The organism is Oryzomonas japonica, assembly GCF_008802365.1.
In the GTDB taxonomy this organism is placed as follows: domain Bacteria; phylum Desulfobacterota; class Desulfuromonadia; order Geobacterales; family Pseudopelobacteraceae; genus Oryzomonas; species Oryzomonas japonica.
The window spans coordinates 1-56,316 of the sequence record NZ_VZQZ01000004.1; the positions used below are offsets into that span (position 1 = coordinate 1).

Below are 56,316 nucleotides of genomic sequence, written 5' to 3' on the forward strand. Positions count from 1 at the left end.
AATGAAGATCGATTCCGCAGTACAGTTTCATAAGGCACCTCCTGAGCTTAGAAGATTGGACTCTTAAAAGCATATCAGGAAGTTTGAACCTCCTCGATAATTCAGGAGGTGCCTTTTATATGATTATCAGACCTACACAATTGACACATATAAAATGTGTAGGTCTGACACCCTTATAACTCTTTAACTTTTAAAGAGATGGAGCACCACCTATGAAGTTTATTTGTGTCGTTCTTATATCAATTGCGGTCACATGTGTAAGTGGTTGCGTAAGCCAAAATTATTTTGGCGCAACTGTTAACAAGAATCAAGGAGATATCGCTGTCTATAGGCCCATAAACAGTAAATATGAGAAGGATCTCAACGCATTTGGGGAGAATTGTACTAAAGCTTTTCTTGAGGGTAACACAGAAAAATTAATGACATTATCATCTGGCGAAATGAGAAAGCTCATCAAACCAGATGAACTCAAAACTTCAATACTTAGCCTAAAAAATAAATATGGACTGCAAAATAATTATGCTATTCAGAAGCTACATGGAATGTCTTTTTGGCTTGATGAGTGGAATTTTAAGAATCAATACGAACTATATGAAATATTCATCAGCAGGTATTTAATATCAGGAAACCAAAAGACCTATCTTGTTTTATTTGTGACTCGAAGAGAAAACGACGAGCTTCGCCTTTGGGGTATTGAGTTGATAAATGATCAAGATCAAAAGGATATTTAACTGAAAGCACACAACATCAGCAAGTGGTTCTCACCGGTTTTTAGATAGCAGGGAAATTTCAAAGACAGGATACCCAGTCCACAAGGCGGCCAATCGGCCGCCTTTCTTGTTTCCCGAAACCTGATGTAAATAAAAAATTCGACTCTCACCCATCCCATGCACTTTTGGGGAAAGACACCGGGGTTGCGGCATGGACGCAATCCCGTTTTTTTGTTTTGATGGCCCTACGAAACACACCACGTCACGGGAGGCCGAATATGTGTGGAGGAGGAGCGCCCAGCGCGCCGGCGGTGACCCCGGCGCCGGAAGAGCAGGATGCCGGGGTGGTGGCGGCCAGGGATGCGGAACGCCTGCGCCGGAGGCAGGCGGCCAGCAACACGATCCTGACCGGAGCGCAGGGGGTGACCGCACCGGCGCCCACGGTCGGCAAGACCTTGTTGGGGCAGTAAACGTAAAAGTCAGAGAGAAAATCAACATCCGCCACAGAGACACGGAGACACTGAGAAAGGCGAAAGACTTGTTGGGGTAAAACCATAATCAAGAATCGTCGTTGTTTTTTGTATGCCTTGTTTCTGGTTTCCTCTGTGTCTCCGTGTCTCTGTGGCAGATTAGTCTTTTTGTTAGTAAGCACCGTCGCGACGACAGGAGCGCATTTCCATGGCTGAAGAATCGGTACGCGAGCAGGTCTCCAGGCGGCTTAATGAGCTGAAACAGGAGCGGAGTTCCTTTATCCCCCATTGGCGGGAGCTCACTGATTTCCTCTCCCCCCGCACCGGCCGCTATCTGGTCATCGACCGCAACAAAGGGGTCAAGGCCAACGACAAGATCATCAATTCCTGCGCCACCACGGCCCTGCGCACCCTCAAGTCCGGCATGCACGCCGGCATGACCTCCCAGGCCCGCCCCTGGTTCCGCCTGACCACGGACGACGTGGACATGATGGCTTCCAGCGCGGTCAAGCAGTGGCTCTTCGACGTGGAGAACAAGATGCGCATCGTGTTCTCCCGTTCCAACTTCTACAACGTCATGCCCCAGATCTACGGCGCGGCGGCGGGCCACGGCACGGCGGCCCTGGCGATCCTGGAGGACGACGAGACCGTGATCCGCTGCTACCCCTTCCCGGTGGGGTCGTTCATGATCGCCCTCTCCGGCAAACTCCGCTGCGACACTCTGTACCGCGAATTTCCCATGACCGTGCGCCAAGTGGTGCAGCAGTTCGGCCACGACCATGTCTCCAGCACCATCAAAACCCTGTGGGACCGGGGCTCCTACGAGCAGCCGGTGGAGGTCGTCCACGCCATCGAGCCGAACCAGGGGCGCGACTGCGCCAGGATGAACGCCAAGGACAAGCCGTTCCGCTCCATCTACTACGAGGCCGGGGGGAGCGACGACCGGCTGCTGCGGGAGTCGGGCTTCGACGAGTTCCCGGTCATGGCCCCCCGCTGGGACGTGGAGGGGGACGACGTGTACGGCTATTCCCCCGGCATGGACGCCCTGGGGCTGGTGAAGGGGCTGCAATTCTGCGAGAAGCGCAAGGCCGAGGCGCTGGACAAGCTGGTGCGCCCCCCCATGCTGGCCGATGCGTCGTTGCGCACCCAGCGCACCTCCATCCTGCCGGGGGACGTGACCTATATCGACAACCTGGGGGCTCAGCAGCACGCGGGGCTCCGCCCGGCCTACCAGTTCAACCCCAACATCGGCGAGATCCGCGCCGACATCGAAGCCATCAAGCGGGAGATCCGCACGATCTTCTTCGAGGACCTGATGCAGATGTTCGCCCTGTCCGATGCCTCCAACGTGACGGCCCGGGAGGTGGAGGAGCGCCACCAGGAGAAGCTGCTGGTGCTCGGCCCGACCATGGAGCGCTTCGGCGAGGAGTTGTACGACCCGGCCATCGACCGGACCTTCGCCATCATGCTGCGCCGGGGGATGATCCCCACACCGCCCCGGGAGTTGCAGGGGCAGGCGTTGAAGATCGAGTACATCAGCGTCATGGCCCAGGCCCAGAAGCTGATCGGCACGGCCAACATGGAGCGGGTGGCGGGGTACATCGGCAACCTGGCCCGGATGGATGCGGGCGCCGTGGACAAGCTGAACATCGACGCGGCCATCGACGAGTACGCCAGCATGCACGGGGTGCCGCCCAACGTGATCAATTCCGCCGACGCGGTGAAGGGGCTGCGGACCCAGAAGGCCAAGGCCCAGCAGGCGCAGCAGATGGCGGCGGCCGCCCCGGCCATGGCGGATGCGGCGCAGGCGGCCAAGACCCTGAGCGAGACCGGCGTGGGCGATACCAACGGCTCGCCCGGTTTTACGGCATCGCCCCTACCACATGCAAGGAAACGGCAATGGCACAGCCAAAGGGCAGGAAACAGGAACTCCTGGACCTGGACAGCCTCATGTCCATCCCGGCCGGGCGGCGCTTTCTCTGGCGGCTCCTCACCCAAAGCGGGGTGTTCCGGTCGTCGTTCTCCACCGATCCGTTGGTGATGGCCATGAACGAAGGTCAGCGCAATGTGGGGCTTAGGGTGGTGGGGGCAATCATGGCCGCCTGCCCGGAGAAGTACATCGACATGATGCGCCTTGGCAAGGGGCCTGGAGATCAGGAGGATGAAGATGCTCGACACATGGCTTAGAAGGATTGCGCTGTCCCCGCTGTTCCTGCTCATGGGGGCGGCAGGGGAGGCCGGGGCCGCAGGGGCGGGAGACGCCCCGCCCGAAGGCGCGCCCGCTCCCGGAGCGGGAGCCGCTGCGGAGGAGGCTGCCCCGGAAGGGCACGAGGCCGACGATACGGCAGGGGAGCGGGAACCTGCCCCCGGCGCGGATGCGGCGGGAGCGCCGGAGGAGTACGGGGAGTTCACCATCCCGGCGGAGGCCCAGGAGATGGAGTTGGTGGCCGAGGCGCTGGAGGCCTTCAAGCCGGTCGCCCAAGAGATGGGGCTGCCCCAGGAAAAGGCGCAGCTCCTCTTCGACCGGCTCCTCACCCAGGTCCATCCCCGCATGGAGGCGCGGCGCCTGGAAGCCTGGAACGGCATCGTCACGGGATGGGCCGATGCGGCCCGGGCGGACCGGGAGATCGGCGGCGAACGGTTCGCCCACAACGTGGAGGTGGCCCAGCGGGCGCTCAACACCTTCGGCACCCCCGAGCTCACGGCGGCCCTCAACCGGTTCGGCCTGGGCAATCACCCGGAACTGATCCGCCTCATGGTCCGCATGGGGAACGCCATGCGCGAGGACAGCATCGTCCTCCCCGGCAGCCGTCCCGGCGGCGGCAAACGGAGCGTGGCCGACCGGCTGTACGGCGGCGGGGAATGACCGCAGCTCGAAAATGCCGGGGCGACCCTGCGGGGGGAAATCATGGGACCCTATCGTTCCCATAACTCCCGGAAAATAGCCAGTATTGCAACCAGTCAGCACCGCCATTCCCTGAAATGAAAGGAGAGCATCACCATGGCAGTTATCGGCAACAAGGGGGCAACCCTCATCGATGTGGCCAACAGCCTCGATCCCGACGGCAAGGTGGCCGCCGTCGCGGAACTGCTCAACCAGACCAACTCCATCCTGGAGGACATGCCCTTCAAGGAATCCAACCTGGAAACCGGGCACCGCTCCGTGATCCGCACCGGCCTCCCCTCGGCCACCTGGCGCAAGCTGTACGAAGGGGTCCAGCCGTCCAAATCCACCCGCACCCCGGTGGTTGACACCTGCGGCATGCTGGAGGCCCGGAACCACGTGGACAAGGACGTGGCCGAGCTGAACGGCAACACCGCCGCCTTCCGCCTCTCCGAAGGGGTGGCCGAGGTGGAGGCCATGAACCAGACCATGGCCCAGACCCTGTTCTACGGCGATTCGTCCCTGAACCCGGAGCGCTTCAACGGCCTTACCCCCCGCTACAACACCCTCTCCACCGCCGTGCCGGTCTCCCAGAACGTCATCAGCGGCGGCGGCACCGGCTCCGACAACACCTCCATCTGGCTCGTGGTGTGGGGCGAGAACTCCGTCTTCGGCATCTACCCCAAGGGGAGCAAGGCCGGGTTGCAGCACGACGACCTGGGTCTCCAGGACGTGACCGACGCCAACGGCGGCTTCTACCGGGCCTACAAGGACTGGTGGCAGTGGAAGAACGGCCTGGTGGTCAAGGATTGGCGCTATGCCGTGCGCATCTGCAACGTGGACGTCAGTAACCTGGTCACCGAGACCTCGGCCGCCGACGTGATCAAGCTGATGATCAAGGCGATCCACCGCATCCCGTTTTTGACCATGGGGAGGCCGGTGTTCTACGCCAACCGCACCGTGCGGGAGATGCTGGACATCCAGGCCCTGGCCAAGTCGTCCAACGTCCTGGCCATCCGGGAGGCGGCGGAGCAGTTCAAGACCACCTTCATGGGCATCCCCATCAAGACCTGCGACCAGTTGTCCCTGACCGAGACGGCGGTGGCATAAAACCCGTGAATTGTGAAACGTGAATCGTGAATAAAGGCGATTCCAAGATTTCACCATTCACGATTCACCGTTCACCATTCACGGTTTTAGAAAGGAGCTTCACATGATTCTCGACAAGACCCTTGAACTCAGCCTGGCCCAGGCCGTTACGACCACGGCCCTGTCTGCCAATGTGATCGACATCGCAACGGCCCGCAACATCGGCGCCGGGGAAGACCTGTTCCTCTACATCCGGGTCGGCGCCGCGGCTCAGGCTGCCGGGGCCGCCACGGTCAACTTCCAGCTGCAGACCGACAGCAGCTCCGCCATGGGCACGGCCGTCACGGTGCTGGATTCCGGCGCCATCCCCAAGGCTTCCCTGGGAGGGAACAGCGCCCTGAAGTTCAAACTCCCCTCGGCGGCCTTCAAGCAGTACCTGGCCCTGAACTACCTGGTCGCCACCGGGCCGCTCACCGCCGGGGACTTCTCGGCCTGGATCTGTTCGGATGCGCCGGACAATACCACCTACGCAAGCGGCTTTGTGGTCGGCTAGTAAAAAAGTTACCTCCACCCTTGCGGGGGAGGGCTAGGGTGGGGGGGAGGTTGCCATGGCATGAGCATGTGGCAGCTTCACCCACCCCCTGACCCCCTCCCGTCAAGGGAGGGGGGATCTTCCACGGAGGCCCCCATGCACGACATACAGCTCAACACGGCCACCAGCATCATGGTGCGCATGATCGATGCCATCGACCATGTCTCCGGGAAAACCGGCCTGACCCTGACGGTCGCGGTCTCCAAGAACGGCGGCGGTTTTGTTGCCACCTCCCCGGTGGTCACGGAGCGGGGCCTGGGCTGGTACAACATCGACCTGGCGGCGTCCGACTGCGACACCCTGGGGGAACTGGTGGTCATGGCCCAGGCCCTTGGCGCCGATCCGGGCATCAACTGCCTGTACGTGGTGGAATACCTGTCGGCGAGCATCTCCGAGGTGGCGATCTGCAACATGGCCCTGGCGCGCTGCGGGGTGACCCTGTTTATCGAGTCCGTGGGGGAGGCGAGCCAGCAGGCGAACGTCTGCAACCTCTTCTACGTGCCGGTGCGGGACCGGGTGCTCCAGGCCTGGCCCTGGCCCTTTGCCCGCAGGTACGCGCGGCTTCAGGAGCTGGGGTCGCCCCCCTCCTGCTGGCGGTACCGCTACCACTACCCCTCCGACTGCCTGAAGGTGCGGCGGCTCGTGCCGGACGGGGAGCGGGGGCGGGGCGCGGGCGCGCCGGTCCCCTTCGAGATCGGGGAGGCGGAGGCGAGCGCCGCCAGGGCCATCCTCACCGACCTGGAACTGGCCGAGGCCGAATACACCGCCCGGATCACCGACGTCGCCCTGTTCCCCGCATCCTTCACCTCGGCCCTGGCGTGGGCCCTGGCGGCGGAGATCGCCATCCCCCTGACCACGGACATGAACCGGGCGCAGCTGGCCCAGAGGATGTACGCCCAGGCCCTGCTGGAGGCGGGGGCCGACGCCCTGAACGAGGAACGGACCGGCGACGGGCCGGAGAGCGATTTCATCAGGGCGAGAAGGTAGAAACCGTGAAGTGTGAATCGCAAAACGTGAATAGTGAATGGTGAATCGTGAATAAAGGCGATTCCAAGGTTTCACCATTCACTATTCACCATTCACGTCTTTAAGGTTCCACCATTCACGCCTCTAAGGAGCTAAGCATGGGCACGGGCATCCCCCAAACCGCATTCACCGCCGGAGAACTGGCGCCGTCCCTGTACGGGCGCGTGGACCTGGCCCGCTACCTGACCGGGCTCAAGACCTGCCGCAATTTCATGGTCATGCAGTACGGCGGGGTGGCCAACCGCCCCGGCACCCGCATGCTGGGCGAGGTCAGGGACAGCTCCACGCGCTCCCGGCTCATCCCCTTCCAGTTCTCAGCTGCGCAGAGTTACGCCCTGGAGTTCGGCGACCACTCCCTGCGCGTGTTCATGGGGGACACGGGGGCACAGGTCGTTTTCCCTGCGGGCCATCTCCAGGCCGGCCAGCCGTATGAGATCGTCACCCCCTGGGGAACGGACGATCTCCCGCTGCTCAAATACACCCAATCCGCCGACGTCATGACCCTGTGCCACCCGAATTACCGGCAACGGCAGCTGTCCCGGCTCGGCCATGCGGATTGGCGCCTGGACGAGTTCGTCAACGTCAACGGGCCGTTCCGGGACCTCAATAGCGACGAAAGCGTCACCATAACCGCCTCCGGCACGAACGGCGCCATTACGCTCACGGCGTCGTCGGACCTCTTCACCGCGTCCCACGCCGGGCAGATGATGTACCTCGAGCAGTCCCCCGACAACTCGACCAGGAAGTGGGAGGTGCAGAAGGCCATTGCCATCAACGATATCAGGAGGGCGGGGGCCAACTACTACAAGGCGCTGACCGGGGGGACCACCGGCACGGTGAGGCCGTCCGCCACCGAGGGGACCGAGTGCGACGGCGACCCGGGGGTCAACTGGCTCTATCTCCATTCCGGGTTCGGCATCGTCAGGATCGATGCGGTGACGAGCGCCCGGAGCGCCGGGGCCACGGTGGTGAAGACGCTCCCCGCGAATGTCATGGCCGACACCGGGGCGGTCGGCATCACGAATATCGTGCTGTCGCCCTATATCGGGGACAAAGTCGCTCCGGCATTCTGGGTCCAGTGCTCCCGGGCCCACGGCTTCCCCAACCGGGCCTCGGTCACCATCACCGGGGTGGAGGGCATACCGGAGGCGAACGGCACCTTCGCCATCGTCCCCGCCGACCAGGCCAACGTTTTCGTCATTCCCGACATGACGACCGGCGGGTCCTATACCGGCGGGGGGACCGCCAATCTTTCGACCGCTCCCACCCCCTCCTACAAGTGGGCCTTCGAGGCCTGGAACCGGGACGACGGTTACCCGGGAGCGGCCGCCTACTACCAGCAGCGCCAGATCTTCGCGGGGAGCGGGGGCCAGCCCCAGACCCTCTGGGGGAGCCGGACCCAGGGGTACCGGGACTTCGGCGCCGGGGTCCCGATCCTGGACGACGACGCGTTCACCTTCACCATCGCCAGCCGCCAGGTCAACGAGATCCGCCACATCGTCGAGCTGACCGAGCTGTTGCTCATGACCTCGGACGGGGTCTGGACCCTCAAGGGATCACAGGACGGGGTGCTGACCCCGGCCAGCGCCAACACCAAGCGCCAGGGGGCCTACGGCTCCGCACACGTTCCCCCGGTCGCCATCGGTTCCAGCGCCCTGTACGTGCAGGCGGGCGGCTCCCAGGTCCGGGGGATCGGCTATTCCTTCCAGGACGACGCCTACATCGGCAAGGACCTGACCGTCATGTCGGCCCACCTCTTCCGGGGGAAGGAGATCGTGGCGTGGGCCTATCAATGCCTCCCCTGCTCCTGCGTCTGGGCCGTGCAGGACGACGGCTCGCTCATCGGCTTCACCTACCTACAGGAGCAGGAGATCGCCGGGTGGCACCGCCACGACTCCGTCAACGGCTCTTTCGAGTCGGTGTGCAGCGTGAGCGGCGGCAGGGAGGATTCCGTGTTCTTCATCGTCAGGCGCGTCATCGGCGGGGTGGTGAAGCGCTACGTGGAGAAGCTGGAAACGCGCTCGTTCGCCAGCATCAGGGACGCCTTTTTCGTGGATTCCGGCCTGACCTACGACGGCCGGAACCGGTCCGCAACCACCATGACCATCTCGGGCGGGGTAGGGTGGGACGAAACGGAAAGCCTGTCGCTCACCGCATCGACGGCGTTCTTTACCGCCGAAGACGTGGGTGACAAGGTGTCCTTCACCCATGACGGCACGGTCTGCAAGCTGACGATCACGGCCTTCACCAGCCCCTCCCTGGTGTCGGTAGCGCCGGACCGGGCCATCCCGGCCCCGTTCCGCGCCACCCCCTTCACGGCGTGGTCCCTGGAGCGCAACGTGTTCGCCGGGCTCGGGCACCTGGAGGGGCAGACGGTCGCCATCCTGGCGGACGGCAACGTGCACGCCCCGCGGACGGTCCGCATGGGCTCGGTCACCCTGGACTACCACGCCGCGGTGGTGCACGCGGGGCTCCCCATCACCGCCGAGGTCGGCACCCTCAACCTTACGGTGCCGGGGCAGAACATCCTGGACAGCAAGAAGCTCATCACCAAGGTCACCCTGGTCTGCGAGGCCTCGCGCGGGATCATGGTCGGCCCGGATGCGGCCCACCTGCGGGAGCACAAGGGCACGGTCCCCCTGGACGGCGGGGCCGCCCCCGCGGTCACCGGCACCTTCGAGGTGCTGATCCCGGGGGCCTGGGACAAGAACGGCGCCATCACGGTGCGCCAGGCCGACCCGCTCCCCCTGGCCATCCTGGCCCTGATCCCGGACGTGGCCCTGGGGGGGAACTGATGAATATACCGACTGAGGTTTGGGAAATCGTCAAGATCTGTCTGAGCGTGGGCGGGGCGTATGTACTGGTCAAAATAGACAGAAACCAGTCGGAACTGTTTTCGAGACTGCGGGAGATTGAGACGAGTTTTGCCAAATTGCAGGGAAAGTGCGATGCGACGCATGCCAAAAGCAAAGACTGAAATAGTTCCGGCCGGGGCCTGCCATATCCCGGCCATCGCGGAGCATGTGCGTGCGGCGGACCGGGCCGAGCTGTGGGCCGCGGCCCGCCTGACCCCGGCCGAGGGCATGGCCCGCGCCCTGGAACGTTCCACCATGGCCTGGACCGGGTTGATGGCGGACCGGCCGGTTTGCATGTTCGGGGTGGTGCCCTCGTCCATCCTGGGCAACGTGGGGCGCCCCTGGATGGTGGGCACGCGCCACCTGGACGAGCACCCCTTCGTGTTCCTGCGGCGCTGCCAGGGTGGCGTCACAACGATGCGGGAACGCTTCGACCGGCTGGAAAACCGGGTGGACGCGCGCAATGAACGGGCCATCCGCTGGCTTGCGTGGTTGGGGTTCGAGATCGGTCCGGCGCCGGAGAAGCTCGGGCCGTTCGGGCTGCTATTCTTTCGTTTCGGAATGGGAGGGGTGCGATGATACGACCGGCAACGACCGAGGATATCCCCGCCATGGCGGCGTTGGGCAGGATCTTCCACGCCTCCACGCGCCTGGCGGAACTGGCCCCCTACGACGAAGGCAGCGTGGCCGATCTGCTGAGCGGGATGGTCCGTGACGGGGCGCGGTCCGTGGTCCTGGTCATGGAGCGCGGGGGCGCGGTCGTCGGCGGTATCTGCGGCGTGGTGGTCCCGGCCTACTGGAACTGGTCCGTCCTGATGGGGCAGCAACTCGCCTGGTTCGTCCATGCGGAGCACCGGGGCGGTCGGTCGCTCCGGCTCTTGGCCGCATTCGAACAGGAGTGCGTCGCACGGGGGGCGGCGGTCATTGCGTCCGGCGCCAAGAAGGACGTCGCTTACGGGGGAATGGATGCGCTGTTGACGCGCCGGGGATATTTCGAGCTTGAAAGCATGTACCTGAAGGGGGTTTGAGATGCCAGCAGTCCCAATCATATCGGCGGTAATGGCCGTTGCAGGTGCCGGGGTAAGCGCGTATTCCGCCGTTGCCGCGGGCGAGAACGCCAGGGAAACGGCGGATTACAACGCCAAGGTGGCCGAGAACGCGGCCCGGGATGCCAATGAGCGGGGGGCCATCGCCGCGGCCGAGCAGCGCGCCAGGACGCGCCAGATGACCGCCCGCCAGAATGCGGTCATGTCGTCCGGCGGGCTGGACGCCTCCACCGGCACCCCCCTGGAGATCCAGACGGAGACGGCGGGCACGGGCGAGCTGGATGCCCTCAGGATCGTCAACAACGCCCAGCGCCAGGCGGCCGGCCTGAATGCCCAGGCCGATCTGGACCGGTTCAAGGGAAACGCCGCCCGAACCGCCGGGTATTTCGGCGCGGCCGGGAGCATCCTGGGCGGATTGGGGAGCGCGGCCTATTACGGGTCGAAGATGAAGTAGCATCTGAATCCGTGACGCCGGAACGGCTCCTCTCGCTTGCATGCCTCTGTCCCGGCATGGCCGGCAGCGTCACCTCCGTTGCGGAGTGCGGGCGGCTACGTTGGGATGGACTTCATGGGCGGCGATGGACTCCGGCATGTCGCTCGCTCCGCCGTTCCGGCATCACGGATTCAGACAGTTGTGCATCAACCCTGAGCAGGAAAGGAACGGAAACCATGAACGACACCGACCTTGCGGAACGCCTCTACGGAGGTGCCGCGCCGACGGTCCCGGATGAAGGGGCCGCCTCGCTTCTCGGCGGCGTACCAGGGGAAGCCGCGCCTGCCGCGTCAAAGCCGCACGAGGCGGACACCGCCGGCCGGGGCGGCGGAGCGGACCGGACCAGCGTCCTCTTCCCCGAGGGGGGCGACGTGCCGGACAGTTTCGAGCCGATCGTCGCCCCGGCCCTGGAGCCCTTGGCGCGGGAGGCCCGGCTGAACGGTGACCTGGCCGGCGCCCGGGAGATCGACAGCGCCATGCAGACGTTGGGGACCGTCTTCAGCGAGTACTCCGTGGGGCGTCAGCATGCCGCCGAGGTCATGGCCGAGGCGGGGAGCTTTCTGGGCAACCAAAAGTCGGACGACGCGATTCTCCGGGAACGGTCGAACACGGAGAGTGCCCTCCGGCGGAAGTACGGGGCCGATTACGCCGGGAACATCGCCGGGGCGCAGCGGGTGGTGGCCGAGATGGGGGCGCGGGTGCCCAACCTGATCGCCGTCCTGGGCCGCAGCGGGCTGGGCAACTCCCAAAAGGCCGTGGAAGCGGCCGTGGCGGCGGCCCGGCGCAGGGGATACCTGCCATGATCTCCCACCCCGAGGCCGCCCGCTGCTTCCCCTTTACCGCCGTGGCGCCGGAAGACGCGCCGCTCTCCGCCATCCGCTGCCATCCCTGGCCGGAGGTGCGGCATGACTGTGACTATGACCCCTTCGGCGAGGGAAAACGAGCTTCCGTGCCGTGCGCAGCAGCGGAGACAAGGAGGGAAACCTGATGAACGTGCCGAGATACGACACCCCCACGGTCCCGGTTGGGCCGGTGGCCACTCCCCAGGCAACGCCGGTGGGGGGCGAGGCGTTCGGCTCCGGTCTGGCCAGGGGGATGGAGGCGCTTTCCCGGTCGGCAGCGGATATGGCCGATGACATGCGGCGCACGGTGGACCAGAATTTTAAGATCGACGCCCTGTCGGATCTGCTGGAAACGAAAAAAGAGCTGTTGACGGGAGCGGACGGGGCTCTCAAGACCCAGGGCACCGATGCCCGTGCGGTGGAGCTGGATGACGGCACCAGCGTGCCGCTGGTTGATCATGTTGTCGGCCTCTACCGGGCAAAGAAGGACGAGTGGCTGGAAAAGGCGGCGACGGAGGGGCAGAAACAGATGGTCAGCCAGTTGTTCGTCGAGCATCTGCCCGACCTGGAACTCCAGGTCATGAACCATTCCGCAGCCCAGGAAACCCTGGCGGCCGACCGGAAGATGGAAGCGTTCACGGCCCGCCAATACGGGCTCGTGGCGGATACCCCCACCATGGATTCCATCAGGGCGGCCGCGCAGAACATGGCCCAGGCGCTCGCCACCTATCCGAAATATCAGGGCATGGAAGAGGCGGTGCGCAAGGAATACGACAAGAAGGTGGTGTCCCAACTCCACGCCACCGCCATCAGGTCATTGCTGACGCAAGCCGGGACCGCCGGTAATTCGGCGGTCGAGGATGGCAAGCTGGCTGCGGCCGTGGGCATCTTTGATGCGTATTACGATGTGCTGAACGAGCGGGAACGGGAAGAACTGGCCCCCCGGATAGCCTTGGCCGACAACTCCATACAGGCCGGCAGCATTGCGCGGAAGGTCTGGGCGGCATACGCGCCGAAATCCCCCAATGACCCCTTCGATACGGCGGACGCGAACGCCCGGATCGACGGTTTCACGTTGAGCAACGAAGCCACCCTGCTGGCAAAGGCGAAGGTCGCCCAACTGTTTCAGGATTACCGAGCCCAGATCGAACAGAGGACGCAGGCGGCGGCCAATGCGGTCAACGGCCTGATCCTGGATGGCGGGACCTACTCCCAGGTGTACCACAAGGCGCTGGAACAGCGGGGTTCCATCCCGGATTCCGCGGTCGAGAACATGGTGAGGTACGCAGGGCTGTACTTCAAGGACGGCGCCGGGAAGCCGCAGGCGGCCTTGAGCGATGACGCCGCCACCCTGGGCAGACTGAAGGAGTTCCAGGACGATTATCTGAACGGGAAATACGGGCGCCTCACCCCGGAACAGGCCGGGGCGCGGATGATGCCGGTGCTCGGCGAGCGGACGCCGGAGGCCGTGCGCTTTGTGGATGGCGCAAACGCCGATCTCCCGAATGCCCGATTGGCGGCCGGGCGACTCCAGGAGAAACTCCTCGCGTTGCGGGGCATGGACCCGGACGGCACGGCCTATCCCGCGTTGCGGGGCCTGGCCGGGAACGCCCCCGAGGCCAAGGGGAACAGGGCGCTGCTCCTCCAAAAGATCATCGGCGAGATAACCCTGCTGCACGACAACGTCAAGCCGGCTGATCTGGACGGCATCATCCACAGGAGCATCGCCGCCTTCATCGCGTCGCCCGGTTACCCCTGGGCAGCGGAGAAGCCCGTGGGTGCAATCACCGACCAGGATATCAGAAACATGGACGATGCGGCGCTGAGGGCCTTCGTGCGCCGGAAACTCTCGGCGGGAGGCGGCAAGCCGACGGAAGCCCAGATAGCCTATGGCGTCAAGCGGGTACGGTCGCCGCAGGGGGGGAAATAATGGCGCTCGACGATCTGAATACCTTTGCCGATCAGGTAAACGCCCAGAACAGGGATAAAACCCAGGCGCTGCTCAATCTGCAAAACGTTGTCGGCACCAATACGGATGCCTACGCCGGTTCCTTGAGACTGGCCGGATATACGCAGGTGCCTCCCCTGTGGTCCACCCCGGAGATTCGGGCCGATGCCGAACGAAAAGCGGTGGCCGACGACCCCGCCGTGGCAGCCATGCCGCCCGTTACCGCCCGGTTCTTCGCCAACCCCGACAATGCCGCCGTGGCCCACGACGATATCGGCACGTTCACCCAGATCGAGGAACTGGCCAAAAACGGCTTCGGCCCCCGCAACAACGCCCCGATATCCACGTTGCGGTTCGGCACCGACCGGGACCGGGCGGAGGCGGATTACTTCGCGAAGGAGTACGGGACCAAGCCCTTCCAGGCGCTCCAGGGCGGTCTCGGCAAGCTGGCGACCCGGCTGGCGTTCCCGGTGGCCGGCGCGGTGGATGCGGTCAACGGCGACGACTACTACAAGGAATTCACTTCGCAGCTCTATGACCGGTTCAGCCGGATTCAAGAGGAGTCCGCCGCCGACCCGTCCCAGTCCTTCGGCGGCAAGGTGGTGCGGTCGGTCGAAGAGCTGGTCCCCCTGGTGTTGTCCGGTGGGTTCGGCATGGCAGCCATACCCGGTCAGGCGACCAACGACACGTACGACAATCTGACCGCCCGGGGCGTTGACCCGGATACCTCCCTGGCCCTGGCCATGAAGTCCGGCATGACCGCCTACGCCATGACGAAACTGCCGTTCGGGGGCACGTCCCTGGCAAACAGCCTGGTCCGGGGGGCGACGCTCAACCCGGCCTTCGGGGCCATCGACCGCGGCCTGGAGAAAGCCGGGCTGAACTATGCCGGGTACACCGGGCAGGCCGGAGCCATCAACCTGCTCGACCCCGAGGCCATGGCCCACGAACTCGCCATGGGGCTCTTGTTCGGCGCCCATCATGCGCTCCAGACGGGGCGGCCGGTGGTCGGCGACGGCCTGCTGGAGTCTTTGGTGCCGTTCTACGATCGCTACCGGGCCGCACGCCGGGCGGATGCGCTTACCGGGATCGGCACGGCCGTCCGGGAGAGCAAGGCCAATAACCGCGCCCCCGAGCTGGTGCAGCGGCATTTGAGCGATGTGGCGGCGGAACATGCCGGCATCGACAACGCCTATGTCCCGGTGGAGCGGTGGAACGACCTGTTTCGATCCGCCGGGCTCGATCCCGCCCGAGTGGCCGGGGAGACCCTCGCCAACCCCGGGGCGTATGACGAGGCGCTCGCGACCGGGGCGGACATCGTGATCCCGTTTCGGGAATTCACCGGGAAACTCTGCCGGCTGGAACAGTACGGCGAGCTGGTGAAGGATGCCCGGCTGTCGCCGGGGGAGCTCTCCCTGCGCGAGGCCGAGGCTCGGGTGCAGGCGGTGAAGGCAAACGCCGACAAGGGCGGCGGCTTCGTGGAGGCGTTGAAAGGCATGGCTGCCCGGTCGCGGGAGGGGGGTAAGGGCGCCGAGTCGTACCGCAGGGTCTATGACGACTTGGTCGGCCAGCAGACGGGCATCGGCACCGAGCGCGGCGCGGCTGAGCATAACGCCCACCTGGTCGCCAACGCCTTCCGGGTTTTGGGGACACGTGCCGGTGTCGATCCGTATGAGCTGTATTCGCAGTACCATCTCAAACTGACCCGGCCCATGGACAATCAGCAGGTGCTCGATCACCAGAATGATCGGCAAGAGTTGTGGCAGAGCATAGATACCAATAAATCGTTACTGGAACCTTTGCTGAGATCCGTAAACGACTCAAAGAGCGAACACCGCTCGGCAAAAATAGGGAACGTTCAAGCGTGGCTTGCTGCTGAAGCCGGTTCAAGCGGAGTCAACATAGATGGATATCACCATTCCATTGATACATTTGCGATTCGACATATTTTGAAGAGGCACGGCGATGTAGTGTCGGAGAAAAAAAGGGGACTGGTTGCGGTAACCAATGAGGATATCACTTCTATCCCGGAGATTATTGCTACACCTGATAAGGTCGTTTTGGGAGCAAGGAATAAACGCAATCAAGATGTGATTGTCTATGTAAAGACAATGCCTGACGGTTCAACCATGTATATAGATGAGGTTAGGGTTGGAAAAAAAGAACTTGCAACTGTTTCAATGAGAAAGTATCCCGCCACGTCGCGTGCAGAAAGTATTATTTCTACCTTGGACTCTACGGCCAAAAACGATGGCGAGAATAATTTATCCGATGTCAATGCTCTTCTCCAGCCGGCTGCCAGTCACCTTGCCGCCGATGGGGTCAAGGAACTGTATCAGCGGGAAAAACCGCTCGGTACGGATGTGTTGTGGGCAGATTTGAAGGCTCCGTACCCCGGGTCAGAAGCCCGGAGTGCAGAGCCTTCAAAAGGTGACGAACCGTCTACCCGTAATCAAAATATTCCAAATACTGATGATCATGCCAATATTAAAATATTTGGTGGGAAAGATGGTAGCAAAAAAATAGAGCAGCCAATCGTGTTGACTGGTAAAGAACTGGGGGAACATGGAGACGACATCAGTTCCCTGAGGAAGTCAGCTACAAAGTGGTATCAGGATAATCTGCAAGGGAAAACAACTGCCAATCGTAAAGATTTGGGAGAGATAAGGTTTACTCAAGTCGGACGGCAAGAGATTAAAACCTATAGTGCGAATCCTGACAAATTGAGACTCGTACCTGCGCTTAAACCTCTTATCGAAAGTGGTGAGTATCTCCGTGAAGAGTTCCCGTTCCATCCCAGAAAAGACGGCATAGTCAAATTTTATATCATCGAATCGCAAGTAGAATTGGCAGGAAAACAGTTTGAGGTGGAAATAGAAATCGGAGAGGATGCGAGAGGAAATAAGTTTTACGACGTTTTCCCTGATGCTCGGGAGCATGAAACGAGGAAAGCCTCCAAACGGGGTGCCGCGAGCAAAATCGCGGGCCATTCGGAGGCTTTGCATGAGGATAACTCCACCCTCGATCAAAGTATCGCACCATCCTCCGGTGATGTCAATATCCGGATTTTGAATACTGATACCGGCCAGGAAAAGGCAACCGCATCAACGAAACCTGCCAACAACGATCATGTAAAAAAGGTCGTTACCGGGGTCCTCCATTCTGCAATAACCAGGATCAAAACCCCTGCCGACGCCGCCCACATCGCCTTCCCCCTTACCAAACGGGCGCAAGAGGCGGCTATTGCCATCGTGACCGATGCAAAGGGCAACGTCCTCGGGGTTGTCCAGCATTCAACCGGAGCGCTGGACAAAACCATCATGTCGCCGAGGGATCTCCTTGGGGTGCTCCACGACTTCCCCGGCGTTGCCGAAGTCTGGTTTGCCCACAATCATCCGACCGGCGACCCTGAGCCGTCGCCCGCCGATAGCGAGACAACCTCACAGATGGCCGCGTTGCTCGATGGCTCGGGGATTACAACACGCGGGATGATTGTCGTCGGTCAAGAAGGGGGAGCGGTTTGGACCGAGGGGATCGGCGGCAGGACTAAGAAGATACCGCTCGGTTCATTGAACACGGACAAAGAACGCACCCATGAAATAACTACCTATGACCGGGAGATTGTCGCATTACCGTCATCGGAGCCCTTTACCTATATCGACCAGGCGATTGATTATGCCAGGTCGCTTGGGGCCGGCGCTTCCGGGCTCATTATCGCCGACGCCAAAATTAGGCCGGTTTCCTTTGTCCCCATGTCCGTCGCAGAGATGGCCAAGCTGAAAACCGGCGACCCCGCGACAGGGTCGTCGGCGATCATGTCCGCCTTTCACAAGGGGAACGGCGCGTCAATGATCATGGTTATCCCTGCTCTTCCGGGCAGCCTGGGCGCGGTGCGGAATATGGTCTCCTTCGGCACCATGTTCGGCGCGCCACTGATCGATGTTATCGAAACCAGGAGCGGAATTTCTTTCGACAAAACCGGTCGCATGCCTCAGGCGGGGGGACAGTTTTTTCAGGGTGGTAATGCCCCGGTATCTCACGATTTTGTACCTGCGCCTGACGGGAGATATGTATTTGGGGAGATCACACCGGAAATTGGGAAAATTATAAGGAGACAATCAGCTCCTATATTACTGAGGTCTGGTGATGCAAAAGAAGGTAAGACCCATATTGAACGTCCCGAGAGATTAAAACAGATTCAGAAAGAGGGGTATGATTCAGCGGAGAAACTCGTTGATGATGTAGTCACTCATTGCGACGCCATATACAAAGGTGAAAGAGGTAACCTGCTACTGGCAAAGAAAGCAGCAAAAAACACCGTAATTTATGTGCAACTCAATCCTTCAAGATATGGTGATTATTATGATGTGAAAACAGCGGTTGTGACGAGAGGTGATTTTTTTGATAAGAAAAAACCGCTTTGGGAAAGGGCGCAGACCAATCCAGCCGATAACGGCTCCCCTATGCGCAATCTGTCGGGCCAAAGCGGTCTTTATGAAAATATTCTCCATCAAAACCGCGAAGATGTCAAGCGCGGTTACATCCGTTTCGTCACTAACCGCACTTTCGAGATCGGCCTTTTGAAAGACGCCGACCTCTCCACTTTCATCCACGAATCCGGCCACTTCTTCACCGAGGTCCTGGGGGATCTGGCCGAGCGCTCCGACGCCCCCCGGCAGATCAGGGATGATTACGCCGCCCTGCTCGCGTTCGCCGGGGTGGAATCCCGCGGCGACATCAGGACGGAACATCACGAGAAGCTCGCCCGTGCCTTCGAGGCGTACATCATGGAGGGACGCGCCCCGAGTGTGGCGACGCGCTCCCTGTTCCAGCGCATGAAAGCCTGGATGATCGGCGTCTACAAGGATCTGACCGCCCTCCATGCCACGTTGACTCCCGAGGTCCGGGAGGTCTTCGACCGCATGCTGGCCACCGACGCCGAGATCGGGCGGATGCGCGGCACGCAGGAGATGAGGCCGCTCTTTGCCGCGGCCGGGGATGCCGGGATGTCCACGGTCGAGTTTGGGGCGTACCGGAAAGAAACCGAACAGGCCGGCGAACAGGCAAAGGAGCAGATGCTGCGCAAGCTGATGGCCGAGAAGAGCCGGGAACAAACGTCGCGGTGGCGGGACGAACTGGCCAAGCTCCGGGACGAGGTGACGGTCGAGGCCCAGGCCGAGCCGGTGTACCGGGCGTTGCAGGAGATAATCAAGGGGCGGGACTTTGCCGGGGACGCCACGCCGGGGCTGAAGCTGGACCGGGCCGTGCTGGCGCGGGTGTACGGCGAGGAGTTCCTGAAACGGCTGCCCAAGGGGAGCGCCACGGACTACCTCTACGCCGTTCAGGGGGGCGCGCACCCGGAACTGGTGGCGGAACGCTACGGCTTCAGTTCGGCCGACGAGATGATCCGCGCCATGATGGCGGCCCCGCCACTGGGGGATTTCGTTGTTGCCGAGGCCGATGCGCGCATGCGGAAGCGTCACGGCGACCTGATGCGGGACGGCCGCATGGCCGACGAGGCGCTGAAGGCGGTGCACAACGACCAATGGGCCGGGGTACTGCGGACCGAGATCGGGGCGCTACGCAGGAAAGGTGGCGAGGATGCCCCTGCCGTTGCCGTCCCTCCGGTGGCGGCCTTCCGGCAGGCGGCGCAAGAACGGATCGCCGCCAAGCCGGTGAGGACGATCAACCCGCTCCTCTACCTGAACGGAGAGCGCACGGCGGCCAGTGATGCGTTCGACCTACTCGGCACGGGGGACTTCAACAGGGCGGCCGCTGCCAGGAGCCGCCAGTTGCTGAATCATTTCCTCTACTCCGAGGCGGTCACGGCCCTGGGGGAGGTAGATGCAATTCGGGCAGAGGCCGCCCGCATGCCTGCCGCCGCCAGGTCTGAGATGCGCGGGTCGGGTGCTCGTCCCTTCCGGGGGCAGGTGGAAGCGCTCCTCTCCCGATTCGGCCCGGCCGGCGCGCCGCGCGACGAGCCGTTGGCCCCGCGGGAGAGTCTGCGACAATTCCTTGACCGCTTGCGGCGGGACGAGGGGATCGACCTCCCCATCCCGGCCGCCATCCTGAACGAACAGAGCAGGACGGCGAGCTACCGGGATCTGACCATGGATGAACTGCGTTCAGTTTCTGCAACGCTGCATATGATCGAGCATGCCGCGGCTGTTGTCAACACGGCCCGCAAGGGTGAGACTCGGCTTCCGCTCGAGGATGCGGAAAAACAACTGGTGGAGCAACTGGAAGCCTCCATCCCCGCCGGTGATGCGGGGGGCGCGGATGATTCCCCCCTGTCGTTTCTCGGCCAGATCCGGGAGCACGTCCCGGAAATCGATATCCCCATCGTCCGGCCCGAAGCCCTTTTTGAGCGCATGGACGGACACGCCACCTCCGGCCCATGGCACGACCTCCTCTGGAATCCCTATAACGATGCCGCTCATTACCAAAACCGGGTCCGGGAGTCGGTATTCCCCGCCATCTTTGCCCTGATCAGGGGCACAAGGATCGACCGGAGCAAGGGCAGGATCTTCATCGAGGGGCTGGGGGGGAGTCTGGCCAAGGACGAGATCGTGGCCATCGCCCTGAACTGCGGCAATGAGCGCAACCTGAACCTGCTGATGCGGGGCGGAATCCGCTTGCGGCCTGACGACAGCGCCAGGGAGCTGGCACCGGAGACGCTTCAGGAAATCCTTGGGTATCTGAGCGCCGATGAGATTGCGGTGGTGAACGGGGTTTGGAAGGTCATTGGATCCCTGAAGCCGGAGGTAGAGGCGCTGCTGCGCAGGCAGGCCGGCGCAGTGCCGGTCTTCATGGAAACCCGGCCCCTGGAGATCGCCAACGGTACCCTCGAAGGAGGCTTCTATCCGGTCACATTCGATCCGCGCTACGCCATTGCCGGGGAGAAGTCAGCGGACGCCGCGCTGCCGTCCCGGATGTTCCTCCGGGATTGGGTAGGGGAGGGGGGCGCGGAGCAGCTCTCCCTGGACCTGGAGAACGGCGTAGTTCGCCACCTGGACCGGGTCGTCACTCGGATCACCCTCGGGGCGTTCGCCGCCCAGGCCCACCGGCTGTTGAAGCGCACGGGCGTGAAGGCCGCGATCACGAACCGCCTGGGGGAACCGGCCCATAAGAACCTGCTGGACTGGGTGACCGCTACTCTCGACCGGGACACCCTGGGATGCGACATGTCCGTCCGGTTGGAAAATACCAGCCGGGTGCTGCGCACCAGTGCTGCCGCCAGCATCGTCGCCCAGCAGGCGGCCGACACGGTGGCCGACATCGTGACAGCTGCCTCCGGGGGCATGCGACGTCTGGATGTGACCCACGTGGTGCGCGGTGCATTCGAGTATATGCGCAATCCTGTGGCCGTACACCGTTTCGCCGTGGAGGCTTCCGAGTACATGCGTCACCTGGACCACGAAATAGACCGCACCATGGCCGGGGCGCTCGATGAACCGGCCGACAGGGACATGGTGCTGGACGATGTGCAGCACTGGGTCATAGCGAGTAGGGCAGGGGCCGCCAAGGCCGCGGCTATGGTGGTGTGGATCTCCGGCTACCGGGAAGCCCAGGCCAAAGGCATGGACGGCATGGAGGCGGTACGCTCTGCCGATACGATGTCCCGCATGACCCCCGACGCCGGACGGACCGGCGAACTTTCGGCTGCGGAGCGCACCGCAAAAGCGCACAAACTGGCCATGCTCATCGGCAGGGCCATGGTGCGCTACACCAACGCGACCGACATCGGCCGCCGTGGCGCCGACCAAGAGATAGTTGGGGCAAATCGGGCCGATGGCACCACGCCCTTCCTCCTCGGCATGGTGGCGACCGGCATTGTGAAGGACGTCCTGGAAAACCGTCAACTCGAGGAGAACGACAGCTTCCTCCCCTGGTTCCTGTCGCGCATGGTCCATGGGATTTCTGGCGGCATCCCGTATGTGGACGAACTGGCCAATCATGGGGAGGGGACAACCACGGGACAACCGCCAGATCAGGCATTAGCGGAGGCGGGCAAAGGCGCCAATGAAGCAGTGCAGGCCACGTTGCACGCCATCGGCGGCAAAAGCAACTCAATGACGGTGGCCGCCAAATCGAATCAGGCCGGGGGCATCCGGGCTGGAGGGCCGGTACTTCAGGCGACCCTCACCGGCCAGTACCTGGACGACCTACTGGCCGGAGGCTACGCCCCCAGCTATCCCAGGGGCCTGGCCATGGGTATTCTCAACAACAGGAGGTACAAACGATGACAGTATCCAGCACGGCCTGCACGGCCAGGTTCCACGGCAACGGTTCGCCTGGGCCGTTTTCGTTCGGTTTTCGGTTTTTACAAAATTCGGATATCACAGTGACAAAAATCAATGCCCAAGGTGCCCCTTTGGTCCTGATCGAAGACGCCAACTACACCCTAACCGGCGCAAGCGGACACATGGGAGGCCTACTTACGCTCAAATCCCCGTTGGCTGTGGGGGAAATCCTCGAACTCGCGCGCACCGTGTCGGAACTGCAACCCATTGACCTGCGCAACCAGGGCGGATTCTTCCCGGATGTTGTGGAAAACGCTCTTGACCGCTTGACGATGGTGGTGCAACAACGGGGGGGAGGCGGTGGAGAGAGCGGGACTGCTTCCGTCAAGTATCCCGACGTGTTCTACCCATATGTGCTGTCGGGCATGGCCCTGACCTGGAAGCCAGACGGAACGGAACTCACCATCAGTGCCGGCCGCTATTACTCCGACGGCAGGCTTATCGAGTTCACCGGTGCGATCATCTCCATCCAAACAGTGGGGTACATGGATGTCTACCTCGATTCCGCCGGCGGCGTGGTGATCGAATCCGGTGATAACTATTGGAAGCTGAAGGGGTACGTGGATAAGTTGAAAATTGCCCGCATCATCAACAGCGGCGTCAATACCATCAAGGGAGTGCTTGACTGGCGGCTGACCTCGCCAACGTCAAAGCAGCCGGTCCAGGGTGCGTTCCATGCTGATTCCGTGATGCAGACCTTCGATATTCCGGAAACCATTGCCCCCTGGGCGGCGAACGAAACCATTTTTTACGGTGACCTGCGGGAGAACAACGGGCGGATCTATCAGGCCTTTACCTACGGTCTGACCGGCGCCATCGCCCCCACGGGTATGCCGTCAACTTGGGATGCCGCCCTGGGTGTTTATGTGATCGAGGACGGCGGCGTTAAGTGGGCCTACTTTGCCGACTCCCCTTACAAGGGGACTTTCCGCTACGGGCAAAACAACGGGGTCCTTTGGTACTTCGTTTTCAGCGCCCTCTACTCCATCGCTGATTACAACCCGTCGAGGATCAAGGCCCTGTTGAACTGTGCGACAAAACACATCGTCATCCCGTGGCTCAGTGGCGTGGCGGTTGTTGTCGGCAACAAGCGGATTGCCAACCATGGGGTTTACGAATGCACCACTGCCGGCACCACGAGTGTAACGGCTCCCAGCGGCACCGGCGCCGGGATCACCGACGGGACGGTGGTCTGGAAATATCTTTTCAGGAACCCGGGCGATTATCCGAACTTCAACGGCGGGGAGATGATTGCAAGCGGGGACCTGCGCGTCGCCAATGGCGATATCTGGAAGGCGACAACGGCGGTTACCCAGGCGTGTGGCTCCACCTCGCCCAACAGATCGACCAGCGCCATCGGCGGGACGTTCTCCGACAGCGGCATCACATGGACATGGTTGCGGGCGAACGCGCCCGGGTGGAAATATTACTGGTACGACACCCTCGCGGATATGAGCCAGTACCGCAACCCTGATTCCCATGATTCCTACGCCTCCATGTTTGTGGCCCTGGCCTGCGCCTACGTCAACAACACCATGGACTTCGCGTGGTTCGACACGCTGAATGCGGCCGGTGAAACCAACTTCGCCACGATGAAGAACCTGATGTACTACAACGTGCTGACCCAGATCAAAGGCTATGCGCCCTGGGCGGCTACGGCCGCGGTGAAGATCGGGGACGAATACACCGCCAACGGCAACACCTACCGCTGCATCCTGTCGGGGACCACTGGGACCGTGGCGCCGTCGGGCACGATTTACGGGGCGATCATCGTGGACGGCAGCGCCCAATGGATGTACGTCAACCCGACCTACACCGGGCTGACCAAGACCTTCCAGAACGATTTCACCGGGGACCATGCTATATGGGGCACCTCCTACCTGATGGATAACTGCGAGGTGTACGCCGGGCTCCGGGCGTTGCTTGCCGAGATGACGACGCGGGGCGATGCGGATACCGCCTATTATACCGCTTTCCTCGCTCCCCTGGCCGTGGGGATCGGCCTCTTTTACCAAACCTCCAGCAAGGAATGGAACTGGTCAACGACAAACCTGATCCCCGATGAGATCGGCAGCGAGTGGTATCCGTCGTGTATGGCCGGGGTCTTCCCGGAACTCTATCAGGTGCCGGTGGGCACCACCTCGGAGATCTACCGGGTGAAGTGGAACCACGGCTGGGAAAAGCTCGACCGGGATCAACCCTCGTGGTGGGGGCGCAACATCGATGCGTTTCCCACCTTGATGCCCGCCTTTATCGCGGCCAGATATCGGGGGGAGATCAGCAAGGCCTTGGAGGCGGTGGAGAAGGCAAAACGGCTGCATCTGCGGCAGGGATTCTCCCCGCTCGGCACCATGTTCATCGTTGATGCGGCGTTCATGATCGCCATCCAGCGGCTGGCGGTGAACTCTTCCTATGCGACCGAGCAGGCGCCGGCGATCCTGGAGGCGCAACAGATGTTGAAGCTGGGGGGCTACTACCTGTGGATCGACGGCAGCGGCAACCTGCGGAAGAAAAACGGCAAACCGTCGGGGGTGACGGATGGAACGATTATTTAAAGGAGGCACTATGGTAGATTTCACCACAGTACACGCAACAGTCATATCAAATGAAGGCGGCTACGCCAACAACCCGGCCGACGCCGGCGGGGAGACCTACAAGGGGATCGCCCGTAAATTCTGGCCGAACTGGGCCGGGTGGAAGTATGTGGACGGCGTCAAGGCCAATACCATACCGCAGCCGGTGCATGGTACCACGGCCTATCGCCGTTATGTCTCTCATCTCAACGAGTGTCTGGCAGGACTCGCCTCTCTGCAACAGATGGTGCTCGACTTCTACCGCCGGAACTTCTGGGACAAGTACCGTCTGTCCGAGATCAACGACCAGTCCGTGGCGACCTGGCTTTACGATCACGTGGTCAACGGGGGGGCGCGGGGGGCCATGTGGCTACAGGAGGCGGCCGGGGTAACGGCGGACGGCAAGGTGGGGCCGGCTACCATCGCGGCCATCAACGCCGCCGATTCGGTGGCGCTCCTCCAGGATGCCGAGGACGTGGTCGCTTTCTATCGGCTGGACCGGGCCGCCGCCGATCCGTCACAGATACAGTTCCTCCCGTCTTGGCTCCGGCGCGACGGGGTATCACAGGAAGAGATCACGCAGGTCATGCAGGCCGGCAGGGACGGGCTGACCTATGCCGAGGTTGCCGGGCTCAAGGAGATGATCAAGGCGCGTGCCTGATACGCACAATAACGCCGTGAGGCGTAAAGGAGGATCAATGAAATTCATTCGGGACATTCTGACCGGCATCGACGGCCAGACGTATGACAACATCAGGGTGGGGATTGCCGCCGCCCTGGTCACTGCAATCGGCGCCATCATCACGGAGTTGGCCAAGGGCCAGTCGGTTGATTTGCTCGCGTTCGGGGGAGCGGTTGCCGCTATCCTCGGCGCCGGAGGTTTCGGGATAGCCCAAAAGGCCAAAACGGAGCCGGGAGGGGCACAATGTCAGCCGCCGCAATAGCCGCCTGGCTGTGGGAGAACAGGAAGATTATGGCCGAGGCGGCGGGGATCGCCGCGATAGTGAGTCTCGTTTGGTGGTTCGGCTTCCACGTCCCGGCCGAGCGCGATCAGCTTCAGACACAAAATCAGGAGCTCAAGGCGCAGGTACAGGCCGCCCAGGGCTCGGTAACGCTCCAGGAGGATATTCAGCATGAGAAACAGACCATCGACAAGGTTACGCAACGGCGTATCAGTTCTCTCCGTGTTCAACCACGGCCTGCTCATCATGGCGTGCTTGTTCCTGCTGGCCGGTTGCCAGACCTGCCCGCCATGCGTCCGGCCCATTCTGGCCACTGAGCCGCAACCGCTTTTGAACGAGGTCGAAACCCTCAATCCCTCGGAGCCGGGGGCGGCATACTGCCTGTCCGACAGCGGCCGTCTGGGGATATTGACCAACCTTGAGCTGTACCGCGGCGCCCTGGACAAATGCAACGCCACTATCGAACGTTACAACTCGACCATCGCGCCGCCGCGAGGGGAGGGAGAGCAGTGGGGCGGAGAAAACCGGTAACGGCATTACTCACGCAACGCCGCGACGACGTAACGGAATTCAAAGGCTTGAATGATGTCGATTACGGCCTGAACCTCTGAATGGCCGTGATGCAGCAACCGCCTGGTTTTACGCCGCGTCGTCGTGCGAGGCCGCTTTTGCGGGTGTAGAACTGTCGTCAAAACTCGGCGTGGCGCGGCGTGCGGGGGAAGGGGATCACGTCCCGGATGTTGTCCATGCCGGTGAGGTACATCACCAGCCGCTCGAAGCCCAGACCAAAACCGGCATGGGGGCAACTCCCCCAGCGGCGGCTGTCCAGATACCACCAGAGCGGTTCCTGGGAGACGCCCATCTCGGTCATGCGTGCCGTCAGCCGGTCCAGCCGCTCTTCGCGCTGACTGCCGCCGATGATCTCGCCCACCTTGGGCACCAGCAGGTCCATGGCGGCCACGGTGCGGCCGTCGTTGTTCTGGCGCATGTAAAAGGCCTTGATCTCCTTGGGGTAGTTGAGGATGAACACCGGGCCGCCCACCACCTGCTCGCTCAGATAGCGTTCGTGCTCGGTCTGCAGGTCCAGCCCCCATTCAACGGGAAATGAGAACGCCGTGCCCGACCGCTGGAGCCGCTCGATGGCCTCGCCGTAGTCCATGCGGACGAAGTCGGCCTCGGCCACCTGCCGGATGCGCTCCACCAACCCCTTCTCGATATGCTTGTCGAAAAACGCCATGTCGTCGGCGCACTCCTCCAGGCTAAAACGACACAGATAGCGGATGAACTCCTCGGCCAGTTCGGCGTCGTCGGCCAGGTCGGCAAAGGCCATCTCCGGCTCGATCATCCAGAATTCCGCTGCGTGGCGCGGCGTGTTGGAGTTTTCGGCGCGAAAGGTGGGGCCGAAGGTATAGATGTCGGAAAAGGCCAAGGCAAAGAGCTCCCCCTCCAGTTGGCCGCTGACCGTGAGGCCGGTGCGCTGGCCGAAGAAGTCCTGGTCGAAGTCGGGCGGCGCGCCCGCATCCAGGGTGGTTACGCGGAACAGTTCGCCGGCCCCCTCGCAATCGCTGGCCGTGATGATCGGCGTGTGGGCGTAGAGAAAATCCCGTTCCGCGAAGAACCGGTGCACGGCCTGGGCCAGGTGCGAACGGAGGCGGAACACTGCGCCCAGGGTGTTGGTCCGGGGCCGCAGGTGGGCGATGGTACGCAGGTACTCGAAGGTGTGGCGCTTCTTCTGCAACGGGTAGGCGTCGTCGGCCTCGCCGACAATCTCCACGTTGGTGGCGTGCAATTCCCACTGCTGACCGGCCGCTGGGGATTCCACCAGCGTACCGTGCACCCGCAGGGCTGCGCCGGTGCCGAGACGGCAGACCGGGTCGAAGTTTGCCAGATCCTTCCCGGCCACCACCTGGAGCCCGGCCATGTCCGAGCCGTCGTTCAGGGTGACAAAGGCCACCTCTTTTGCGGCGCGCACCGAGCGCACCCATCCCGCAACCACGCATTCCCGGCCGCTTGCGCCGCCCGCCAGGAGTGTCCGTATCCGAGTTTTCATAGCGATCATTCTCCGCGTCATGGATAGAGTAGTACCAGATGATACGTGCAATCGGACACAGGTTCAAGAGCCTTGTTCGTTTGACCCCGCCAGTGCCTTGTGGTACATTTGACCCATGAAAACAGTGCTGCTGATATTGTTTGTGGCCCTGACGGCGCTGACGGCGTTTGGGGCCAACGGCGAGAAGAACTTCGGCGGCGTCGGCATCGACGGTGTGGCTGCCCCCGACGGGCAGATCACGGTCCGGCAGCTTGTGGCCGGCGGACCCGCCCATGTGGCCGGGATCAAGGCGGGGGATGTCATTACCCACATCGACGGCAAGCCGACCCGGGGCAGCGATTTCCGGCAGATGGTTCACAAGCGGCTGCGGGGGCGCGCCGGGACCCCGGTCGTTTTGAAGGTCCGGCGGGAAGGCGTGGAGAAGCCGCTGACCTTTACCTTGCAGCGACAACAACTGGTGATAACCGCACCCAAGGAGAAATGATAATGATCAAGAGGATTTTGGCCGCCGTCATGCTGGCGCTGCTGGTGGCGTCCGGGGCCATGGCCGCCGGACAACAGGCCCCCCAGAGCAGGCTCAACCCCGCCAAGGCGCAAGAGGCCCGGAAGTACCCCCAAATCGTGCTCTACTCCACCTCCTGGTGCCCCCATTGCCGCGCGACCAAGGAGTACTTCGCCAAGAACAACATCCCCTACACCAACCGCGACGTGGAACAGGATGACCAGGCCATGAAGCTGTTGACCGGCAAATACAAGAGCAAGGGGATTCCGGTGATCGTCTTGGGAACGGGACAAAACGAGATCGTCATGCACGGCTTTACGCCGGAGTCGTTCCAGGAGAACCTCAAGAAGGCCCAGGCGAAAAAGTAGCGATAGAGCAGGCGCAGGGGGAAGAATGATTTCGTCCGGGACGCGGTCTCTCAATGAGTATAAAAAAGGCCGTGTCGGTCAACATGGGTTGATCGCGCGGCCTTTTGTTGTAAGCGTGATCTCAAAAATATCAGGAGTAACCACGTCACCATGAATTTCGCTTGTATCCCACGGGAGAGCCTGCCCGACATTCTCTGCCGCATGCCCAAAGCGGAACTGCACATTCACATCGAAGGCTCCCTGGAGCCGGAACTGATCTTTGCACTGGCAACACGCAACAATATCCCGCTCCCCTATCCAACCGTGGACGACCTGCGTGCCGCCTATGCCTTTACCGACTTGCAGAGCTTTCTGGATATCTACTACGCCGGGGCCGGCGTGCTGCAAACGGAAGACGATTTCTTCGCCATGGCCTGGGCATACCTGAAACGCGCCAAAGCCGAGAATGTCCGCCATGCGGAGATCTTCTTCGACCCCCAGACCCATACGGAGAGGGGGATTCCGTTTGCAACCGTCATCAACGGGCTGGACCGGGCGGTCCGGCGTGGCCGCGAAGAGCTGGGGGTAAGCGCCGCGCTGATCCTCTGCTTTCTACGCCACCTGAGCGAGGAGGCCGCTTTTGCGACCCTGGAAGAGGCCCTGCCGTTCCGCGACCGGTTCATCGGTGTCGGCCTGGACAGCAGTGAGCGCGGCAATCCGCCGGAGAAATTCGCCCGGGTATTCGCCCGCTGCCGGGAGTTGGGGCTGCGGCTGGTGGCCCATGCCGGGGAGGAGGGGCCGGCCGGATACATCTACCATGCCCTCGATCTGCTGAAGGTGGAGCGCATCGACCACGGCGTGCGCTGCCTGGAAGATCCCCTGCTTGTGGCGCGGCTGGCGGAGCAACGGATACCCTTGACCGTGTGCCCCCTGTCCAACGTAAAGCTCTGCGTATTCCCGGACCTTGCCGCCCACACCATCGGCAGATTGCTGGCTGCCGGTATCGCCGCAACGATCAACTCCGACGATCCGGCCTATTTCGGCGGTTACCTGAACGAGAATTATCTGGCCACCTTCGCCGCGCTGCCGGATCTGGGGGCGTATGAGGCATACCGGTTGGCCCGCAACAGTTTTCAGGCCAGTTTTGTGGATGAAAGCGTCAAGGCGGGATGGATCAGGGAACTTGATGAGTTCTTTGCGCAGCAGTGCATATAAATGACAAATTTTGGTGTCCGGCAGAACGCTGGACAGCGGAAAAACGAGGATTATAGTTCTATGAGAATACTTCTGCCCCTTTCCGCCCTGCTTCTTGTGCTCTCGGGAAATGCTCTGGCCGGCAGCGGGTATGACCGCTGCATCAAGGAACAGGATGCTTTGAAGAAGAAGGAGGCCGGTGCGTGCAGTGGGTTCAGCTATCTCCTGAATCCGAGCGCATGCTTTGCGACTCAGAAGGCGTTGAGGGAGTATACCTCTACCGATAAATGCAAAAAGATCGGCATCGCCGAAAATGCCGATTCCGGCGTTCCACCTGTTGTCCCGGTGAAAAAGGCCGGTAGCGATGGTGCGGTTGGCGGTGTCAACCCGGTCGGGGTAAAGAAGACGGAATCCGAAGTACCGCACCCGGAAAGCACCTGTGAGCAACTGAAGGACGAAAATTCGCGCCTCAAGACCGAGATTATCCGCCTCACGACAGAGAATGAGCAGCTCAGGAAAGCGGGCCAGTAGACAGATTCATCCCAATAATCCCAATGATCTCTCCACCCCAAGGAGCAGCCATGAAAGTCTACCAGCATAAGCCGCACCCCCAAATCGAACTCCGGAAGAAGCGCGCTCCCAAGCCCAAGAAGGTTGTCAAAGAAGGCCCGGTGGCCCGCTTTAACTCACTTCTGGGAGAAAAGATCACCGAGGGCGTGGGCACCATGTGGTGCGCCTATGCCTTTGCCCTCATCGCATTCATCAGCCTCCCGGAAGCCATTCACGGCGGCACGAGCGCCCTCATATCCTGGATCGCGCAGACCTTCCTGCAATTGGTCCTGTTGTCCATCATCATGGTAGGTCAGAAAGTCGAGGGCGCCGCAGCCGATACCAGGGCCGACGACACCTACAAGGATGCCGAGGCCATTCTGTATGAGGCGCTTGAGATCCAGAAGCACCTGCAAGCGCAGGATGAACTGCTTCAGGAACTCATCGATTCCTATCAGGCCCCTGCCAAACCAGGCCCCGGAGCTTAGGCCATCCCCGTTATACACATGGCACGAGGTGATTCCATGAACCTGATTCAACTGCTGCTCCCCCTGTGCGACAACGATGGTCATCCCTTCCCGCAATCAACGTATCTCCAGGTCAGGGACGAACTCACCGAACGGTTCGGGGGGATAACCACCTACGTCAGGTCTCCCGCAGAAGGGGTATGGAAAGAGGGGCAGAGCGACGCGGTAAAGGACGAAATCGTTATCTACGAAGTCATGGCTAGGGAATTGGACCGTGGGTGGTGGAAAGCGTTCCGGGAGAGGCTGGAGCGCCTTTTCAGGCAGGAGTCCGTCGTTGTCAGGGCACTACCGATGGATATGCTGTGAGGGATTGATTACTCGTAGGGGCGGGGGCTCCCCGCCCCTACGTCTTGATATTTGGCAAATTATCGGTGACGCGTGCGCGGGGATTCCCCGGGCTTCGTGCGGGAGGGCTGCCTTTTGGTCTGTTTCTCGGCCGTCCGGGCGGGGGGACGTCCTGTCGACTCTGTGCCGTTTTTTGCCGCGCCACGCGGTTTCTGGGGGCGTCCAGACGCCGTTGTGCCGACCTTTGCCGTGCTCTGCGGTTTCCGGGGGCTCCCTGGCGCCCCTGTGCCGGTCTTTGTCGAGTTCGTGCTGCGGGGAGGACGCGGCTTCTGCACCTTCTGCGGCTCGGGCTCCGATATCCCTCCCGGTTGGAGCAACCCCTGCACCTCGGCATCGGTCAGGTAGCGGAACTGTCCCGGCTTCAGCGCCCCGATCTCCAGACTGCCGTAGCGTACCCGCCGCAGGCGCACCACGGAGAGGCTGACCACCTCGCACATGCGCCGTACCTGGCGGTTCCTCCCCTCGTGGATCGTTACCGAAATCCAGTCGTTCTGGTCGCTGCTCTTCACCATGCGCACCGTTGCCGGAGCGGTGACGCCGTCCTCCAACTCGACCCCGCCCGCCATCCGTTTCAGCTGCTGCTCCAGCACCTTGCCCCGCACCCGGACGTGATACTCCTTCTCCACCTCGTGGCGCGGGTGCATCAGGCGGTTGGCCCAATCCCCGTCGTTGGTCAGCAGCAGAAGCCCCTCGGTGTTGTAGTCCAGCCTCCCCACCGGGTAGACCCGCTCCTCCACACCTTTCAACAAGTCGGTCACCAGCGGCCGGTCCTGGGAGTCCTTCAGGGCGGTGATGTAGCCGGTCGGCTTGTTAAGCAGGATATACAGGTGCTTTTCGCTGAACTGGAGCGGCTTGCCGTCCACGGCGACGCGGTCTGTGGCCGGGTCGGCCTTGCTCCCCAACTCGGTGACAATAACGCCGTTGACCGTGACCCGGCCGTTCACGATCAGTTCCTCGGCGGCCCGGCGGGAGGTGATACCGGCCTGGGAGATGAGTTTTTGCAGACGTTCCAGCATAGTCGTACCTCTTTAACGAAAACGGGGCGGTTAAGCCGCCCCGTTTCAAAAAAATTACAATTTGCCACAGAGACACAGAAAAAGGCTGGAGGCTTAATTCAAGATTTGACGGTTATCGGTTAACGTCCTGCTTTTGTCTTTCTCCGTGAACCTCTGTGTCTCCGTGTCTCCGTGTCTCTGTGGCGGATTTTATCTTAGTATCCTACTCCACGCAGCGCGTCATGGCGCGGAACTTCTGATAGCGCTTCTCCACCAGGTCGTCCAGGGAGAGCTTGTTCAGCTCCGCCAAGTTGCGGGCTATGGCCTCTTTCAAGGTCGCGGCCATGGCCTCGTGGTCCCGGTGGGCGCCGCCTATGGGCTCGCCTATGATCTCGTCGATGACCCCCAGGCCGATGATGTCCTTGGCGGTCGGTTTGAGCGCCTCTGCGGCCTGCTCGCCCTTGGTGCCGTCGGACCAGAGGATGGCGGCGCACCCTTCCGGGGAGATGACGGCGTAGACCGAGTGCTCCAGCATCAGGATGCGGTCGCCCACGGCGATGGCCAGGGCCCCGCCCGAGCCCCCTTCGCCGGTGACGCAGACGATGATCGGGGTGCGCAGGCTGGCCATCTCGCGCAGGTTGCGGGCAATGGCCTCGGCCTGGCCGCGCTCCTCGGCGCCGATGCCGGGGTAGGCGCCGGGCGTATCCACGAAGGTGATGACCGGCAGCTTGAATTGTTCCGCCATCTGCATCAGGCGCAGCGCCTTGCGGTACCCTTCCGGGTTGGGCATGCCGAAGTTGCGGTAGACCTTCTCCTTGGTGTCGCGCCCTTTCTGGTGGCCGATCACCACGACCGGCTGGCCGTCGAAGCGGGCCAGGCCGCCCACGATGGCGTGGTCGTCGCCGAAGTTGCGGTCGCCGTGCAGTTCCACGAATTCGGTGAACATGTGTTTGACATAGTCGAGGGTGAAGGGACGGTTGATGTGGCGCGCCACCTGGGCGGTCTGCCAGCGGGAGAGGTTGGCGAAGATATCCTTGCGCGTCTTCTCCACATGCCCTTCCAGGGTGGCCACGTCGGCGCTGATGTCCAGGCCGTCCGCGGCCAGGGCGTTCAGCTCCTCGATCTTCTTCTCAAGCTCCACAATAGGTTTTTCGAATTCCAGATGAAACGGGGTCGCCATAGTGATACCTCAAGTTTTAATTTCAGATTCGTACACCTGCCACAGAGACTCAGAGACACAGAGGTTCACAGAGAAAAGACAAAAACAATAAAGCCGGAGGTCCTCTTCATCCCTGTAAAAAATGTTGTGCCTTTGACGTTCTCTGTGTCTCCGTGTCTCTGTGGCAGATTTTATGTTGTGTAAACGCTTACTCGAAAGTCGCGGCATTATAGCCGAACAGTCGCTCCACTTCCAGCCTTAAATCATCGCTGGCCATGACGCTCAAATCCGGCGGGAGCGGCATGGTCGCGCGGCTCCGCTGCGGGATGAGAAAATGGATGCAGGCCGGCACGCTGCCGTGGTAGCGCTGGATGATCGTCTTGAGGGCATCCAGGCGCTCCACCGGCAGGTCGTCCGTGCGCAGGGTGAAGCAGACCCGCTTGGTGGTCATGGCCCGGGCATCCTGGAGCAGCTTGATATCGCCGGCCGGGCCAGGGTCGCGATGATGCCCCCCCCTGCGCCCGTTGTCGGGGCTGGGGCGGCTGACCAGAATCTTGGCCCCCTTTTCCGTCTTTTCCAGCTTGCCGGTCACCAGCAGCGGGTCGTCGGATTTGAGCAGGGTGGAGGTTTCCACATAGGTGTCGGGGAACACGGTGATCTCCACCGAGCCGGTCAGGTCCTCGATGGTGGCGAAGCACATGCGGTCCCCCTTCTTGGTGGGGATCTCCCGGAAGGCGGAGACGATGCCGCAGACCCGCACCTCGCAGCCGTCGGGCATCTCGCCCAGATGGGCGATCTCCGAGTTGGTCAGGCGCTTGATGTCGTCCACGTAGCGGTCCAGGGGGTGGCCGGTGATCAGGAAGCCCAACGCCTCCTTCTCGTACCCTAGCTTTTCCTTGTCCGGCCATTCCTGAACGTCGGGGAGGTGCATGCCGCCGTTGCCGTTGTGTCGTACCACCTCGGCGGTGTCGAACAGGGAAACCTGGGCGCTGGCCTTCTCCTCCTGGATCTTCTGGCCGTAGGACATGGCCTGCTCCAGCCCTTCCATGAGGGCCGAGCGGAAGGCGCCGGTGGAGTCGAAGGCGCCGCACTTGATGAGGGCCTCGAACACCTTCTTGTTGGCGCGCCGCATATCGACCCGTTCGCAGAAGTCATAGATATCCTTGAAGGGGCCTTCGGCCCGCGCCTCCAGGATCGCCTCCACGGCGCCGGTGCCGATCCCCTTGACCGCGCCCAGGCCGAAGCGCATGGATTTGCCCACCACGGTGAAGGAGAGGCCGGACTTGTTCACATCCGGCGGCAGCACCTCGATCCCCTGCTCGCGGCAGTCGCCGATGCTCTTGATCACCTTGTCCGTGTTGTCCATGTCGCAGGTGAGAAGCGCGGCCATGAACTCCACCGGGTAGTAGGACTTGAGGTAGGCGGTCTGGTAGGCGATGAGGGCGTAGGCGGCCGAGTGGGACTTGTTGAAGCCGTATTCGGCGAACTTTGCCATCTGGTCGAAGATCGCCTCGGCCTTTTTCGGGTCGATGTTCTGGGCCTTGGCCCCGGCCAGAAACGGCTCCTTCTCCTTGGCCATGACCGCCGGGTCTTTCTTGCCCATGGCGCGGCGCAGCAGGTCGGCGCGCCCCAGGGAATAGCCGGCCAGGGTGCGGGAGATCTGCATGACCTGTTCCTGGTAGACGATGACCCCGTAGGTGTCCTTCAGGATCGGCTCCAGTTGCGGCAGGTCGTAGACCACCTTCTGGCGGCCGTGCTTGCGCTCGATGAACTCGTCCACCATGCCGCACCCCAGGGGGCCCGGCCGGTACAGGGCGCAGGCGGCGATCACGTCCTCGAAGCAGGAGGGCTTGAGCTTGACCAGCATCTCCTTCATGCCGCTGCCTTCGAGCTGGAAGATGCCGGTGGTGTTGCCCGAGGAGATGAGGTCGTAGCTGGCCTTGTCGTCGTCCCGCAGGCGGGTGATGTCGAACTCCGGGTCCTTCCCCTCCCGCACCAGCTTGACGGCGTTCTGGATCACGGTAAGGTTCTTGAGTCCCAGGAAGTCGAACTTGACCAGGCCGACCATCTCCACGTACTTCATGGAGTACTGGGTATTGATGGAGCCGGTCTTCTGGTCCTTGTACACCGGCAGGAACTCCTCCAGCTGCCGTGGGGCCACCACCACCCCGGCGGCGTGGGTGCCGGCGTGGCGGGCCAAGCCTTCCAGGCAGATGGCGGTTTCCAGAAGATTCTTGATCTGCGGGTCGGTCGCCGCCAACTCCTTCAGTTGCGGTTCCTGCTCCAGGGCCTTGGCCAGGGTCATCTTCAGGTCGTCCGGGATCAGCTTGGCGATGCGGTCCACATCCCCGTAGGTCATGTTCAGCGCCCGCCCCACGTCGCGCACCACGGCCTTGGCCTTCATGGTCCCGAAGGTGATGATCTGGCAGACCCGCTCCCGCCCGTATTTCTCCACCACGTACTGGATGACCTCTTCCCGGCGGTCCATGCAGAAGTCGACGTCGATATCAGGCATGGAGATACGTTCCGGGTTGAGGAAACGTTCGAACAGCAGATTGTAGGGCATGGGATCGAGGTCGGTGATCTTGATGGAGTAGGCCACCAGCGAACCGGCGGCCGAACCCCTGCCCGGACCGACCGGGATGCCGTGGTCCTTGGCCCAGTTGATGAAGTCGGACACGATCAGAAAGTAGGCCGGGAACTGCATCTGGTGGATACAGTCCAACTCGATGCGCAGGCGGTCGAAGTAGGCCTGCTGCCGTTCCAGGGTCATATCCGGGTACTTGGCCAGGATGGTGACCATGCGCTCCTTGAGCCCTTCCGTGGCCAGTTGCTCCAGCATCTCGCCGTGGGTCTTGCCGGCCGGCGGCTCGAAGTGGGGGAAGAAGTATTCCTTGCCCAGGGGGAGTTCCAAGTCGCAGCGCTCGGCGATGGCCACGGTGTTGGCGATGGCCTCGGGGGCGTAGGAAAATGCCTTGACCATCTCCTCCGGCGACTTGACGTAGAACTCGTCCGCCGTGAACTTCATGTGGGTCGGGTCGCTCATGGTCTTGCCGGTCTGGATGCAGAGCAGCACCTCGTGGGCGCGGGCATCCTCCCGGTTCAGGTAGTGGCAGTCGTTGGTGGCCACGAGCGGCAGCTTCAGCTCGCCCGCAATCTCCAGCAGGCGCTTGTTGACCACATCCTGTTCGGCCAGGGTGTTTTCCTGCAATTCGATGTAATAGCGGTCCTCGAACAACTCGCTGTACCAGCGGGCCGTGGCCAGCGCATCCTCCATCTTGTTGCGGCCGCACTGCATGGCCACCTCGCCCTTGAGGCAGGCCGACAGCGCGATGAGCCCGTTGCTGTGTTCCTTCAACAGCTCCCGGTCGATGCGGGGGCGGTAGTAGAATCCTTCTTTGTAGCCGGCCGAGGTGAGGTAGGAGAGGTTCCGGTATCCCTCCAGGTTCTGGCAGAGCAGGATCAGGTGGTAGGCCGCGTCGGAGATTCCCCGGGCCTCCTTGGAGAAGCGGGACTCGGGCGCCAGGTAGACCTCGCAGCCGAGGATCGGCTTGATGTGGGCCTTCTGGCACTTGAGGTAGAACTCCACCGCGCCGAACATGTTGCCGTGGTCCGTAATGGCCAGGGCCGGCATGTGGTAATCCTCGGCCTTGTGGACCAGGTCTTCGACGCGGATGGCGCCGTCCAGCAGGGAATACTGGGTATGGAGATGCAGATGGACGAAGGGAGGTGTTTCCATGGGCGACCTTTTGAGAGCGAACAGCGTTAATGACGAAGGGGAAGCGGAGCCGGATGCAAAAAAGAACGGGACCTCTATGAGTTCCCGTTCGGTGATATGTGGGGAATAGTATGCCCCGTTTCGGGCGGTACGTCAATCGGGAGTTATCGGTTTTATTACAAATACTTATGCGTAACAGGCCGGAATGTTGGCATTATTTTTTTGTGTTTTCGGGGGAGGCTTCCCGATTTGTCACCCGGGGAGCCCGGCCTCATCAGATCCTCCTGGTTGTGCGTCAAGCAGCAATCTCCCCATGGTTTTTTTGATGGAATCCCGGTGGATGGTAAAAACGACGCTCAAGATATAGCTCAGTTCAATATAATTGATCCCGCGGGCCTCGGGGTTTACGACGCCATTGTGCGGCGCGCAGTACTGATCCGTATCCTCGGCCAGATGCACCCGGCATACCAGCGGCCTGACCGGCCAGATGGTGCAGCCGTTGTCCGCCCGGTCCAGAAAGGCGCACGACTGGTCTTCCGGTCTTTGGTCATTCCAGGCCGTTTCCCCCGTGTGATCCATGCTGGTGTCGAATTCCAGGTAATCAAGCTGGCGCGCGAGCTTTTCGTAATCGATCCCGACGCCGTTTTCCCTACAGTAGGCATGAATATCCGCCGCTTCCTCGGCGGTGCAATAGACCACTTCATGGCAGCAGTTACCGCACCCCTTGTGGCAGAACGGGGGGGCGTAGCCGAACCTCCTGTCCCGTTCGATCAGGGAGTCGATGGTCGCATCCACCAGCTCGTGCACCACGCGCGTTTGCTCCCTGCCGCCCACCAGATAGCTTTCCCCGATCCGCCGGAACTCTTTCCAGAGCGCCTCCGCCGGGATATCCGCCAGTTCGTCCGATAGATTTCCGTACAGGAGCATGTCGCCGTCTTTGATGACCTGCTCCTCCACCCACCGGCGATCCTCGTTGAGGGGGAGGGGATGGCCTGAGCCGCAGCAGTTTTTATATTTTTCCCCGCTGCCGCAGGAGCAGGGATCGTTGCGACCGATCTTCATGGTACGTGCCTCGAACGATGCGCACCGCCCGGCTTTTTGTTGAGCAAGGCGGGGGCGGCATTGAATAATTGATGCTTGTTTTTGATGTTACATGTGATACTATAAAAATATGACGACAGCGGACAAAACGCTTGAACGGATGAGAAACAACCCTCGCGACTGGCGCATTGGCGACCTGATATCCGTGGCTGAACGTTACGGGGTTGAAGTCCGTAACAATGGGGGGAGTCATCACGTTTTTTCCACGAGGGGAATCGCGGAAAGCCTGTGCGTCCCCGCGCATCGTCCCATCAAGCCGGTTTATGTCAAGAACCTCGTGTCAATGATCGACGCCATCAGGGAGAATACGCCATGAGCATAAAGCAAATCAAGCCTGTCATTCCGCCGGCCCCTTTCGAGGCATACGGCCATGTCATATCGCCGCTTTCTGTCGAGGATGGGGGCGGGTACATGATTACCTTTCCTGATCTCCCCGGCTGCATGTCGGACGGCGAGACGCAGGAAGAAGCTCTTGCCAATGGCCGTGACGCTTTCGATGGCTGGATGGCGGCCCAGGTGGACATGGGGAGGCAGATGCCGGTCCCGACCCATTACGACGAGGAAGGCAAGCCGGTGAAATTCGTCCAAAGACTTCCCCGCTCGCTCCATGCTTCGTTACAGACAAGGGCAAAAGCGGAAGGTGTCAGCATCAATACCCTCGTGCTTGCACTCATTGCCGAAGGGCTTGGCAGACGCGAAGCAACGGTACAAAATCCCCCGGCCAAGCGAGCGGCGTAATACGGCATTTTTATTTCAAGCATGATAGAATACATCATGAGGGCCACCCTTTAAAAGGCTGACCCCCGCGACGAGGAACATACCACAGGATAGGGGGGAACAGATCATGGTAACTGAAAAACAGTGTCCCGAATGCCAGGGCAAGATGATCCTGCTGCCCGGCTGAGGCGGCCTCTTCTGGCGGTGCCAGAAGTGCGGATTAAAGCTTATGTACGACAATGAACAGGATGCCGATTGCCGCTGTTCCTAAAGGAAGCCGGCCTTGACCTCTGCGGATCTGAAGACATCGTTGCAGCTCTTCGGCCTTGGCGAACGTGTGGCCATCAGGGAGATCAAGGCCCGTCACCAAGAGCGCATGTGGCAGCAGTTCAAGACCGATCCGCTGTGGGGGGAGAGGCAGGGGAGGGCGTAGTTTTCAAGTTTTTGATGTTTGTCGGTTTGACCATGTGTTTTTGTTCCTGCAAAAATTATGATATGATGGCCCTGCCGGAATGAAGGAGAGTACAAAAAAGGAGCAGCGCCATGCAACCTGGAGAAGCGCAATACATCACCAGCAGCACCGGCAGGAAAAAAGCCGTTATCCTGCCTATCCGCGAATACCAGCGGCTGCTTGAGGATTTGCATGATCTGACGGTGGTTGCCGAACGGCGTGAGGAATATCCCATTTCGCTTGAGGAAATGAAGAAACGCCTGGCCGATCATGCCGTCGTTTAGCATCCTGCTAAAACCTTCGGTTGAGAAAGATATGCGCAAACTTCCCGCATCTGTTGTGCGGCAGGTATTTGAAGCCTTTGAACGGTTGGCCGAAGATCCTGCCGTCCCTCCCGACCGTAAACTATCCGGCACCGAGCGAACCTGGCGCCACAGAATCGGTGATTATCGCATCGTCTATGAGCTAGACCTTTCCAACCGCACCGTCATAATTCACTATGTACGTCACCGCAGGGACGTTTATCGCCGCTTGTAAAACTGCCTATCACATGTTGTCTCATTTTAGGGGCAGAGCCCACCGATAATCTTTCCAACCGCACTGTCATAATTTCTTCTACTTTAAGTCATCGATAGAAGCAATAAATGATTCGATTGTCCCGTGCTGTGCAAGAATGGTGTCTCTTGCAATTGGGTTCACCTTTGTAATTCCTGGCACAACGTAGCTTTTGCTGTATCCAAGAGCGGTAACCAAGCGGGTCTTGTCGATGTTGACAGCTTGAATATTCCCTAAAAAGTAGACGAGCTTCCAAGGTTTCGTTGGGACGAAGTCCCAGAGGAATCCGCCTAGCTTCTCACTATCAATTTTCGCCACAACTTCTCCAGTATACTGAAATTTACCAGAATCTTTAGCAGTAAACAGCACCAGATCACCATGGGTCATCTCATTGAACTTGGAACGACTACCTTCTGTCATTGCCCAGCAATTCAGAGCCTCGACGTTCTTTACGCTTGATTGGAGAACCTGGCGTTCTTCTTTGGAAAGCAGGTGAGTAATGGATGTGAGACTTACGGAACCCCTGATGGTCTTTCGAAGGTTTTCATCTGATGCCGGAGCAAGAAAAATATTCCTCATGGGACTCTCCCTTCGGCCTTGAGATGCGTGAGCATGAGTTGTTTCGGGCTTTGATAGACTGCTTTCATAGTAGTTCAGAAGTTTTTCAATCACACTTGATGGAGTGTCAACGAAGGGTTCAGCATGATTCTGAAGCCTGCCAAAAATTTCATCTTCTATCCGAATAACCTTGCTCATGGCTATCACCTCCAAAGGTTGTTTTGAAACTTTAGGTTGTATGTAACATTGTAACAAAGAAGCGTCAAGCCGAAATTATTGCTAACACTTATGTTGATAATTCGTAACCCGGCGACCCACAACACAAAGCCCCGCCTCCCTCACGGGAAACGGGGCCTGTTCACACCCTTGCTATCGTTACGCTACTTCTTCGCCTTTTTCGCCGGGTGCGCGGTGTGCTTGCCCGTCGCCTTCAACGCCTCCTTCATGGCGTGCCCCATCCTGGTCGGGCTTTCGGCCACCACGACCCCGCATTCGTTCAGGGTGCGGATCTTGTCCTCGGCCTTGCCCTTGCCGCCGGTGATGATGGCCCCGGCATGGCCCATGCGCTTGCCCGGAGGAGCCGTGACCCCGGCGATGAACGCCGCCACCGGCTTTTTCATGTTCTCCTTGATCCAGTAGGCCGCCTCTTCCTCGGCCCCGCCGCCGATCTCGCCGATCATGAAGACCGCCTCGGTGTGGGGGTCGTTGTTGAACAACTCCAGCACGTCGATGAACTTCATGCCGATGATCGGGTCGCCGCCGATGCCGACGCAGGTGGACTGCCCCAGCCCCATGTCGGTCAACTGCTTCACCGCCTCGTAGGTCAGGGTACCGCTGCGGGAGACGACGCCGATCTTGCCCGGTTTGTGGATGTAGCCCGGCATGATGCCCAGCTTGCACTGGCCCGGGGTGATGACACCGGGGCAGTTGGGGCCCACCAGCAGGGTCCGGCTCCGCTCCTGTACCGACCGGGCCAGGACCATGTCCCGCACCGGTATCCCCTCGGTGATGCACACCGCCAGGTCCAGCTCGGCGGCGCAGGCCTCCAGGATGGCGTCGGCCGCCGCCGGGGGGGGGACGAAGATCATGGAGACGTTGGCCTTGGTGTAGCGCACCGCCTCCTCCACGGTGTTGAACACCGGGATGCCGTCGATGTGGATGCCCCCCTTGCCGGGGGTGACGCCGGCCACGATGTTGGTGCCGTAGGCGCGGCACTGCTGGGTGTGGAACAGGCCGCTTCTGCCGGTGATCCCCTGCACGACGATCTTCGAATGTTTATCGATTAATATAGACATGGCCTACTTTCCCCCTTGGCCCAGCATCTTGACGATCCGCTTGGCGCCGTCCCCCAGGTTGTCGCCCACCTGCACGTTCAGCCCCGATTCCATGAGGAGGCGTTTCCCCTCCTCCACGTTGCTGCCGTCCATGCGCACCACGATGGGGAGGTGGCACTGCACCTCGTTGGCCGCCTCGATGATTCCCTGGGCGATGACGTCGCAGCGCATGATGCCGCCGAAGATGTTGACGAAGACCGCCCGTACGTCGCAGTCTTCCAGGATGATCTTGAACGCCTCGGTGACCTTCTCCCGCGTGGCCCCGCCCCCTACGTCCAGGAAGTTGGCCGGTTCGCCGCCGAACTCCTTCAGCACGTCCAGGGTGGCCATGGCCAGGCCCGCGCCGTTGACCATGCAGCCGATGGAGCCTTCCAGCTTGATGTAGGCCAGGTCGTACTTGCCGGCGTTGATCTCCAGCGGGTCGAGCTGGGAGTAGTCCACCATGTCCGGGTATTCCCGGTGGCGGTACACGGCGTTGTCGTCGAAGGACATCTTGCCGTCCATGGCCAACAGCCACCCGGCCTTGGTGACCACCAGGGGGTTGATCTCCACCAGGTAGCAGTCCTTGTCCAGGCAGCAGCGGTACAGGTTGAGGATCAGCTCCACGCAGTCCTCGCACACCACGCCGGTGAGCCCCAGGGCCAGGGCGATCTTGCGGGCCTGGTAGGGGCGCAGCCCCATGAGGGGGTCGATGGTCAGGACGTGGATCTTTTCCGGGGATTTGTGGGCCACCTCCTCGATGTCCATCCCCCCCTCGGGGGAGGCGATGAGGCAATAGCGCGACGTGGCCCGGTCCAGGGTGATGGAGAGGTAGAACTCCCGGGCGATCTCCACCGCCTCCTCCACCAGGATGCGGCGGACCTTGAGCCCTTCCGGCCCGGTCTGGGGGGTGACGAGCTTCTTGCCGAACAACTCCTTGGCCACGTCGTTGGCCTGCTCCGGGTGGTGGACGATCTTGACGCCGCCTGCCTTGCCGCGGCCCCCCGCGTAGATCTGGGCCTTGACCACGCAGTGGCCCCCCATCTCCTTGGCGGCCCGCTCCACCTGGTCGGCGGTCAGGGCCACGCGGCTGCGGGGCACGGGGATGCCGAAGGTGCTGAAGATCTCCTTGGCCTGATACTCATGGATGTTCATGGCAAGCTCCGTCCGTCGGGATTTTGAGGGAGTATACCAGGAAATATGGTGGAGACAAGGGGATTTTACTTTAAATGAATTATTTTACTTTGGATAAAAATTATTTTGTTGAGGGGATTTCTGCTGGTCGATCTTGGCATATTCCGCCTCGGAGGGGCGCAGGTAGACCGGTAGCAATTGCTCCGGCGTCAGGGTGGCGCTGGTGCGGTAGGCATTGAGGGCCAGGAGCGCGCCGTTGGCGGCGTGGCCCGCGTGGTGGAAGGGGGAGGGGAAGCGGGCTTGTGCGCCCATGCGATCGGTGATGACCTGGCGGTAGCGGAGCGCACCGTCGCCGGCAAAGATGACCGGCCCCTCGGTCGTGGCCAGGAGTTGGTCCAGAAACGCCTCCGGCCCCATGACGCACTCCGCCATGAGGGGGGCGGGGAGCGGGGCGGAGCAGTCGTACAGGGCGGCGTAGACCTCGTTCTTGCGGGCGTCCAGCAGGGGGCAGACCGGCAGGGAGGCCAGGGGGAAGTTCATGGCGACCAGGGCCAGGGTGGAGAAGCCGACGCACGGCTTGCCGGTGGCCAGGGCCAGCCCCTGGATCGTGGCGACGCCGGCCCGCACCCCGGTAAAGGAGCCGGGGCCGACGGCGCAGGTAAAGAGGTCGATGGCGTTGATCGTGAGCCCCGCCGCGGCCAGCATGCGTTCGATCTCCGGTATGAGGCGCGCCGACAGGGTCTTGTTGGCGCTGAACAGGGCCTCGGCGACGATGGTTTCGTCGGAGGTCAGGGCGATGCTGGCGATGGCGGTGGAGGAGTCGATGCTGATGATGTGCATTAATTTGGTTCCCGGTGGCTAGTGGATTAACTACCTCTTCCCAACTCTCCCTCATGGGACTTATACGTCCTATAGGACCTATAGGTCCCAGAGAGCGAAGAAAGGAGAGGAATTTTCATTGTGGTTCGCCGGCAGTACTACTCGTCCTCCGGCGGTATCCTGCCGGTCCTCTGGACGAATTCGAGCTGTTCGGCCTTGCGGCCGAGGGCCTCCCGGCAGAAGCTCCAGATGCGGTAGCTCTCCACCGACAGGATGGTGACGCCGGAGCCGAGGACGGCCCAGAAGTTGTCGTCCAGCGCCTTGGCGAAGTGGTAGAAGAGAAAGAAGCCGGTCAGGTAGCCCACATGGCAGAAGCTGCTCTTGTGCTCCAGGCCGGCCGTCATGCGCGAGAGGCTCAGGATGATGGCGGAGAAGGTGTAGAACAGGAGGACGATGCTGATGATGTGGGGCGCCGGCGGCGGGCCGAGGGCCGCCACGACCGTGTCGGGCAGGGGGAGCATGGGGAAGTCGCGCCATGCCATCATGCAGACGAGCATGAACAGGGAAAAGGCCCACAGCCCCCGGTTGGAGAACCGGCCGAGACGCTTGATGTCAGCCCTGAGCTGTTGTTCGAACAGCTCGACCTGGCTCTGCTGCGGTGCCAGGTCGGTTGCCGGCTGATTGTCGACGGTCTGTGTCATCGCATAATCCGATGTGCGCGAAACCGGAGCCAGACCCCGGTTGTGGGTTTCTTGCAGCACCTAGACATCCTTCGGGACGGTTCCCTGTTCGGTAGTGGCCGGTTCTTTCCCGGCGGGACGAATCCTCTGGCTCAGGTTATAGAGGGATTGGGCAATTCTGTCAAGTTCACGGGGAAAGTGGGTGGGATGGGCCGTGGGGGTCTCACCCGCCTCCACCTGGTCGGCCAGGTGGCGCAGTCTCTGCAACGGCAGAAAGACGCTCCGGCGCAGGAGTGCCGTGACGCCACCCACGGTCAGCACGAGGATCATAATGGTGAAGACGATCATCTGGTTGCGGATGGAGGCCAGGGAGTTGAGCAGCATCTCCCGGGAGAGCCCGATGTCCAGGATGCCCAGCACCTTCTGTTCCGGGGGGTGAACATGGCAGGCGGCATTGGCGCATTCCGGCTCGTTGTAGATGGGGGCGGTGATGGCCAGCACATCCCGGCCGTCGCCGTTGGTGAAGATGCGCGCCTGTTCCATCTTGCCCAGGGAGGCGGACGGCGTGGCCCCGGCGTGGCAGCCGATGCACCCCTCGGTCTTCTTGTCCACCTGGCGGTCCAGTTCGTCGGACCGGGTGGAGATGTTGACGATCCCCTTCTTGTTGAAGATGCGGATATGTTCGACCCCCTTCTGCTGGCCGATGTTGCTGATGATCGTGGTGAGCATTTCCCGGTCGGACTTGAGCATGGCGTACCGGGTGGATTTGAGGATCGTGTCGGCCAGGTTGGTGGCATAGCCGACCGTGTCCCGGTTGACCACGTTCTTGATGACCGAGTAGAGGAGGAGGAAACAGACGACGACGAATCCGGTGACGGCTATGCCGACCGGAATGAGGGCTCGTCCTGCGAGGGTTTTGAACATGTTTTCATCTCTCCGTGGTGGTAGTTGATTCAGCCTTCCCTCTGGGACCTATAGGACTCATAAGACCTATAGGCCCCAGAGTAGTTCTTATTTCGTCTTGTGGCAACTGGCGCAGTTTGCCTTGACGCTGAAGGCCTCCTTGCCGTTGTGGCAGGCCCCGCAGGATTTGCCTTTCTCCATGTCGGTCATGGTCGCCTTGCCGGTCACGGCCCGGTAGGGGAAGATCTTGGTGTGGCAGTCGGCGCATTTATAGGCCTGGCTATGGAACGAGTGGCTGAAGGTCACCGGTGCGGTGTCCTTGACCGTAAAGCCGATGTCCTTCGGTTTCAACCCTTTGTGGCAGCGATCGCAGTTGCCGGCCACGGTAAAGACCTTGGCGCTGTTGTGGCAGGCACCGCAGGATTTCCCCTTTTCCATGGCATGCATGGTGACGCGCGCCTTGCTGCGGGTGGTGGTGTAAATCTTGGTGTGGCAACTGCCGCACTGGAAGTGGCTCGCGTGGTCGGCGTGGCTGAAGATGACGTTGCCGACGTTCTTGACGGCGAATTTCTGATCCCTGGTCGGGTGGCACGAGGCGCATTTGTCGAGGCTGAAGGCAGTTTTGCCGTTATGGCACGCCCCGCACGACTTGCCCTTCTCCATCTCCGCCATGGTGGTCCGTTTGTTGTGGCCCGCGGCGAACAGGGTCGGGTGGCAGGCGCTGCAGTCGGGGGTGGCGGCCAGGTGCTTCTGATGGCTGAACCGGGTCGTACCGGTGGCCTTCACCGCATAGGTGATCTCCTTCACCTGGTGGCAGCGGGCGCACTCCTTCAGGGCAAAGGCGTTTTTGCCGTCATGGCAGGCGCCGCACGACTTGCCCTTCTCCATGTCGGCCATGGTGTAGGTGGCCTTTTTCTTGAACGGGTAGAGGGTGTCGTGGCAGGACTTGCAGTTGTTGGCCATCTGTTTCTGCTTGATATGCTTCTTGTGGCTGAAAACCACTTTGCCGGCATTGTTCGTCGTGAAGGTGATATCCCGAATATCCACGGCTTGTGCAATCATGCCGAATAACAGAACCGCCAGGGTGATCGAAAACATGAGATTGCGACGCATGGAGCTCCTCCTGTGGATGATGGAAGGAAAGGGTTTTTTTCCGCCCATGCGGCGTCAATCTTCGGGCTCGCTTCGTGCGGCGTACTGATGTACGCCCCGCGCAATCCCTCGATCTCCCTGCCTGGACGAAAAATCACTCCTTTCCGAATCGAAATCTATCTACGCCGTCTCGGTCGTGCCGGAATTGCGCGCCACCCCATGGGGTTCGGTCACCGGCACCGGCTCCGCTCCGGGGATGGCCCCCTGTCCGTCCTCCACCTCCTCTTCCTCCCAGCCGTTCCACATCGGTTTGAAGTGGGCGAAGGGGGTGTGCCCCAGGGTCGCCAGGTAGATGTGTACGAAGAGGAAGGCGCAGAAACAGCAGGCGATCAGGTAGTGGGTGCTCACCAGGGTCTTGATGCCGCCGATCACGATGAAGATCTCCCGCAGGGGGGCGACGTACATCAGGATGAAGCCCGAAAAGATTACCAGCGGCAGCAGCACGAACATGATCACCAGGTACGAGGCCTTCTGCAACGGGTTGAACTTGCTGTCCGGGGTGCTGTGGTGCGGGTTGGGCCCCCCTTTGAAATAATAGAAGAAGTAAAAGAACGCCTGGCGGAAGAGGCCGGATTTTATGTCCTCAAAGGTGGGGACGTACAGTTTGAGCATGGTGCGGGCCACGAACATGTAATAGGTGAGCCAGAGGACATAGGATATGGACACCACGACGCCGGCGGTGTTATGGAGGCGGATGGCCGCCTTGTAGGTGCCGAAGATGTTCACGTAATCGGGAAATCTGATCTGCAGGGCCGTCACGCAGAGCGTCACGATGCCGAAGGCGTTCAGCCAGTGCCAGATCCTGACCGGCATGGGGGTGAGATAGACCTGTTCCGTGTGTTTCATGGCTCAGTGCTCCTTCCGGTTTTTTCTGGTGAGGAACCGCAGGGTGCCGTGTCCGACCGGCATCATCATCCCGCCGACGATGATCAGCGCACCGACGATGTTGAGGGTGCTGCTTCTGGTGGTGCCGAGCATGTAAAAATCGGGCGTCCCATAGAGAATATCAAGAATTGCGCCTTTTTCAACCGCCACGCGGGTCACGTTGCCGTTTTTGTCGGGGAACGCCACATAGCTGGTCTGCATCGCCTGAGGCCCCGAGGCGTGGCAGAAGGAGCAATCCCAGCACTTCTCGTTGATCTGGTAGGTATGGGTGACCGTCTCGGGGGTCATCATCCCCCACAGGCGCATCCCCTTGTTGCGCGCCTCGTGGTTGAACTCGCGCAGCTCCGTCAGGGAGATGAAGCCGTCGCCGTTTTTGTCCACCAGTCGGGTGAGATCCCCGTTTATGGGTTGCAGCGCGCCGAGCTCACCGTATGTGGCGGTCTTGAAGTCGCCGTGAGGATCGCCCGGCGTCTTGTTTTCGATGGCCATGGTGATGACGTAGCTCTTGGAGCCGGTGTGGCAGGTGACGCAGGGAAGCGAATCCAGGTGCAGGTCGGCCTGGGTGAGCCATTTGGAATGGCTCTTGATGGTCTTGCCCTTGTCGTGGCACTTGGCGCATTTGCTGTTCAGGTAATCGCCGGATGCCGCGATGCCCGGCTTGACCTCATGGGGGTTGTGGCAGTCGTTGCAGGTCGCCTTGGCGCCATGGAGGCTTTTGGCGTATTCCGCCTGGATGGGGGCATGGCATTCCTTGCACCTGGCCTTGGTGGGGCGGGAGCCGTCCTTGGGATGGGCCGCCGTCACCGAGTCATGGCACGAAGTGCACCCGATCAGGGCATGGGTTGTGGAGGCGAATTTGCTCGCATCCAGGTACAGCCGCTCGCCGCCGTTTCTGGCAACATCCCGATTGCCGTGGCAGGCGAGGCAGGCGTCATTGTCCGCGCCGGCCGCCGAAGCGGCGGCCGCGGGCAGCATGAGAACAGCCAGGCACAGTATCACTCTGCAAACATCCGTCTTCACGTGAGCTCTCCTTTTCCCTGGGGCCCCGTCTCGTGCGGGGCGATGGGTAGTGGTGCCGTCTGGTGCGCATTGTTTCGTAGATGTGCCGCCGATTCCACATCGACGTGAAATCGGCGGCAAGTGCTCGTGCTGTGTGGCGCTATTTATTGGTCACGGTCTGGGGTTCGGCTGCCTTGTTCTTGCCCATGGCCTTGGCGAACCCGAGCATCATCAGGAGCGCCGGCATGAGTTGGGCAACGACGATCAGGGCGCAGAAGCCCAGGAAGATCCATACGAAGAGCCCGCTGTTGTCCTCCCGCGCGCCGCTTGCCGCAAAGGCGCTGGATGCGGAACCGATGGTAAGCATGAGAGCATTGATCAATGGTGTGGTTTTCATGGCGTCCTCCCTCGGTAGTATAGCATTCAAAGTGTGTTTGAAAAGTTGCCCCGCCTTTTTTACGGAGCGTGGCGTTATTTGTCGCCGCCGGTTTCGTGCGCCTTCTTCTCGCTTGCCGAGAATACCCCCTTGAGCATGCCGACCAGCAGCATGATGCCGGGAACGAACTGGAAGAGGACGATCAGGATGCCGAATGCGATGAAGAATGTGGCCAACAGGCTCAGACCTTCTCCCTCTGCTCCCCCTCCCGCCGCCAGCGCCGTGCCGGCAGTGATCATCAGGGACATTAGCGTTGCCGATATGGTTCTCATGGCTCTCCCCTTTCTTGCTGAGCGTGTCATGGTGTTTCCTTGCCCATTGTCAGAGCATCGACCGTGCCATAATGGCGCAACCGTTGAACAAATAAAGATAAGTATATGGGATAATTAGAGGTATGCCCGGGCGCCCCGCGAACGGGGCGTGGGGAACGGCGCGGCCGGCTGTATAGCAATCCCATACAGTCGAAAAAAGTGGCCGGGCGCAAACCGGTCGCCAGGAGGCCGGGATCATTTGGTTTTTAATGAAGAATCGGCGGGAGGCGCAACCGTATAGCGAAATTATACATATGGGCAGACGTATTGACTTGCGGTATCGTCTTGCTAAAATAGGAAAACAGATTGTGTTTTGAGTAGTTGACATGCTTTTGAAACTATTGCAATGTGACGTTGACGGGAAGGAGACGGCGATGGGACAGTTCCGGATGCTGGTAGTCGACGACGAGGCGGTGATCAGGGACGGCCTGAGGCGTATTCTCGAAGGAGAAGGCTTCTTCGTCGAAACGTGCGTGAGCGGCCATAGCGCCATCGAATCCCTGCACGCGCGGGAATTCGACCTGATCGTCACCGACCTGAAGATGCCGGGCATGAACGGCATCGAGGTCCTCAAGGCGGTGAAGACCCTCCAACCGGAAGCGCCGGTCATCATCATCACCGGCTACGCCACCGTGGACACCGCCGTGGAGGCCATGAAGAACGGGGCGGTGGACTATATCGCCAAGCCCTTCACCCCCGAGCAGCTTCTCCAGAAGATCGACCGGGCCCTGGAACAGCGGGTCCTCCTCATGGAGGAACTCAACAAGACCAAGGATGCCATCTCCTCCCAACACGGATTCGGCCTGTTCGTGGGCCAGAGCAAGGAGATGCAGAAGGTCTACCACCGGATCATGCAGGTGGCCGCCACGGACAGCACGGTGCTGGTTACCGGCGAAAGCGGCACCGGCAAGGAACTGGTCGCCCGGGCCATCCACCAGAACAGCCCGAGAAACGGCAAGCCCTTCGTGGCCGTGGATTGCAGCTCCCTGGCGGAAAACCTCCTGGAGAGCGAGTTGTTCGGCCACGTCAAGGGGGCGTTCACCGGAGCGGTCCTGGCCAAGACCGGGCTCTTCAAGGTGGCCGACGGCGGCACCCTGTTTCTGGACGAGGTCTCCAACATCAGCCTCTCCACCCAGGCCAAGCTGCTGCGGGTGCTCCAGGAACGCCTGGTGACCCCCATCGGCGGGACCCAGCCGGTCCCCATCAATATCCACCTGGTGGCCGCCACCAACCGGAACCTGCGCACCATGGTGGGGGAGGGGGCCTTCCGCGAGGACCTGTTCTTCCGCCTCAACATCATCCCCATCGAACTGCCTCCCCTGCGGGAGCGCAAGGGGGACATCCCCCTGCTCATCAGCCATTTCCTGAAAAAATTCACCGCCGCCGTGGGCAAGAATATCCGGGGGATCGCGCCGGACGCCATGGCGCTGTTGGAAACCTACGACTATCCGGGCAACGTGCGGGAGTTGGAGAACACCATCGAGCGCGCGGTGGTGCTGGCGGGCGGGGAGGTCATCCACAAGGACGATCTGGAACTCTCCCCGGATAGTCCCGGCGCGCCGGCCCAGCCCGGAATGGAGGAAGGGTATGTCCCCCATACGTCGGACGAACTGAAGGAGATGAAGCGCCATATCCGGGACCAGGCGGTGGAGGGGATCGAAAAGGCCTTTGTCATGGGAGCCCTGGAGCGGAACAACTGGAACATCACCCGGGCCGCCGAGGAGACCGGCATCCTGCGTCCCAATTTTCAGGGGATGCTCAAGCGGCTGGGGATCTCGGTGAAGGCGCAGTTGGAGAAATAAAAAATAGTAGGACTTATGTGACCCATAGGACTTTTGAGTCATAGGACCTATAAGTCCCATGAGTCCTATCGGTCATATTGCTCCCTGCTCTTCCTCTCCGCTCCCCTGGAGCGGCAGCAGGATGGTAAAGGTCGTCCCCACCCCCACCTTGCTTGCCACCTCGATCTTCCCCGCATTGTTTTCCACAAAACCGTAGGAAATGGAGAGCCCCAACCCGGTCCCCTCGGCCTTGGTGGTGAAGAAGGGGTCGAAGATGCGTTGCAGGTCCTCTTCGGAGATGCCGCAGCCGTTATCCCCGATCTCCACGCAGGCGAAGCCGCCGCCGTCCGGTTGCGAGGTGGTGATGCTGATCAGCCCCCCCTTGGGCATGGCATGGCTGGCGTTGATGAACAGGTTGACGAAGACCTGCTGCATCTGGTTGGAATCCACGAAGACGTCCCCCAGGTCCGGGTCGTAGGAACGCTTGATGCTGATGTTCTGGAAGCTGGGCTGATGCTGGAGCAAGCCGACGACCCGGTCCAGGAGGTTGTTGAGGGAGATGGCCTCCTTGTGGGGCAGGGCCTCGCGGGAGAATTCCAGGAGCTGCTTGACGATATCGGCGCAGCGGCGGCACTCGGCGATGATCCGTTCCAGGTCCGGCTTGAGGGACGGGTCGAGGCGCTTGTCGTTGTCCACGATGGAGGCGTAGAGCAGGATGCCGCTCAGGGGGTTGTTGATCTCATGGGCGATGCCCGCCACCAGGTTGCCCAGGGAGGCCAGTTTTTCGGAACGGTGGAGCTGGGCCTGCATCTGCTTGATCTCCTGGCTCCGCTCCTCGACCTTGTGTTCCAGATTGCCGGCCCATTCCTTCAACTCCTCGTTGGCCTTGGCGAGGCCCGCGGTCATGTCGTTGACCGCCTCGGAAAGATCCCCCAGCTCGTCGTCGCTGGTGATCGGTATGCGGGCGTCCATGTCCCCTGCCGACACCCGTGCGGTATGCTGCACCAGCCGCTGCACCGGGCGGTCCACGAGGCGCTGGGTCAGGAAGGTGATCAACACCCCGATGAACAGCAGGAGCATGCAGGTCATGACGATGAACTGCATGCGGTACTCGTGGGACTGCTGGCGCAGGCTTTCCAGGGAGAGGGTGATGTCCAGCACGCCCAAGATATGATGATCCTTGTCGTGGAAATGGCAGGCCCCGGTGGAGCATTCCGGCTGGTTGTAGATGGCCTTGGTGTAGCCCAGCACCTCCGCGCCGTTGGCGGTGCGGTACAGGCGGCTGCTGTTGTTGGTCGGGGAAAAAAGCCGGGTGTTGTTCGGTTGGTGGCAGAAGATGCAGGCCGCGTTCTTCTGGTCGATGATGGTGCCGATCTCGCTTTTGTGGCTGGAGAAGACCACCTTGCCGCTCCGGTCGATGATGCTGATATGCTCGATGCTTCTGCTCTGGGCGATCCGGTCCGCCATCAGGTACAGGCTGGCCTTATCGTTCTTCATCATGGCGTCGTAGGTGCTCTGGTTGATGATCTCCGTCAACTGGTCGGCATTGGAGATGGCGTACTCGATGGTGGCTTTGCGGAAGTTTTTCAGGTTGATGTAGTCCAGGATACCCATGAAGCCGACCAGGATCAGGGAGGTGGCCAGGGTGAGCTTGACGATGAGGGAGAGACGCAGGCGCATGGATGACCTTTGCGTTCGGAAGTATGCGTTAGGGCTGTGTGGCTACATACTGCGTTTGGCGTTGCAAGTCAAGCCGCAGCTGCGCATAGCAGCGGGATGGTGCCGTCACCCGGGTCGCTTGCATTTCCCCCCTCTGCCGGGGAAGGGGAGGGCTTACGAACAGAGGTCCTCTGTTTTTAAGTCTTCCGGCGCCGGTAGGTGAAGACCCGCTCGATGAACTCCTCCCGGAACCCCTGGTCGCCCAGCCGCCCCTCCTCTGCCACCGGCAAAAGCGGGAAGCGGGCCGTCAGGGCTGCGGCGAACAGACCGCTGCCGCTCCCGGCCGCTCCGCCGCCGTCGTAGACCGGGACCTGCACCAGACCGCAGCTGGGCGAACTCTTTTTGAAGATGAAGCCGCACAGGTCCTCGCCCTCCAACTCCCTGACCTTCATGCGGCACCAGGCCTGCATCCGGTCGGTCAGGTCGATGCGGCTTTGGGTGGTCACCAGGCGCGGGGCGGCCGGGTCCCCCTCCAGGCGCATGGCCTCCCGGGGGATGGGCAGGCCGCACCCCACCTCGGGACAGACCGATACGAACCGGAAAAAGCGCCCCAGGCGGTCGGTGAGGTACCGGTCGTGCTTGTGGCCGCCGTCGTAGCGGACCTGCTCCCCCAGCAGGCAGGAGCTGACGCCGATGGCGCAGGGGACGGCCGCAGGTTCAGGCTCAGGGTTGCAGGGTGCCATCTTCGATAATCAGCTCATACTTGTAGCCGGCGCCGAAATCCCGGTCCTTGCTGAGTATCCCCGAGGCCGTGACCACCTCCCCCTCGTTGGGCACCGTTTGGGTGGTGACGGTGAGGTCGTTGGTCTTCTTCTTGGCGCTGCCGCTGCCGTCCCGCAGGTGGACCCAGTTTTTCCCCATGATCCCCGTTGCGACCTTGACGACCTTGCCCCTGACCACGACCTTGCGTTTGTTCAGGGTATTCTTGTTCTTGTAGAGTTCCGCCACCGTATAGGCATTGGGGCCGGTGGCCTTTTCCACCTTGGCCTTATCGCTTTTGGCGGCGGCTTTCACCGGTGCCGCCTTGGGTGCGCTCGTCGGGGCGGCGTTCTGCTGTGCCACCGGCCCGTCTGAAAAGACGATCCGGTCGAAGGTGCGCTTGAGGGTTTTGCTGGTGAAGTTGGTGAGCTCGCTCCCGTGGCTGAACGACATCTTCTGCCCCACGGTCACGCTCATCTCGGGGACGGCAACCCAACTCTTCACTCCGTTGTTCTCCAGGCCGACATAGGTATATCCCCCCGCGTCCATGGTTTCCACCACGGTGCCGGAGAGGGGGAGCGGTGCTTGCTGCGAGACAGTCCGGGCCGCGGAACGGTTGCTGAAGGTCCCCCTGGGGAACCCATGGGCAACCTGGCCCGCCGCGATGAGAGAGATGGTGAAAATGATGCTCAACAACTGTGCGTTTCGTGTCATGTACGGCTCCTTTGGGAGGGGTCTTTGCGGGAAATCATATTGTTTTCCGGTGTGATGCACAAGCCTTATTTCGTACCCGCCCCGACCCGGCCTGCACGGCGTTTTTATCCGTGGCGTTTTTGCCCATGGGGGATTGCTACTCGTGGGGAATCTGCTACAACGCGATCCAGTGCGAGCGAATCGGTGCGTGGCCGCCGGAAAGCGGCTCAGGCCCCTCTGCGTCCGATCGAATCCAGGTCACAATATTTCCCTGTTTTGGGGGATTGCTGTTGCTGAGAAAGTTTGCTAAAAACGACCTATGAAAATTCCGGTACTCTTTATCGACGGCACCCCCGGCGTTGTGGGGGATGATGAACTCGAATCGTTCATCCAGAAAAGGCGCATCCTCTCCTTCCGCCGTTCCGGGGAGTGGGTCAGGGTTGCCAAGGACCCCCTGCGGGGTTCGTCCGGCAAGAAGGCCTATGACGGGAAAGAACGAAGAAAGGCGTAAGGGACTCACGATGCGCATCCTTTTCACCACCATGTTGTTCCTGATCCTGTGCCCCCTGGCTGGGGCGGCCCTTGCCGACGACAGGTCCGACTGCCTCAACGCCTGTGCGAGCGACAAACGATCGAACGATATGTACTGTCCTCCGGCCGGCGGCTACTCGGACGAAGACCACAGACAGTGCTTGGAAAAGAACGCCGCCGCCTACGGCGAGTGCGCCAAGGCCTGTTCCCCCGCCCCGGAACCGCCGCCCGCTACAGCTCCCGAACCGCCCCCCGCGCCGGCCGATCCGCCACCCGCACCGCCCGAGGGGGCCCCGGCCGGGGATAAATAGGAATAAGCAGGAACCGGCTCACCATCGCCTACCATGGGGCATCCCCGTGCGCACCGGCATGATCCTCAAAATTTGTACGTAAGCCACGTGGTCAGGTAATCCACATCCTCTCCCGGTCCCGATTCCTTCAAAAAGCTGCCGGCAAAAAAATGTCCATATATGGCGACAAAGGACAGGTGCCGGTCGATGTCCCAGAGCAGTTGCCCCTGGGACATGCTGCCGATGTAGCGGGCAGCGCTCGTCTTGCCGGAGCGGACGAGAGCCACGGCGTTGTTGTACAGTCCGTCGTGGGTGCTCTCCCGCCAGAAAAAATCCCAGTCGAAGATCAAGGCGAGATGGTCGGCAAGGTGGAGGTCGATGCAGGGGTTCAGGTCGATGAAGTTGGCCGGCCCGATCAGTCCCGCCTCGCTGAAATAGGCTCCTTTGGGGAAGAGCGGGTTGAAGGTTTCCAAGTCATGGGTGGCCGGGGCGTCGTCACCGCTGGCGATATCCGCCCGCAGGCCGAATCGTGGACGGAGCGGAAGCGACGAGAGGGTGTAGCCGGTGTCCGAAGCGACCGTCCAGGCTTGAATAGCGCCGGTGCCGAAACTCCCCCACTGGTAGATGGCTTCGAAGTTGTAATCGAGGGGCGCCGCTGTGCGCCAGAGCCGTGCCCCCAGGGAATGCCGCGTTTCCCGTGCAGTCCCCTGGTCGAAGCCGGCCTTGCCCCGATAGACCCCCATATAGTAGACATCCAGGTTCCCCTGGGGAAGAAGCGGGAACGGCAGCACCCCATAGGCCCCCCAGAGGGCCTTGGCGTTGTCCGTCCCGTCGTCGAAGGCATACCGGTTGGTCTGGACCGGCTTGGCGGCAAACCCATCGATCCTGAATTCTCCCGTGCGGTACATGAGCCGGAAACCGTCGAAGCTCTGGCGTACGTTTGGTCCTTCCCGCACCGAGACGAGCCGCTGGGAGCCGTAGGCCAGTTCCTGCCGCCCGGAGCGCAGGGTCAGGGAGGCTGCGTCGGATAGATCGAGCTTCAGGTCCAAAAAGGCTTGGTGCAGGTCCAATTCGTCCCGGTCGGTCGGTCGCGGTCCGCCTCTGCGACCATTTTCCAGGCTGCTCTGGAACTGGCTGAAGATGCGCAGGTTCTCGCCCATCCTGAGGTCGCCGTGCAGGAAGTATCTCTGGAGGAGGTAGCCGGAGTCTTGCGGGTCCTTGCCCCAGTTTGGGTGGTTGAAGTATTCGTAGCGTTCCCGCGCCTCACCGCCCAGGGAGAGATACCAGGAGCCAGTCCGGTTGAACGGGAGGTATTTGACCGGGTCCCAGGTGTCGGTATTCAGGGCCGGATCGCGCAGGTAGCCGTAATCCTCGTCGGCGCGATTCAGTAAGTAACCCCGGAAGCTGTCC

At 61.4% G+C, this 56,316-nt stretch carries 54 protein-coding genes (1 of these 54 only partly in view); 33 read left to right on the top strand and 21 right to left on the bottom strand.

Annotated features, from left to right (window positions below):
• The first annotated feature begins 212 nt into the window (after positions 1-212).
• The 19 genes from F6V25_RS07465 (at position 213) to F6V25_RS07550 (ending at position 25,775) form a co-directional block, all read left to right on the top strand.
• On the top strand, positions 213-731 hold the full coding sequence (locus tag F6V25_RS07465; protein ID WP_151127989.1) for a hypothetical protein: 519 nt from the start codon (positions 213-215) through the stop codon (positions 729-731).
• Positions 732-988: 257 nt separating this feature from the next.
• Positions 989-1,180 carry a hypothetical protein gene (locus F6V25_RS07470; RefSeq protein ID WP_151127990.1) on the top strand — a complete coding sequence of 64 codons (192 nt, stop codon included), beginning with the start codon at positions 989-991 and terminating at the stop codon, positions 1,178-1,180.
• Positions 1,181-1,388: 208 nt separating this feature from the next.
• A complete protein-coding gene (locus tag F6V25_RS07475; RefSeq protein WP_151127991.1) occupies positions 1,389-3,221 on the top strand; it encodes a portal protein in 1,833 nt (610 codons plus the stop codon).
• Positions 3,131-3,367 carry a Bbp19 family protein gene (locus F6V25_RS17550; protein ID WP_476739187.1) on the top strand — a complete coding sequence of 79 codons (237 nt, stop codon included), beginning with the start codon at positions 3,131-3,133 and terminating at the stop codon, positions 3,365-3,367. The genes F6V25_RS07475 and F6V25_RS17550 overlap by 91 nt, the downstream gene beginning before the upstream one ends.
• The gene (locus tag F6V25_RS07480) at positions 3,348-4,046 is read left to right on the top strand and encodes a peptidase (RefSeq protein WP_151127992.1); all 699 of its coding nucleotides are present in this window, start codon (positions 3,348-3,350) and stop codon (positions 4,044-4,046) included. Before F6V25_RS17550 ends, F6V25_RS07480 begins: the two co-directional genes overlap by 20 nt.
• Before the next feature lie 135 nt (positions 4,047-4,181).
• A complete protein-coding gene (locus tag F6V25_RS07485) occupies positions 4,182-5,174 on the top strand; it encodes a major capsid protein (protein WP_151127993.1) in 993 nt (330 codons plus the stop codon).
• Positions 5,175-5,277: 103 nt separating this feature from the next.
• Positions 5,278-5,706, top strand: a complete 429-nt coding sequence (locus F6V25_RS07490) for a Bbp16 family capsid cement protein (protein WP_151127994.1) — start codon at positions 5,278-5,280, stop codon at positions 5,704-5,706.
• 135 nt (positions 5,707-5,841) lie between these two features.
• Entirely contained in the window at positions 5,842-6,732 is an 891-nt protein-coding gene (locus tag F6V25_RS07495; RefSeq protein ID WP_151127995.1) for a phage connector family protein, read from the top strand.
• A 137-nt stretch (positions 6,733-6,869) separates the two neighbouring features.
• Positions 6,870-9,566, top strand: coding sequence for a phage tail protein (locus F6V25_RS07500; protein ID WP_151127996.1), 2,697 nt, complete (start codon positions 6,870-6,872; stop codon positions 9,564-9,566).
• Positions 9,567-9,728: 162 nt separating this feature from the next.
• Positions 9,729-10,205, top strand: a complete 477-nt coding sequence (locus F6V25_RS07505) for a hypothetical protein (RefSeq protein WP_151127997.1) — start codon at positions 9,729-9,731, stop codon at positions 10,203-10,205.
• Positions 10,202-10,654 carry a GNAT family N-acetyltransferase gene (locus F6V25_RS07510; protein ID WP_151127998.1) on the top strand — a complete coding sequence of 151 codons (453 nt, stop codon included), beginning with the start codon at positions 10,202-10,204 and terminating at the stop codon, positions 10,652-10,654. The genes F6V25_RS07505 and F6V25_RS07510 overlap by 4 nt, the downstream gene beginning before the upstream one ends.
• 1 nt (position 10,655) lies before the next feature.
• Positions 10,656-11,126 (top strand): hypothetical protein, encoded by a 471-nt coding sequence (locus F6V25_RS07515; RefSeq protein ID WP_151127999.1) that lies wholly within the window; start codon positions 10,656-10,658, stop codon positions 11,124-11,126.
• Between the two features lie 215 nt (positions 11,127-11,341).
• Positions 11,342-11,968 (top strand): hypothetical protein, encoded by a 627-nt coding sequence (locus tag F6V25_RS07520; protein WP_151128000.1) that lies wholly within the window; start codon positions 11,342-11,344, stop codon positions 11,966-11,968.
• Positions 11,965-12,153 carry a hypothetical protein gene (locus F6V25_RS07525; protein ID WP_151128001.1) on the top strand — a complete coding sequence of 63 codons (189 nt, stop codon included), beginning with the start codon at positions 11,965-11,967 and terminating at the stop codon, positions 12,151-12,153. The genes F6V25_RS07520 and F6V25_RS07525 overlap by 4 nt, the downstream gene beginning before the upstream one ends.
• Positions 12,153-13,937 carry a hypothetical protein gene (locus F6V25_RS07530; RefSeq protein WP_151128002.1) on the top strand — a complete coding sequence of 595 codons (1,785 nt, stop codon included), beginning with the start codon at positions 12,153-12,155 and terminating at the stop codon, positions 13,935-13,937. The genes F6V25_RS07525 and F6V25_RS07530 overlap by 1 nt, the downstream gene beginning before the upstream one ends.
• Positions 13,937-22,201, top strand: a complete 8,265-nt coding sequence (locus tag F6V25_RS17400; protein WP_151128003.1) for a PBECR3 domain-containing polyvalent protein — start codon at positions 13,937-13,939, stop codon at positions 22,199-22,201. The genes F6V25_RS07530 and F6V25_RS17400 overlap by 1 nt, the downstream gene beginning before the upstream one ends.
• 98 nt (positions 22,202-22,299) lie before the next feature.
• Positions 22,300-24,813, top strand: a complete 2,514-nt coding sequence (locus tag F6V25_RS07540; protein ID WP_151128004.1) for a hypothetical protein — start codon at positions 22,300-22,302, stop codon at positions 24,811-24,813.
• Positions 24,814-24,823: 10 nt separating this feature from the next.
• A complete protein-coding gene (locus tag F6V25_RS07545) occupies positions 24,824-25,492 on the top strand; it encodes a glycoside hydrolase family 108 protein (protein WP_191966122.1) in 669 nt (222 codons plus the stop codon).
• Between the two features lie 37 nt (positions 25,493-25,529).
• The gene (locus F6V25_RS07550) at positions 25,530-25,775 is read left to right on the top strand and encodes an amino acid ABC transporter substrate-binding protein (protein ID WP_151128006.1); all 246 of its coding nucleotides are present in this window, start codon (positions 25,530-25,532) and stop codon (positions 25,773-25,775) included.
• Here the strand turns inward: F6V25_RS07550 and F6V25_RS07555 are convergent.
• Positions 25,760-25,966: a hypothetical protein gene (locus F6V25_RS07555; RefSeq protein WP_151128007.1), complete on the bottom strand. Its 207-nt coding sequence runs from the start codon at positions 25,964-25,966 to the stop codon at positions 25,760-25,762. The two genes, F6V25_RS07550 and F6V25_RS07555, sit on opposite strands and share 16 nt — an antisense overlap.
• On the opposite strand from F6V25_RS07555, the gene F6V25_RS07560 reads away from it, so the two are divergent.
• Positions 25,965-26,324 carry a hypothetical protein gene (locus tag F6V25_RS07560; protein ID WP_151128008.1) on the top strand — a complete coding sequence of 120 codons (360 nt, stop codon included), beginning with the start codon at positions 25,965-25,967 and terminating at the stop codon, positions 26,322-26,324. The two genes, F6V25_RS07555 and F6V25_RS07560, sit on opposite strands and share 2 nt — an antisense overlap.
• Before the next feature lie 157 nt (positions 26,325-26,481).
• On the opposite strand, the gene asnS is transcribed toward F6V25_RS07560, so the two are convergent.
• The gene (gene asnS, locus F6V25_RS07565) at positions 26,482-27,843 is read right to left on the bottom strand and encodes an asparagine--tRNA ligase (protein ID WP_151128009.1); all 1,362 of its coding nucleotides are present in this window, start codon (positions 27,841-27,843) and stop codon (positions 26,482-26,484) included.
• Between the two features lie 115 nt (positions 27,844-27,958).
• Here asnS and F6V25_RS07570 point away from each other — a divergent pair, with 115 nt between their 5' ends.
• The 6 genes from F6V25_RS07570 (at position 27,959) to F6V25_RS07595 (ending at position 31,268) form a co-directional block, all read left to right on the top strand.
• The gene (locus tag F6V25_RS07570; RefSeq protein WP_151128010.1) at positions 27,959-28,327 is read left to right on the top strand and encodes a PDZ domain-containing protein; all 369 of its coding nucleotides are present in this window, start codon (positions 27,959-27,961) and stop codon (positions 28,325-28,327) included.
• Between the two features lie 2 nt (positions 28,328-28,329).
• Complete coding sequence (locus tag F6V25_RS07575) at positions 28,330-28,713, top strand: glutaredoxin domain-containing protein (RefSeq protein ID WP_151128011.1); 384 nt, start codon at positions 28,330-28,332, stop codon at positions 28,711-28,713.
• Positions 28,714-28,863: 150 nt separating this feature from the next.
• Complete coding sequence (locus F6V25_RS07580) at positions 28,864-29,907, top strand: adenosine deaminase (RefSeq protein WP_151128013.1); 1,044 nt, start codon at positions 28,864-28,866, stop codon at positions 29,905-29,907.
• 60 nt (positions 29,908-29,967) lie between these two features.
• Positions 29,968-30,417 (top strand): coiled-coil domain-containing protein, encoded by a 450-nt coding sequence (locus tag F6V25_RS07585; RefSeq protein ID WP_151128014.1) that lies wholly within the window; start codon positions 29,968-29,970, stop codon positions 30,415-30,417.
• 50 nt (positions 30,418-30,467) lie between these two features.
• Entirely contained in the window at positions 30,468-30,923 is a 456-nt protein-coding gene (locus F6V25_RS07590; RefSeq protein WP_151128015.1) for a hypothetical protein, read from the top strand.
• Positions 30,924-30,959: 36 nt separating this feature from the next.
• Entirely contained in the window at positions 30,960-31,268 is a 309-nt protein-coding gene (locus F6V25_RS07595) for a hypothetical protein (protein ID WP_151128016.1), read from the top strand.
• 59 nt (positions 31,269-31,327) lie between these two features.
• Here the strand turns inward: F6V25_RS07595 and F6V25_RS07600 are convergent, their stop codons facing one another.
• From F6V25_RS07600 to F6V25_RS17165, 4 genes are all read right to left on the bottom strand, one after another.
• Positions 31,328-32,323 (bottom strand): pseudouridine synthase, encoded by a 996-nt coding sequence (locus F6V25_RS07600; RefSeq protein WP_151128018.1) that lies wholly within the window; start codon positions 32,321-32,323, stop codon positions 31,328-31,330.
• Between the two features lie 202 nt (positions 32,324-32,525).
• Positions 32,526-33,482 (bottom strand): acetyl-CoA carboxylase carboxyltransferase subunit alpha, encoded by a 957-nt coding sequence (locus F6V25_RS07605; RefSeq protein WP_149306294.1) that lies wholly within the window; start codon positions 33,480-33,482, stop codon positions 32,526-32,528.
• Between the two features lie 187 nt (positions 33,483-33,669).
• Positions 33,670-37,200, bottom strand: coding sequence for a DNA polymerase III subunit alpha (gene dnaE, locus F6V25_RS07610; RefSeq protein ID WP_151128019.1), 3,531 nt, complete (start codon positions 37,198-37,200; stop codon positions 33,670-33,672).
• A 231-nt stretch (positions 37,201-37,431) separates the two neighbouring features.
• Positions 37,432-38,241, bottom strand: a complete 810-nt coding sequence (locus F6V25_RS17165; protein WP_218043539.1) for a YkgJ family cysteine cluster protein — start codon at positions 38,239-38,241, stop codon at positions 37,432-37,434.
• Positions 38,242-38,592: 351 nt separating this feature from the next.
• Between F6V25_RS17165 and F6V25_RS07625 the strand changes: the two genes are divergently transcribed.
• The 4 genes from F6V25_RS07625 (at position 38,593) to F6V25_RS07635 (ending at position 39,985) form a co-directional block, all read left to right on the top strand.
• Positions 38,593-39,018, top strand: a complete 426-nt coding sequence (locus F6V25_RS07625; RefSeq protein ID WP_151128022.1) for a type II toxin-antitoxin system HicB family antitoxin — start codon at positions 38,593-38,595, stop codon at positions 39,016-39,018.
• Between the two features lie 262 nt (positions 39,019-39,280).
• Entirely contained in the window at positions 39,281-39,430 is a 150-nt protein-coding gene (locus tag F6V25_RS16975; protein ID WP_191966123.1) for a hypothetical protein, read from the top strand.
• 110 nt (positions 39,431-39,540) lie between these two features.
• Positions 39,541-39,732, top strand: coding sequence for a type II toxin-antitoxin system Phd/YefM family antitoxin (locus tag F6V25_RS07630; RefSeq protein WP_151128023.1), 192 nt, complete (start codon positions 39,541-39,543; stop codon positions 39,730-39,732).
• Positions 39,719-39,985 (top strand): type II toxin-antitoxin system RelE family toxin, encoded by a 267-nt coding sequence (locus tag F6V25_RS07635; protein WP_151128025.1) that lies wholly within the window; start codon positions 39,719-39,721, stop codon positions 39,983-39,985. The genes F6V25_RS07630 and F6V25_RS07635 overlap by 14 nt, the downstream gene beginning before the upstream one ends.
• Before the next feature lie 78 nt (positions 39,986-40,063).
• Here F6V25_RS07635 and F6V25_RS07640 read toward each other — a convergent pair whose 3' ends face one another.
• From F6V25_RS07640 to F6V25_RS07690, 11 genes are all read right to left on the bottom strand, one after another.
• A complete protein-coding gene (locus F6V25_RS07640; RefSeq protein ID WP_151128026.1) occupies positions 40,064-40,759 on the bottom strand; it encodes a hypothetical protein in 696 nt (231 codons plus the stop codon).
• A gap of 182 nt (positions 40,760-40,941) precedes the next feature.
• Complete coding sequence (sucD, locus tag F6V25_RS07645) at positions 40,942-41,856, bottom strand: succinate--CoA ligase subunit alpha (protein WP_151128027.1); 915 nt, start codon at positions 41,854-41,856, stop codon at positions 40,942-40,944.
• 3 nt (positions 41,857-41,859) lie between these two features.
• Positions 41,860-43,029, bottom strand: a complete 1,170-nt coding sequence (gene sucC / locus F6V25_RS07650) for an ADP-forming succinate--CoA ligase subunit beta (RefSeq protein WP_151128028.1) — start codon at positions 43,027-43,029, stop codon at positions 41,860-41,862.
• Positions 43,030-43,113: 84 nt separating this feature from the next.
• On the bottom strand, positions 43,114-43,848 hold the full coding sequence (gene tsaB / locus F6V25_RS07655) for a tRNA (adenosine(37)-N6)-threonylcarbamoyltransferase complex dimerization subunit type 1 TsaB (protein WP_151128030.1): 735 nt from the start codon (positions 43,846-43,848) through the stop codon (positions 43,114-43,116).
• Positions 43,849-43,985: 137 nt separating this feature from the next.
• A complete protein-coding gene (locus F6V25_RS07660; protein ID WP_151128031.1) occupies positions 43,986-44,528 on the bottom strand; it encodes a menaquinol oxidoreductase in 543 nt (180 codons plus the stop codon).
• A gap of 60 nt (positions 44,529-44,588) precedes the next feature.
• On the bottom strand, positions 44,589-45,431 hold the full coding sequence (locus F6V25_RS07665; protein ID WP_151128033.1) for a HAMP domain-containing protein: 843 nt from the start codon (positions 45,429-45,431) through the stop codon (positions 44,589-44,591).
• 87 nt (positions 45,432-45,518) lie between these two features.
• On the bottom strand, positions 45,519-46,523 hold the full coding sequence (locus F6V25_RS07670) for a cytochrome c3 family protein (RefSeq protein WP_151128034.1): 1,005 nt from the start codon (positions 46,521-46,523) through the stop codon (positions 45,519-45,521).
• A 159-nt stretch (positions 46,524-46,682) separates the two neighbouring features.
• Entirely contained in the window at positions 46,683-47,408 is a 726-nt protein-coding gene (locus tag F6V25_RS07675; protein ID WP_151128035.1) for a cytochrome b/b6 domain-containing protein, read from the bottom strand.
• 3 nt (positions 47,409-47,411) lie between these two features.
• Positions 47,412-48,467, bottom strand: a complete 1,056-nt coding sequence (locus tag F6V25_RS07680) for a cytochrome c3 family protein (RefSeq protein ID WP_246166996.1) — start codon at positions 48,465-48,467, stop codon at positions 47,412-47,414.
• Positions 48,468-48,606: 139 nt separating this feature from the next.
• Positions 48,607-48,843, bottom strand: coding sequence for a hypothetical protein (locus tag F6V25_RS07685; RefSeq protein ID WP_151128036.1), 237 nt, complete (start codon positions 48,841-48,843; stop codon positions 48,607-48,609).
• Between the two features lie 74 nt (positions 48,844-48,917).
• The gene (locus F6V25_RS07690) at positions 48,918-49,154 is read right to left on the bottom strand and encodes a hypothetical protein (protein ID WP_151128037.1); all 237 of its coding nucleotides are present in this window, start codon (positions 49,152-49,154) and stop codon (positions 48,918-48,920) included.
• Positions 49,155-49,567: 413 nt separating this feature from the next.
• On the opposite strand from F6V25_RS07690, the gene F6V25_RS07695 reads away from it, so the two are divergent.
• The gene (locus F6V25_RS07695) at positions 49,568-50,995 is read left to right on the top strand and encodes a sigma-54-dependent transcriptional regulator (protein WP_151128038.1); all 1,428 of its coding nucleotides are present in this window, start codon (positions 49,568-49,570) and stop codon (positions 50,993-50,995) included.
• Positions 50,996-51,067: 72 nt separating this feature from the next.
• On the opposite strand, the gene F6V25_RS07700 is transcribed toward F6V25_RS07695, so the two are convergent.
• From F6V25_RS07700 to F6V25_RS07710, 3 genes are all read right to left on the bottom strand, one after another.
• The gene (locus tag F6V25_RS07700; RefSeq protein WP_151128039.1) at positions 51,068-52,654 is read right to left on the bottom strand and encodes a sensor histidine kinase; all 1,587 of its coding nucleotides are present in this window, start codon (positions 52,652-52,654) and stop codon (positions 51,068-51,070) included.
• A 176-nt stretch (positions 52,655-52,830) separates the two neighbouring features.
• Positions 52,831-53,376, bottom strand: coding sequence for a 2-thiouracil desulfurase family protein (locus tag F6V25_RS07705; RefSeq protein WP_151128040.1), 546 nt, complete (start codon positions 53,374-53,376; stop codon positions 52,831-52,833).
• Entirely contained in the window at positions 53,357-54,106 is a 750-nt protein-coding gene (locus tag F6V25_RS07710) for a DNA-binding protein (protein WP_151128041.1), read from the bottom strand. The genes F6V25_RS07705 and F6V25_RS07710 overlap by 20 nt, the downstream gene beginning before the upstream one ends.
• Before the next feature lie 298 nt (positions 54,107-54,404).
• Between F6V25_RS07710 and F6V25_RS07715 the strand changes: the two genes are divergently transcribed.
• Together F6V25_RS07715 and F6V25_RS07720 are read left to right on the top strand one after the other, a co-directional pair.
• The gene (locus F6V25_RS07715; RefSeq protein WP_151128042.1) at positions 54,405-54,596 is read left to right on the top strand and encodes a GSU3473 family protein; all 192 of its coding nucleotides are present in this window, start codon (positions 54,405-54,407) and stop codon (positions 54,594-54,596) included.
• A 10-nt stretch (positions 54,597-54,606) separates the two neighbouring features.
• Complete coding sequence (locus tag F6V25_RS07720) at positions 54,607-54,927, top strand: hypothetical protein (protein ID WP_151128043.1); 321 nt, start codon at positions 54,607-54,609, stop codon at positions 54,925-54,927.
• A gap of 65 nt (positions 54,928-54,992) precedes the next feature.
• On the opposite strand, the gene F6V25_RS07725 is transcribed toward F6V25_RS07720, so the two are convergent.
• Positions 54,993-56,316: the 3' portion of an alginate export family protein gene (locus tag F6V25_RS07725; protein WP_151128044.1), read on the bottom strand. 92 nt of this gene lie beyond the right edge of the window; 1,324 of the gene's 1,416 nt are visible here — the last part of the coding sequence; its start codon lies beyond the right edge, outside the window; the stop codon is at positions 54,993-54,995.

What these genes read in the sequence shown, in the direction of transcription:
- F6V25_RS07465 (WP_151127989.1), top strand. Translation starts at nt 213, where the DNA reads ATGAAGTTTATTTGTGTCGTTCTTATATCAATTGCGGTCACATGTGTA.
- F6V25_RS07475 (WP_151127991.1), top strand. Translation starts at nt 1,389, where the DNA reads ATGGCTGAAGAATCGGTACGCGAGCAGGTCTCCAGGCGGCTTAATGAG.
- F6V25_RS07660 (WP_151128031.1), bottom strand. Translation starts at nt 44,528, where the DNA reads ATGACACAGACCGTCGACAATCAGCCGGCAACCGACCTGGCACCGCAG.
- F6V25_RS07510 (WP_151127998.1), top strand. Translation starts at nt 10,202, where the DNA reads ATGATACGACCGGCAACGACCGAGGATATCCCCGCCATGGCGGCGTTG.
- F6V25_RS17400 (WP_151128003.1), top strand. Translation starts at nt 13,937, where the DNA reads ATGGCGCTCGACGATCTGAATACCTTTGCCGATCAGGTAAACGCCCAG.
- F6V25_RS07695 (WP_151128038.1), top strand. Translation starts at nt 49,568, where the DNA reads ATGGGACAGTTCCGGATGCTGGTAGTCGACGACGAGGCGGTGATCAGG.
- F6V25_RS07640 (WP_151128026.1), bottom strand. Translation starts at nt 40,759, where the DNA reads ATGAGCAAGGTTATTCGGATAGAAGATGAAATTTTTGGCAGGCTTCAG.
- F6V25_RS07525 (WP_151128001.1), top strand. Translation starts at nt 11,965, where the DNA reads ATGATCTCCCACCCCGAGGCCGCCCGCTGCTTCCCCTTTACCGCCGTG.
- asnS (WP_151128009.1), bottom strand. Translation starts at nt 27,843, where the DNA reads ATGAAAACTCGGATACGGACACTCCTGGCGGGCGGCGCAAGCGGCCGG.
- F6V25_RS17550 (WP_476739187.1), top strand. Translation starts at nt 3,131, where the DNA reads ATGTCCATCCCGGCCGGGCGGCGCTTTCTCTGGCGGCTCCTCACCCAA.
- F6V25_RS07600 (WP_151128018.1), bottom strand. Translation starts at nt 32,323, where the DNA reads ATGCTGGAACGTCTGCAAAAACTCATCTCCCAGGCCGGTATCACCTCC.
- F6V25_RS07500 (WP_151127996.1), top strand. Translation starts at nt 6,870, where the DNA reads ATGGGCACGGGCATCCCCCAAACCGCATTCACCGCCGGAGAACTGGCG.
- F6V25_RS07705 (WP_151128040.1), bottom strand. Translation starts at nt 53,376, where the DNA reads ATGGCACCCTGCAACCCTGAGCCTGAACCTGCGGCCGTCCCCTGCGCC.
- F6V25_RS07590 (WP_151128015.1), top strand. Translation starts at nt 30,468, where the DNA reads ATGAAAGTCTACCAGCATAAGCCGCACCCCCAAATCGAACTCCGGAAG.
- F6V25_RS07720 (WP_151128043.1), top strand. Translation starts at nt 54,607, where the DNA reads ATGCGCATCCTTTTCACCACCATGTTGTTCCTGATCCTGTGCCCCCTG.
- F6V25_RS07715 (WP_151128042.1), top strand. Translation starts at nt 54,405, where the DNA reads ATGAAAATTCCGGTACTCTTTATCGACGGCACCCCCGGCGTTGTGGGG.
- F6V25_RS07545 (WP_191966122.1), top strand. Translation starts at nt 24,824, where the DNA reads ATGGTAGATTTCACCACAGTACACGCAACAGTCATATCAAATGAAGGC.
- F6V25_RS07470 (WP_151127990.1), top strand. Translation starts at nt 989, where the DNA reads ATGTGTGGAGGAGGAGCGCCCAGCGCGCCGGCGGTGACCCCGGCGCCG.
- F6V25_RS07550 (WP_151128006.1), top strand. Translation starts at nt 25,530, where the DNA reads ATGAAATTCATTCGGGACATTCTGACCGGCATCGACGGCCAGACGTAT.
- F6V25_RS07490 (WP_151127994.1), top strand. Translation starts at nt 5,278, where the DNA reads ATGATTCTCGACAAGACCCTTGAACTCAGCCTGGCCCAGGCCGTTACG.
- sucD (WP_151128027.1), bottom strand. Translation starts at nt 41,856, where the DNA reads ATGTCTATATTAATCGATAAACATTCGAAGATCGTCGTGCAGGGGATC.
- F6V25_RS07575 (WP_151128011.1), top strand. Translation starts at nt 28,330, where the DNA reads ATGATCAAGAGGATTTTGGCCGCCGTCATGCTGGCGCTGCTGGTGGCG.
- F6V25_RS07570 (WP_151128010.1), top strand. Translation starts at nt 27,959, where the DNA reads ATGAAAACAGTGCTGCTGATATTGTTTGTGGCCCTGACGGCGCTGACG.
- F6V25_RS07685 (WP_151128036.1), bottom strand. Translation starts at nt 48,843, where the DNA reads ATGAAAACCACACCATTGATCAATGCTCTCATGCTTACCATCGGTTCC.
- F6V25_RS07690 (WP_151128037.1), bottom strand. Translation starts at nt 49,154, where the DNA reads ATGAGAACCATATCGGCAACGCTAATGTCCCTGATGATCACTGCCGGC.
- F6V25_RS07665 (WP_151128033.1), bottom strand. Translation starts at nt 45,431, where the DNA reads ATGTTCAAAACCCTCGCAGGACGAGCCCTCATTCCGGTCGGCATAGCC.
- F6V25_RS07605 (WP_149306294.1), bottom strand. Translation starts at nt 33,482, where the DNA reads ATGGCGACCCCGTTTCATCTGGAATTCGAAAAACCTATTGTGGAGCTT.
- F6V25_RS07670 (WP_151128034.1), bottom strand. Translation starts at nt 46,523, where the DNA reads ATGCGTCGCAATCTCATGTTTTCGATCACCCTGGCGGTTCTGTTATTC.
- F6V25_RS07675 (WP_151128035.1), bottom strand. Translation starts at nt 47,408, where the DNA reads ATGAAACACACGGAACAGGTCTATCTCACCCCCATGCCGGTCAGGATC.
- F6V25_RS07635 (WP_151128025.1), top strand. Translation starts at nt 39,719, where the DNA reads ATGCCGTCGTTTAGCATCCTGCTAAAACCTTCGGTTGAGAAAGATATG.
- F6V25_RS07625 (WP_151128022.1), top strand. Translation starts at nt 38,593, where the DNA reads ATGAGCATAAAGCAAATCAAGCCTGTCATTCCGCCGGCCCCTTTCGAG.
- tsaB (WP_151128030.1), bottom strand. Translation starts at nt 43,848, where the DNA reads ATGCACATCATCAGCATCGACTCCTCCACCGCCATCGCCAGCATCGCC.
- F6V25_RS07485 (WP_151127993.1), top strand. Translation starts at nt 4,182, where the DNA reads ATGGCAGTTATCGGCAACAAGGGGGCAACCCTCATCGATGTGGCCAAC.
- F6V25_RS07595 (WP_151128016.1), top strand. Translation starts at nt 30,960, where the DNA reads ATGAACCTGATTCAACTGCTGCTCCCCCTGTGCGACAACGATGGTCAT.
- F6V25_RS07520 (WP_151128000.1), top strand. Translation starts at nt 11,342, where the DNA reads ATGAACGACACCGACCTTGCGGAACGCCTCTACGGAGGTGCCGCGCCG.
- F6V25_RS07495 (WP_151127995.1), top strand. Translation starts at nt 5,842, where the DNA reads ATGCACGACATACAGCTCAACACGGCCACCAGCATCATGGTGCGCATG.
- F6V25_RS17165 (WP_218043539.1), bottom strand. Translation starts at nt 38,241, where the DNA reads ATGAAGATCGGTCGCAACGATCCCTGCTCCTGCGGCAGCGGGGAAAAA.
- F6V25_RS07710 (WP_151128041.1), bottom strand. Translation starts at nt 54,106, where the DNA reads ATGACACGAAACGCACAGTTGTTGAGCATCATTTTCACCATCTCTCTC.
- F6V25_RS07480 (WP_151127992.1), top strand. Translation starts at nt 3,348, where the DNA reads ATGCTCGACACATGGCTTAGAAGGATTGCGCTGTCCCCGCTGTTCCTG.
- F6V25_RS07515 (WP_151127999.1), top strand. Translation starts at nt 10,656, where the DNA reads ATGCCAGCAGTCCCAATCATATCGGCGGTAATGGCCGTTGCAGGTGCC.
- F6V25_RS07630 (WP_151128023.1), top strand. Translation starts at nt 39,541, where the DNA reads ATGCAACCTGGAGAAGCGCAATACATCACCAGCAGCACCGGCAGGAAA.
- F6V25_RS07530 (WP_151128002.1), top strand. Translation starts at nt 12,153, where the DNA reads ATGAACGTGCCGAGATACGACACCCCCACGGTCCCGGTTGGGCCGGTG.
- F6V25_RS07560 (WP_151128008.1), top strand. Translation starts at nt 25,965, where the DNA reads ATGAGAAACAGACCATCGACAAGGTTACGCAACGGCGTATCAGTTCTC.
- F6V25_RS07700 (WP_151128039.1), bottom strand. Translation starts at nt 52,654, where the DNA reads ATGCGCCTGCGTCTCTCCCTCATCGTCAAGCTCACCCTGGCCACCTCC.
- F6V25_RS07555 (WP_151128007.1), bottom strand. Translation starts at nt 25,966, where the DNA reads ATGCTGAATATCCTCCTGGAGCGTTACCGAGCCCTGGGCGGCCTGTAC.
- F6V25_RS07580 (WP_151128013.1), top strand. Translation starts at nt 28,864, where the DNA reads ATGAATTTCGCTTGTATCCCACGGGAGAGCCTGCCCGACATTCTCTGC.
- sucC (WP_151128028.1), bottom strand. Translation starts at nt 43,029, where the DNA reads ATGAACATCCATGAGTATCAGGCCAAGGAGATCTTCAGCACCTTCGGC.
- F6V25_RS07505 (WP_151127997.1), top strand. Translation starts at nt 9,729, where the DNA reads ATGCCAAAAGCAAAGACTGAAATAGTTCCGGCCGGGGCCTGCCATATC.
- F6V25_RS07585 (WP_151128014.1), top strand. Translation starts at nt 29,968, where the DNA reads ATGAGAATACTTCTGCCCCTTTCCGCCCTGCTTCTTGTGCTCTCGGGA.
- dnaE (WP_151128019.1), bottom strand. Translation starts at nt 37,200, where the DNA reads ATGGAAACACCTCCCTTCGTCCATCTGCATCTCCATACCCAGTATTCC.